A 49,099-nucleotide genomic window follows, 5' to 3' on the forward strand; every position below is an offset into this window, starting at 1 on the left:
TCGTAGCGCATAAGGTTGGCCGCCTCGACCTCGATGAAGCTCTCGGCGATCGGAAACTGCACGCCCTGGTTCTGCCCGATGGGCCGGCCGAACACCGTACGCTCCTTGGTGTAGGCGGTGACTTTATCGATGAACCAGTAGCCGTCGCCGATGCATTCGGCGGCGATGAGGACGCGCTCGGCGTTCAGGCCGGTGAGGATGTACTTGAACCCCTGGCCCTCCTCGCCGATCAGGTTCTCGGCTGGGATCTCAAGGTCGTCGAAGAACAGCTCGTTGGTCTCGTGGTTGACCATGTTGAGGATCGGCCGGACCGCCATGCCCTTCCTCTGCGCCTCGTGCAGGTCGACGATAAAGATCGACATGCCCTCGGACTTCTTCTTGACCTGATCGAGCGGCGTCGTGCGGGCGAGCAGGATCATCAGATCGGAATGTTGGATGCGCGAGATCCAGACCTTCTGGCCGTTGATGACGTAGCGGTCACCCTTGCGTACGGCGGTCGTCTTGATCCGCGTGGTGTCCGTGCCGGTAGTCGGCTCGGTCACGCCCATGGATTGCAGGCGCAACTCGCCGGCGGCGATCCGGGGCAGGTACTTGCGGCGCTGCTCCTCGGACCCGTGCCGGATAAGCGTGCCCATGTTGTACATCTGCCCGTGACAGGCGCCGGAATTGCCGCCTGAGCGGTTGACCTCCTCCATGATGACGGAGGCTTCTGTCAGGCCTAGGCCCGAGCCGCCGTATTCCTCTGGGATCAGGGCGGCCATCCAGCCCGCTTTCGTCAGGGCGTCGACGAAGGCCTCGGGATAGCCTCGGGCTTCATCGATCTTGCGATGATATTCCGCAGGGAACTCGGAGCAGAGCGCGCGGACCGCGTCGCGGATGTCAGGATAGCTGCCGTGGTCAATGGTCTGCATCGCGTTTCCTCACCCTGACGGGATTGTCGATGATCGACATCGTGCGCCCCGACGGGCGCCAGAGCACTACGAACGAGTTCGGCACGTCCTGCGCGAGGTTGATCCAGATACTCTTGGCCTGGTGGTACGCGTCGATTGCGGACTAGCCGTTCTCTCGGCCGATGCCGCTACGCTTGCACACGGCGTCGACCTCCGCCGCCGCGCAGATCTCCGACGTCCGCACGCGGCCGAGTACCGACCGTAGGCCTGATGTTTCCGCCCCGGAAGATCGGGCGATCCTCTACCTGGAATGCCGAATTGATATGGCTTGCCGACCGCTCCGGGACGGGCGCGCCAGCGGTCGCCAAATAACATTTTTCTGCAAGCACTTGCACCGGATATACGTGTGTCGACGCCTCGTTGAGGGATGAGGTCGAAGAGTAAGGTCAAGCGATCACATGGCGGCATCGTCTTGATCGAACCCAGGCCTGATCGGTATGCCGGAGGGATGTCATCGAGGCGGCGTTCATGGACATCACCCAGCTCAAGACGATGATTCACGTCGCCGAACTCGGGAGCGTCAGCAAAGCTTCGGAACGCCTGGGCATCGCACAACCCGCGCTCAGCCGGCAGATCCGTCTCCTCGAGCAGGAACTCGGCACCTACCTGTTCGAGCGCCATGGCCGCGGCATGGCGATCACCGAGATCGGCCACGAGGTCCTGGACCATGCCACGCGCGTCCTCGCCGAGATCGACGCCATCCGCAATCTCGCCTTGGATCGGCGCAGTTCGTACCGCGGCACCGTCTCGGTGGGGACAACGCCGACCGTGGCAGAGATCGTAACGGTGCCGCTGGTCCAGATGATCCGGGAGGCGCATCCGCATCTGAACGTACGGCTGTCGGCAGCCTTCAGCGGGCACATGCTGAACTTCCTCCAGCGGGGGGAGGTCGACATCGCAGTCATCTACAACCTGCCTGCGATCCGTTCGTTGAAGATCGATCCGGTACTCGTCGAAAACCTTCTCCTCGTCGGCTCGGCCAAGAGGGGCTTGCGCCTCGATCGAGCGATCCCGTTCTCCGAACTCGCCCAGGAACGACTCATCCTTCCGAGCGTCGGCCATCGGTTGCGGGACATCGTCGACGAGTGCGCACGCCAAGCCGGCCTCGACCTGTCCTCCGCTATTGAAACCGATTCGTTCCAATCGATGATCAAACTGGTCCGGGCCGGCCTCGGATCGACGATCCTGCCTCTTGCACCGCTCTATCCTCTAGTCGAGCGGGGCGAGCTCAGCGTCTCCCCGCTGGTCGATCCGATCCCGTCGCGGAAGCTGGTGATCGCTTACCCGGCCGACCGGCCTGTCGGCCTCGCGGCCCGTTTCGTCGGCGACACGATCCGGGACATCGCGGCGGACCTCGTCGCGCGTAACATCTGGGTCGGGCACATGATCGGCCACCCGAACTAACCGACCGACGGCGGGCGAGCTATATCGGGCAGGCCGTAATCCTCATATGTCCAAGACACGATGCATCACCCGTTGCAATTTCTTTGTCTAAGATGCCTGCGGCATTTCCCCAGGACAGCCCCAGGTTTGACATTTCTTGGTAAAATAGTCCTAGGCGCGACGCGGATCATCCTGTGGGGCGGCTCGTTCTCTTGCCCGAATTGGAGCAGAGGCGATGACACTCGGCGGTGGGTGCAGATGACTCCGATGCGCAAAAGCACCTACGGATGGGCCCGATGTTTGACGAATTGCATCACGCAGATTGGAGTACGGGAGCTTCGAAGCGATGGGTTGCGTCGGCGTGGCGTACTTCGGCGGGTTGGGTCGTGGTCGGACCGCGGCGGGTCGGACGATCAGATCTATTCGTCGACGCCCTCATCGATACTGGCAGATCACGCCGCGTCCTTGCCGGATTTGATTTTTCGATAGGGCTGCCGCTTGCCTACGGCTTGCTTACCGAGTTCTCAGGCTTTCGCGAGGCACTACCCGCGCTAGGTCATAAGCCCGGTTGGGAGGACTTTTTCAATGTCAGCGCGCAGTCGGACGACGTCACGTTCCGGCGCCCGTTCTATCCCCGCACCGCTACCAAGGGCGTTTCGCGGTCTACGCTGACAAGCGGCATCGGCGTCGCGAGCTTTTCCGATCTATTGCGCCAGTGTGAGCGCGGCGGCCCCGGTCGACGCGAGGCCTGTTCGGTGTTCTGGACGCTGGGCGGCAACCAAGTCGGCCGCGCCGCGACTTCGGGCTGGCAGGAGGTCGTCCGACCTGCCCTCGCGCAAGGGGCAACGCTATGGCCGTTCGACGGCGACCTGCGGGCACTCTCCGCCCGCAGTGGCCTTGTTCTGGCAGAGACCTACCCGGCGGACGCATACTTTATCCTCGGAGCGCCGTTTGGCCGACGCGAGAGCAAGACTTCGCAGGCTGATCGCCGCTCGAAGGCGGCCTCAATTATAGCGTGGTCATCGGCGGCCGGGGTGGATCTCGGCGAAGCGCGCGAGCCGCTCTTGGACGGCTTCGGCGCGAGCAGCTCGGGCGAGGACCCGTTCGATGCGCTTGCCGGCCTCCTCGCCATGATTGAGGTGGTTGAGAAGCGCGCGCCGGAGGCGGTGACGCAAGTCGGACTAGAGGTTGCAGCTTGGGAGGGCTGGATCGTCGGTCGCTAGCCGAACCCGGTGGCTGAGTGCGATCCGCGCAACCCGCGCGTGCATCTTTCGTCTGCGTCACTGTACCTACCCCTGCGATCACCACGACCGCAGGGGCGCGTCATAGGATCGAGTTTTAGGCCACGACGATGGCATCCTCGTCGACGCGGCGGCCGCGGCCAGCCGCCTCCAGGAAGGCGGCGAGGGCGTCCGCTTGATGAGCAGTAATTCTGTATACGCTTCATAATGATACCCTTATCGACGACTGACCTACCCACATATGAAACCACATTTCAGGCGCGAACCTACGTGGACGATGGCGAACAAATTTTCCGCTCGAACGTCAGCGCGACCTAAGTTCAGCTTAGGCGTTCGTGAGGCCCGGCCGGGCTCGACTGAAAGGGGGTGGCGTTTCACCACCCCTCGCCCGCGACTGGCCGGGCCAGGGTATTAGCGAAGGTGCGAGAACCTAGGGCCGAGGCCCGCGCGGGTCGCCAAGGCATCGGCAACGCGCACGCGCCCCCGAGACCGCAGCAACGCCGCGTCAGCCTCGTCGGCGAGCCTTTCGGATCGTGCGATGTCGGCACGAGCCCACCGGATGTTCGCGATGGCGAGGTAGGCGAGGATCATGCGCATTGCACGACCCTCTGCGCTGCGTGCCGAGCCTGTGCGATCAAGGCGCCAATCTCCACACTCGCGTGTCGAGCTAACGCCATCGTCACCACCGGATCGCCGCGCATCGCTTGGGCGACGAGCGTTCGCAACACCGTGTCGGCATACTCGGCTTGCCGCAGCAACATTTGCGCTTCGCCAAGAGCCATCGCAGTCGGAACAGGCTTCGGCGCCTGCCGCTTGGGGCGCTTAAACCGCTTTCCTGTGGACGGGACAACGGCAAGGTAGGACGGGATCGGCCTCATGGCTCGCCACCCGACTGCCGATAGGCTTCCATCCAGCGCGTCTCTAAACGCGCGCCCAATTCGCGAAGTGGAACGGCTAGGACATTCAGCGCGCCTGGATCAATCATGACCCCGGCGCTTCCGAGAGCGTCGACTAGGTGCGACCAGCGACGAACATCAAAGATGTCGTCTTCCATCTCCTGCAGAGAGGCCGAAACCTTGGATGGCGTGCTCATGCAGGCACTCCCCAAGCCGAAAACGTATGCTCTCCGACGCCAGCCCACTCGGGTGCGGTGTCGCGCTCGTCTACTTCGGCATCATGCGGCTCGTCCTGCACGTCGCCGCCGTGTTCGTTCTCCTCCTCCCGGTCGTCGTCGGCGCTGTCCTCACGGTCGTCGGTCGCGCCACTGCCCCACGCGAGCAGCGGTCCGTGATCGCGATAAGTGTGAGTGGCTGCCTCAGGGGCGCCTAGGGAAGGCTCAAGGTCCACGTCGCCCGCCAGCATGTCGAGCAAGGCAAGATCCGACTCGATGCGATCCGCGACGCTCCTGCGAAGCGTCTTGAGGCGCCGATAGTCAGCCTCGGAGAAGTGGCGATCCAGGCCTAGGCGTATCGCCTCGATAGCGTCGTGCGCGGCCTGATCCGGGTCGGCAGTTCGCATGGCGCGCAGGGCTAGGGTGACTGGGCCAGGCTGCCTGCCGGCCCCGCGGGGTAATAAGGCCGATTGAGCGCCAGCCTCGGGTAATAAGGGCGTGCGTGTGCTATGGGCGTGGCTAGCCATGCCGCTCTCCTCAACAGAGTGGTGGGGTTAGAGCCGTGGCAAGGGTTCCAGCCTTGTCCCGGCTCGTCATTCACGCTAGCGTCAAATCATGGGCTCGTCAATTAGCGCTAGCGCGAAAAAACGCGGACGTCCGGCCACGACAGGCACGGGCCACACGATTGGCGTTCGAATGCTCCCGGATCAGCTCCGCCCGCTCGACGCCTGGATTGCCGATCAGCCCGACCCTAAGCCAACACGAACAGCTGCCATTCGTAAAGCTGTCGACGACTGGCTCACCGGCCAGGGCTACGTCCGCCACCGCGAGGATCCTGAGGGCGCGAACTGACATCCTCGCCCCGGCGTTGCCACGTTGATGTCGCGCGGCGCGGCGTCCAATTTGGAAACTCGATGCCCTACACCCTTAAACGCCTCGCCCCTGGTAGCTTCGATCTCATCCTCGACGGCGCGGTGGTCGGCAGCTTGGTCCGTGATGTGTCGCGGGACGGGTACGAAGGCGATTGGACAGCCGAACCGCTCGCCGACAGCCCGCCCTTTCCAGCGCCTTTCACAAGTGAGGCGCACAAGTTCCCGAACTTGAAAGCAGCGGCGGACTGGCTCGACGCGGACGTGCCGGATCTTTGACATACCACCGCGCCCGGCCAGGGGTACGTGCGGCACCGTGAGGATCCGAGAGGGGCGAGCTGACGTTGAAGCTGTTCCCAACCCGAGGAACACATCCTGTCCGAAAATCAGAGCAAAGAGTGGAAGCAAGCCGAAGCGGCTTTCGCTAGGCGGCAGAGCCAACCCATCTCCATGCCTGCCGAGGAGCCGCCGGCGAATGTAGCTGAGACCAATCTGGCTCGGCAGAGGGCGGCGCGCTTAGTCAGGGATGCCGAGCAACTGAAGGCGAAGGGCAGCTCGAAATAAGCGGCACGAGCGTCGCCCTTCTCAAAAAATCTCTGCGCCGAGCGACTGGAACTTGGCTGGCATCTAGTGCGTCGACAACACAAGGATGCAACCTCTAACAAAAGGCTGAGCCATGAGAGTCAATATTTTCCATAGTATTGGGTTGATCCTATTCCTATCAACTCCTGCTTTATCTCAAGTCCAACAAAACGATCCAAACGCTGCCAACGCATCGTTTGCCTACCAAGGTGATATGCGCGCGCTTCATCAGAACAATGTTTCTAATTACAACACTCTCAACATGCAAATTCAGCGCGGCATTCAATCCAATAGAGCAAGTTATTACGGATATCTGAATTCTGGAATTGCCGGAAGGTCACTGTCGCGCGGCATAAGCAGGCGATCCCATATTCCTACCGGCCGCGGGTTTAATTCTAGCGTTTGCATTGGTTGTTAGGTCTATGACGGCGCTGCCGATATGCGCGTCATTCGGTCGATGCCGGCACATCCTCTTGAGGAGCAGACAATCGTCACGCAGCTGGTCGAGGCGATCCGCCCGCAGATCGGCAGCGGCTCCACGGGTGCAATCGTCGAGGGTGCCAACGCTGCCTTGTCGGCCTGGGAACAGCGCGATCCGGATGTCCGCGGTCCTCGCGTCGTAGCGGTCAATCAGACCGACGGCTCTGTGACCCTGGGGTAGCTACCCGACACGCCATCACGCACCCCGTTTCACGGCAGTGGAAGGGGTACCAGCAGAGGGCTCTCGCGTAACCCCAGACCTAAGAGTAGTGCGAAGCCACACCACTTGTCCACAACCTGGAGTCATGCGTTAAAGTACCACTTGACTGAGGAAGGGCGGTGGTTATTTTCAGCCTCAATAACACCCCCCACGCCTCTCGTAGAAGCGCCTCAGGGGGGTTTTTTGTTGTCTAAAGTAGATTTCGATAAGCCGCCAATAACTATCGGTGAACAGGTAGAGTTACTAAGAGTCAGGGGCTTGGAAGTTGCTGACCCTGCTGTAGCAGAAGCTTTCATTTCTAATGTTGGCTACTACAGGCTTTCCGGATTTTACAAATACTATCTAGACCCCAATGATCCGCAGCGCGAGAAAATGCGCGCGGGCGTGACATTTGACGACGTAGTGAAATTGTATGAGTTTGATCGAAGGCTGCGGGCCTTATTATCTCGTGCCTTGGAAAGAATAGAAATATCCATCAAATCTAAGCTTTCGCATGAAGCCGCTACTGCGCACGGCGCGTTTTGGCTTTGCGAGCCAGTAAACTTTGATCGCGGGCGTCATGCCCAGATAATAGAGATGATAGATAAATACATTGGAGACAAGACAGTAGACCATCAGCATGTTTTTATAAATCATTTCATGAATAAATATTCTAATCCGTATCCTCCTTGTTGGATGATGATGGAGCTATTTTCTTTTGGCGCTCTATCAAAGGTCTACAAGCTATCAAAGGGAACGATTAGAAAGTCGGTAGCTGACCAATTCGGCTTGCAACACGATATTTTAGAGAGCTGGCTGCACTCACTAAGTTTTGCTCGCAACGTCTGCGCTCATCATGGACGAGTTTGGAATAAAGGCTTCACCATTAAGCCTAAGATACCAAAAATGTACAATAAGGTCTGGCCCGATACCTCACAGGATAAGCTCTATTCGGTTTGCGCTGTTGTCTGGCACCTGCTATCTCGCATTGACCCTGCTTCACCTTGGCCGCAAAGGCTCGCTACCATCCTAGATGGTAAGCCGAACGTGACCCTTGCGGCGATGGGGTTCCCCGACGATTGGCAAGAACGCCGGCCATGGGCATCTGCGAAGCTTGCTCATATCGAAGCTGCGCCGATTGATGCAAGGGACGCGCCTTCAAAGCCCGCAACGCCTTCGACATCCGGCGGGTATGCTCCGTCATGAGCTGGTCGGCCTAGTCGCTCGAAACATCAGCCTTGGGCGCCTGGTGGCACCAGATTGCGAACTCGACGGTGCCGGCAAGCCAGCACGTGCAGAGCAGGATCGGAGCGCTGAAGGCGAAGTTCATCCCGAGATCTTTTCTGTCAAATGTTAAAAACACGGTGGCCACAAAATCCACAGGTTGCAACAAAAATCTGCAGTGCAACCGTGAAGCGATGATGCCGCAGGCGATGTACCGCTCGGAGCAGGCAGACCGCAGAGGTCCAGGCGGTGGGCACAATCACACCGGCTGCCTCGTGTGTGGTGAGGCACCAACACCGTCAGGGTAAGCGAAACTAAACCGATTGGTCCCAGTTCTCCCTCGCTGTCATCGAGCAGCGAGGAGCCCCAATGTTCGCAGCCCGTGCAATCGCTATAGGCCTGGTCGCTAGCATCCTGGCGACCGGAGCGATCTCAGCCGAAATCGATCAGACCGGCAGCATTCAGCGCTCATCCGTCCAGGAGATGCCGGGCGCTCAGGGCCGATCAGTGACCAGTAGGAGCATCGAGACGGTGGCTCTGCCAGAATTAAGCGTCACGACAGAAGCTCGGCGCCCTCGGGAAATTCATATCAAAGAATTCGGGTGGGACCCGCACGTCTGCATCGGCTGCTAATACGACTGACAAAGATGGACAGCGGGAGGGGGCATGCGCGCAATGCGCTTCCCTGCCGGGGAACTGGAAGCCTCGACAACCGCACCCCGGCGGCTATCCTGCCGGGATGCGCATTGCCCTCGCCGCCCTTGTCTTGACCGCTGCCGCAGGTTCGGCAGCACGGGCGGAAGTTAGCCCTGACGTTGCCGCCTGTCGCAATGTAGCAGACTCGCTGCTTCGCCTGCGGTGCTTTGACGACGCGGCGAAGGGCCCGCCAGCTAAGGTAGTTTCGAGCAATCCCTCGGTGCCCACAGCCCCGAATTTCGCTCAATACCCTGCTGCACCCTATCGAGGAACAGTCTCACCACCTGATTTCCGAGGTCGAGATCGACAATACGCAAGCTATCGAACGCGCATCATGGATGGGTTTAAGTCCGGTCCGAACTTCGCTGGCAAGCTATCAGTTGTCGAAATTGGTTGCGGCGCCGGATGCCGTTTCGTCTATGTCATCGATATCCAAAGTGGGCGAGTTATGAACTTTCCGCTGGGCGGTGAGGACAACCTGTATCTTAATATGACTTACAAGACCGACAGTCGCTTGCTTTCTGCTCAATGGGTTTCAGACGAACGCTGCAAATCCGAATTCTTAATCTGGACGGGGACTGAATTCCAGCGAGGGAAGGTGATTGATCTCGGTGATCGTGAGAAATGCGGCTAGCGGCTCCAATTTCAAGTTGCCGCCTCCGGCTGCGCAGCGCATTGCCGAGGTCGTAGAAGCCATCGTTCTTCGTCGCGTCGCCTTTGCGCTGCTCCCAGGCCAGCGTGTTGATTAGGTCGAGCGTCGTTGTCGTGCCGGCGTTCACATCCTGCGTGTAGGCGTAGCCGGCCACCTTCAGCGTCTCGGTCGCGCTCTCTGTAGGGAACAGCATGGGGGACTTCACCGTCACGCCGTCTGACGGGTCCCAGAGGCCGCCCACGCTGGGCTTCAGCCAGCCCGCGTAGGTGAGCTGCAACTGCAGGGCCATGCTCTGTAGGACGGCCGCTTCCCAATTCGTCCGCAGCTGCGTGCCTTTCTGGTCGAGCGGCATCTCGGCCAGCACCTTCCAGATCGCCCCGGGCGTACCGCCTTTCACCGTGGCCTTCGCCTGGATCTCGGAGGCTGACCTGCCGAACAGGCTGTCAGACCCGGGCTGCTGCGAGTTCGAGACCAGCGACTCCACCGCGAGGTGGCGCAACTGGCAGTTCGCCGAGAGGATGTTCTGGCCCTCGACGAAGGCGACCATGCTGCTGCCGGACTTCGGACCGGCCACGACGTTCCCCGCCGCATCAGCGTAGAAGAACAGGTTGCGCTGCCGGCACAGCCGCGAGATCAGGTCAAAGGGCGTCTCGCCGTAGCGGACCATCACGTTCGGGAAAGGCATGTCCCAGCCGTCCGATCCGTTCTGGACGCGGAAGGTGAGTCCGTAGGGCTTCAGGACGGAGTTCGCGATGGCATCGAGCTTGTAGCCCCGGAACTGCCCCGTGCCGCCGTTGATGCTGGCCTCCGTGATCAGTCCGGCTTTGCCGTAGCCGGTGACTTGGACGGCATGCCGGTTGGCATCGAACACGGCCTGCCGATCGCGGATATAGCCCTGCTGGATCACCACCTGTCCGGCCAGGGCGATGTCGACGCGGTCGCCGGGCTTCAGTCGCATATTCGTCCCGGCGCTGGGCTCGGCGCAGACGAGGCGGAATGACCGGATCCAGCCCTCGTTCATGAAGTTCTGCTCGACCTGGACCTGCATCCAGTCGCCGTAGGTGCCGCCCTCGGTGCGCACCTCGCAGATGAGATCGGGATCCGGCATCAGATCGCCTCCATCTGACTTTTCTTCGAGACGGTCGTCTCCCTGAACAGGTCGCCCATCGAGGTGCGGGCCCGGGTCCCGGGCGGGAAGCCGTTGAGGTCGATCGTCATCCGGTGGGTCTGCGGCGGCGGTGGCGTGGCCTCTCGTGCGAACATGCGGCCCATCATCTGATCGCCGAGGCGTTCGTTGGGAGCCGGAGAGGCTGCCTGCGAGGCAGAGAGCGCCCGGTCATCTGGGCCGGCTCTCAGAGCGGCACGCACGGCACCTGCGCGATAGTTGGCGACGCGCGGAGCTTCAAAGTTCCGCGTGATCGTGTGGGTGTCCTGATCGATGTCGCCGGTGCCCTGGCCCATCAGAATGCGCCGGGTCTGAGGATAGCCTCCGCCCATGGCCTCGTGGGTCATGTATCGCATCTGGCCCTCAGCCGAGTTGCGGGCGTAGCCGTTTGCCTCCAGCCAACGCACCATGGCGCTGCGCCGCGCGCCCCGGTAATTGCCCCAGCCCTTCGGATCACGTGCTCCATAGATGCCGTAGCCGGAGCCGCCGTCGTGGACCTTGTTCGGGTCGAGCCCGCTTTCCATCGTGGCCTGACCCACGAGATGAGCCGCGGACTGCCTCAGGTGAGCTTCCGGCACGCCTTCCCGGCGAAGCTGGTCCATCGCGTAGGCCATCATCTCGGACGTGCGTGCCGCGCGCGGGTTGCCCCGCCCGGTGCCTCGCGGCGTGAGGACACCTGCAGACTCCGGTGTCACACCGCCGCCCGTCAGAGGTGGACTACTCCGGCCGGCAGCGGCGCCGTGCCCTGCGCCTCCTGCGGGCTCAGGCATGCCGAGCGGAGGAATGGTGCCGACGCCGTAGAAGCCACCGCCAGAGCCTCCACCACCGCGCCCGAAGCTGGCACGCTGTATCAGCGGGTTGCCACCGCCAGTCACACCGGAGAAGCCAGAAGGCTGAGCCGTAGCGCCGCCAGAGGTCCGCAGCTTCTCAAGCTCGTCGCCGACGCGCCGAAGCTCCTCCGTCATCCGATCGCGCTTGCGGGCGTAGTCCGGCGCGTTCGGGTTGGCGTCCAGAAGCTTGCGCTGCTGCTCGATGGAGTCGCGCTTGCCCTCCAGTTCACCACGGGTCAGCGGCTTGCTGCCGCCGCCGCTTAAGAGCGGCTTGAACTCAACGTTCTTCGACGGATCGCCGAGGCCGATGAACTCCTTGAACTTCTCGTAGGTGCGAACGATCGCCTCAAACTCCTGCACCGTAGTGCGGGCGAACTTGCCGATCTCCTCAAGCTGCTTGGCGAAGGCCGCCATCGACTCGGCGGAGCCGAACTTCTCGACGAGGGCCGATAGCTGTTCGAGCAGCGGGGCCAGGGCCTCCGTGCGCAGGCCGTCCATGTTCTCGCGGACCCGGCTGAGAGCCGTCTCGAACCGCTGGGCCGCCTTGACCTGGGCGTCCGTGGTCTGGCCCTGCGCCTTCAGGATCTCGTCCATCACCTCCCGGTAGCGGCCGGTCAGCTGGCCAGCTACCGCGGCAATCTGGTCCGAGCCGAGCATCATCTCGACGACCTTCCGGCGCTTCACCGGGTCGCCGATCTGGGAGACCGAGTCCATGAAGGTGTCGAGCGCCGCCTTCATGTTCGGCGAGCTGACCATCTTCTCGACGAGCTCGCCAAGGTTCATCTGCTGCAGGTCGAAGTAGGTTTGGCCATAGCGCTTCCGCATCTGGCTCATCTCGTCGGCGAACTTGCGCACGCCACCCTGCATGGTCTCGGCAGACACGCCGAACCGTTCCCCCAGGGCGCTAAACGCCCGAAGCTGGTCGACGGCGAGGCCCGTCTCCTTTGACATGATGGCAAGCTGCTGCGTGCCTTTCGAGAAGCCGCTGAGTGCTGCCGTGACAGCCCCGAGCGACACACCGGCACTGAGCCCGACGAGGCCGAGCCCGGAGAGCACCGGCGTCATTCCCTGCAGTGCGGCAGTGGTCTTGCCGAGTGCGCCGTTGAAGCCTTCGAAGTCGCGCTTCAGGTCCTTGCCGGCTTGGGTGCCTGTCTTGGCCGCTCTGCCGAGCGCCGTCTCCAGCTTCGCCAGAGGGCCGGTGAAGCCATCCTGGACTTCTGCGACTAGGCGCAGGCGTTCATCGGCCATGGGAGGCATCCTTCAGGATAGTAGTTCGCTCACGCTCCCGGAGCCGTGCGGCTTGAACCTCCAGGACTTCGGGAGACGGCTTCAGCCAATCGATCCCAGCCACGAACTTCTCGCAGGCATCCTCATCGAACGTGCTGCCGGCTTCCAAAGCTGCAGACTGCCAGTCGGGCTCGTCTTCTCTCCGACAGAACATCTCGACGAGATCGACTTCTGCGACGCCTCGTGTAGCTAAATACGCCTCGGCTTCGTCCGCGAACCGGATGCAAAGCATTTGGTTCAGGGCGTAGGCGATCTCGATCGACCCGCCGGCCTTCACCGCCATGTCCGCCGCCCACGTTCCAATGTGTCTGGCGACATGGCCGAATGCCTTCACGACTTCGGCTCTCTCGGTCGTGCTGAAAGACTTCAACCCGGTTCGCGTGACGACTTGAGTGGGTCGAGCCCAAAACCGAGCTGCCCAGTCTTGGACCGCCGCTAAGTCGAATTCCCACTCGACGCCTTTACTTCCGCGGGTAACAAACGGGCAGCCCTTTCGCACCCACGCGTCCACGGTAGGAAGGCTTATGCCGTAATGACTTGCGACCTGTTTGCGGTTGACGGTCTCAATCAATTTTTGGCCTCGGGCATAAACATAAAAAAGGAATTTGAAAGTTTGTAGCTAGTGACAGACTGCAGTCGCGCTTACCCCCGACCCTCCGCCCCTCGACCAAGGACCCCGGAACTCGCATGGGGGGCCGGTCAGGCCCTCGCTCACCCTCGACCCCACATCCCGCCGCGAGCCTTCACATCCTCGGCGGTCTCGTGGAGCGTGCCGGGGACGATCGCGCGCTCGGTGCTGTTCCCCATGCCCCCAGCGTCACCGGGGTCGACGGGCGGGGTCCAGTTCACCGCAGTGGGTGCATCCGGGGCTGGCTCGGCGTCGACCGTCTTGGGCTGGTTGGATGGCATGATGCGTCTCCGCTTAGGGAAGGAGACCGCAGCGGGGTGACCCCTCCGCCGCGATCTCCGATGATCCCGCTGGCTTGGAGAGCGGGCGGTCTTGCCGGCCTTGGTATTCATCGCTCTCTTGATCGTAGATCAGGCAACGAACAGGCTGGCTTGTCGCTGTTGGGCTGACCGGATCGCCCTCAATGGCGCGGGGAGAAAGCCCCGTAGGGTTTGGACCCGCGCAATCTCGTGTCAGGCCACGCGCTTCCAGCGTGAGCCGTCGGCTGCATAGCGCTCACCGCCCACCACGAAGGCCGAGCCGGGCGTGTGAAGGTCGCGCCGGGTCTGCTCGACCGCAGGGCGGGTCTGAGTGTTCGCGGCCTCGGCCTCGCGGTTCCGCGCCGACCAAGCGGTGATGCGCTCGGCCTGGGAGGTCTCGCGCTCGGTCGTCGCCGCCTCTGGCTTCCGGAGGGCACGACGGGCCCAGGCAGCGCCGTCCGCAACGTCCTGTCGATTGATGCTCATGATGGTGTCCTCACCAGATGGGGGCAGCGTCGCGGCCGAGGCCCGGCAGCTTCACGCGGTTGGCGATCGTGCTGTGCGGCTGGTCAGGGTTGTCGTTCCAGCTGCAGCGAGGCTCACCGGGCGGGACCGGCTCAGCCCCGTCGGGTAGCGAAGCGTTGGCCGCTGCGATGATCGCCGACTGCTCTCGGATCTTCGACAGCACCGGCACTAGGCGCTGCGCTTCAGCGACATACTCGTCGGCCAGCTTCGCCACCTCGGCGCTGGCCTTCAGGCCGGCCTTACGCAGAGCCTTGCGTCGGGCCTGCTCGGCTTCGTGGTTGGTGCGGGCAGCGGCTTCGGCGATGATTGCCGCGGCGTGCTGAGCCTCTGCCTGATCGATACGGACCTTAGAGACGGCGATGCGGTGGTCGAGGCTGGCCACGTCGGCGGCGGTGCCGGTCAGCATCAGGTCGGATCGGCTTGCCTCCAGTGCGGTGCGCTCAGCCACCGCAGCGTCGCGATCAGCCGCGATCTCGCCCGACGTGCGAGGAGCAGGCCGAGTGGCGATGGGAGCGCGGCGCGGCAGCCCGAGGGTGACACGGGGCTGGATGGTGCGGGTCTCGCGCACGTTCACCCGTGGAAGGGTCATGCCGGCGCTCATCAGGCAGCCTGCCGCATCGCGGGGGCAGACGGAGCGGGACCGGGGCCGTCGTCGGTACTGGTCGGGCTGAGGCGCACACCGTGCGCGGTGAGCTGCGCCCGGACGGACTGGCGGACGAACTCCGACATGGTCTGACCGCGCTGGCGAGCAGCGGTATCGACGGCGTTGGCGAGTTCAGTCTCGACCTTGAGACGGAGCGTGCTGGGGCGGGGAATGGCGGTAGGCATCGGGGCACCACGGCATCGCGATTGCGTGGCCATGACAATGTTTGCTCAAATCCTACTAAGCAAGTCCAGTCGAATGCCTGATTTCTGCTGTCCATACCGATCAGTCGTTCGCGGTCATCCGCTGTTGTCTATTGTTGTGTGCAGCGGGTGAATTCCGCGGCAACTTGCCACACGAATGCGAATTCTAGTAGGCGGCTCTCTTTCAGTGCGTCCCGACGTACGGAACATACTGAACCCGCGCCCTCTTCCATCTACGCTCGGCACGTCATCCTGTTGTCGGCATTGGAAATCACCGCCATGCGCATCAGCCTGACAACCTTCGCCGCTTTCAGTGCGCTACTCATTGCCGGGCCAGCCTTCGCTCAGACCAAGCCGCTTCCCGCGAGTGACGTGGTGCCGCCCGTCGAACTGGCCATCTCGATGGAGAACGGGAAGCCAGTGTGCGCGCCGGCTGAGCTGCTGCTGCCGGCCGACACGAACGTCTCGATCAGCATCGTCAGCACGGCAGATACGCCGGTCACGATCACAGCCGCTGGCCAGTTCGAGAATGGCCATGTGCTGCATGCCGACGGCGATCTGACTCATGACGCCAGTGAGAAGGGCTACACGATCAAGCGGAACGGCAAAGGCGTCCTGAAGGTACGGACCATGAAGGCGGGCGAGTCAGCCTATGGCTGCACCAGCAATCGCAACGCGGACGCACCCTTCGTTGGCAAGCTGATCTTGTCCCCGCCGGCCGGCTGAAGGGACCGCGCCATTGATGCAGCGGCGCAATCCAGAAAATATCTTACCCCTTGTCCTGAATTTTCCGGATTATGGACCAACCGTCACTAAATCTCGTCCGACGCCCCCCCCCAGCCCTCCTTCACCACCGTGGTCAGCATGCTCAAGCACGCGGCGGGTCGGTGGTTTGTTCGTGCTAACGGCCAAGCTACGTGCTACCGCGATATGGCTCCTGACCTGGGGAGCGTCGAAACTATGCGAACCTCGGCGCGCCCTTACCCGGCGCGCCTTTTCTTTTGGGGGAACGGGCTGGAACTTACTCAAAGCAAAGATGTTTCGCTTCGTACCCAGATCGATCGGGACAGCGCGGTCGAGAGCAATGCTAGTTTAGCAGCGGGAACTTGGCACATGCCGAAGAGGGTATACAAGGACACCGCCGTTCAGTTGGCTCTTGAACGATCCTATGCCTGTATTGATCGCTCGCGAAGCTCGGCGGACGCTTTCTATAGCGTAATGTCTACGTCTAGACAGGCAATCAATTCCTCTCGGGCGATACTCGAAAACATAGCGGCACGTTCTGTAGACGATAGCGACCATACATCGGGAGCTGATTTTTTATCAGCTATGGAAGATGAAGCCATTAATACAATGGTCGATGATTTTATTACAGCATACTTAGAAGCTAGTGATACTGGAGACGAGGCCGGCGCTGAAGTTATACAAAAAGCTCTGATAGTTGTAGGGCGCTTCCTAGCCACTAAGCTCGGCCCTAAAGAGGCTGGGGTGCTGATGAACTGATCAGGCATAGGCGCGTTTGGGCTATATGGACGATATGACCAAACAGCCTCGCACTGCCAACGCCGCACGCGAGAGCTTGGAGCGTATCGCACGCGCGCTGGATCGACCCGTGTCAGCTTTGTTCGACGCTAACGACTCGCCAACGCGCGAGACTGAAACGCTCGCTCTCGTGAAGGCCTTCGAACGGATCGCTGACAGTCAGGCTCGCGCCCGGTGCATCGCCTTCGTGGCGGCGGAAGCGGATCGCGCCCGGGGCAATTAAACCGGCATCGGCTGGGTGAGCTTGGGACCTAATATCAAGAACAGTTTGATTGAGCCATGTTGCGGCACATCTGGCTAGATCTCCCACACAACCAAAGCAGCCCGCACGCTTCTACACGGGGTGCCCTTTCGCCTCAGCCCATTCGCGATCCTTCACGGCTTGGGTCTCTCGGATCGTAGCGTGATCTCGATCCTGTTCCGCATAGAGCTTGCGCATCCGCTTCTCCTCGCGCGCGGCCGCCTTCTTCTTCCACGCAAGGTCGGCTGCCTTCTGCGCCAGGATCTCCTCAATGGTGATCGGCTTCACTGGCTCTTTCTTGCGAGGCCAAATGAACGGCTGCCGAGGGTATGGTGACGAGCGAGGCGGTGGTGCTGAGCGAGGCCCGGCCGGTGCAACGCCCTCGATGAAGGCAGTAGCCTCGACCAGCGTCATGCCGGCAGAGGCAGCCACGCGGGTTGCTGCAGCAAGGCCAGCCGATCTCTCGCCTTCAGTTGCTCCCCGGCGGGAAAGAGCAAGGCACTTCTCGAACCGGTCGTGATCCAGCATCGGCAGCATCTTCCTGATCACGCAGCGATGTCGCAGGGAAACCACGTCATCTCGGCAGCCTCCAGCGCATCATGGATGATCTCCCCAAGCGATATCGCCCGCGCCCTCGCGCCGGCATCGCTGCGGTCAATCATCGCCACGTCAGACCAGCCGTCATCGGTGCCCATGATGGCTAGGGTGACGCTCTGCGGCCTCTCGGTCGCTTCGGTCACCACCACCTGAAGGCCGCGGACCTCGGGCCATTCGTAGACCAGCGCCAGGCGCTTAATTTCACTGTCCGCCACTGCTCGTTTCCCTTTCGTTCGCGCTCGCTTCAAAAATGCGGATTTCTAGGTACCCCGTGCGAAACTTGCGAAAGTTGCGAAGGTCGAGGCGCTCAAACCGCGAACTTTCGCAGCTTTCGCAACATTCGCAGGGGGCATTCCGATTTCTGGAAAGCCGGTCATGATCGGGTCGAAGCGCCGGCGACTCGGATCAAGCGGGGTCGCTCGCGCACTTCCTCCACGAGGTTGTGCTCCATCAGCGTGCGAACGGCGGCGTCGGCTTCCTTCTTGGTGCGGGTCGGCGCAGGGCCCAGCCGCAAGATGTCGCTGAACTTCACGTCCTGCTCGTCCCGCGCCCGCAACCAGTCCAGAAGGGCCTGAGCCCGAAGCAGCGCTGGATCAGTGCGACACGCCTGCTGCAGACGCGTCGCCTCGTCCGTGTACCAAGTGGCCAAGCGTGCCGCGGCGGTCATGATCTCAGCCGAGATCTCCAGCGCATGCTCGTCCGCCACGATGGCCAACACCCCGGCGATCCGGGCAGCGTGTTCTGCTGCCTTCGATGCGAAGTCGCGTACCAAACGAAGATCGCCCTGCGGACCGGACCGTTCCTCGATCCAGTTATAGAAATCGCGCCAACGCGCTTCGGCCGCCTCGCTCATCGGCAGCTCGCGTGGCTGAAGCCCTTGCGCATGGTCGATGACGGAGGGCCAGCCTTCCAGAAGGCTGAGCATCCGGGCATGGTATCGGCGGATCTGCTCAGCGTCCGCCGCCGTCGCCACTCGGAATAGGCGAGTGCCCGCAATGCTGTCGGGCGCCGCCACCAAGATACGGGACAACAGGCCCTGATCGCGCAGCACAGGATCGGACATGAACGCTGCGGCCGCTTCCGGTTGCACCATCAGGTGCATGGCGAGGCGTCGCCCCTTCAGGACCGACACGCCGTCGAGCGCTCGCACTCGGGTGACCGGCTTGCCGTCCCAAAGCACGGAGAAGCCAGCGGCTGTGCGGAGGCGGTTCTCCTGGGCCATGCCGTGCCCGCCAGTGAACTGCCCGCCCTCGGCGCTGAATACCCCCTGCGCCGCCGGCATGGATGGCCAGCTCTTGATCAGCCCTTCGAACGTCGGCTCTGCCGAGGTCAGCACCGGTCGGATTGGCGGTTGTGGCTCTGGGCCTAGTGTCGTGAGTGCAAAGCGGCGATCCTCGAACCCGAGCTTGCGGTCGCCCTCGATTTTCTTCTTCTCCGCCGACCATGCCGCGTAGGTGACAAGCCACTCTTGGTGATCACGACCGTACATCTCCTGAAGCGCATCTTCGCGCCGGGTGACCGGCCATAGCGCCTCGTTATCGGTCGTGCTCTTCCGGTCGCCGGACGATGCGCTGCTCACGAGGTAGAGGCTGAGCGGACGGCGCTGGCCGTAGGGCATACGCACATCGGCGTGGGCCTGTACGGCAAGCGAGGCGGCGGCCAGCACCGACTGTGCTGCTATGGCAGCCGGCGCTTGCACCTTGCGAGCGATCGCGCGGGCCGCCTCGCCGAGGATGGGTCCAAGAGCATCGAGCGGATAGGACTCGGCAGGCGGCAGTGGCGGGAAAAGCGGCAACCGGTCCGGCCTCGCCTCCCGCCGGCCATCGCCATCCTCGCGCCGGCGCTCATTCCGCTCATAATGGCGGTCAGTATCAGGACCGAGCCGATCCAGTTCGACTGCGAATTCTTGCGCTCTCATCGCCGCGCCTCCGTTCCTGAGTGAGGCTGCGCAGCAGCATCCGGCTGCTGCCGCTTGCGGGTGCGTTCGGTCTGCTCGGTCAGGTCGCCGAGCAAGCTGAGAGCGACGCGAAACTCGGCGGCTGCGCAGCGGAGCGTGTAGCGAAGGCCGGCATCGTCGCGCAGCGCGGCGTAGTCCGCCACGATGTTCGAGCGCATGCCGACGGCTGCCATCAGTGCCGCGATCTCGGCCCGGAGCTTGTCCGGATCGCCATAGGTGAAGTCGTCGGGATTGAGAGGGAAGGCGCTCATGCGCGCCTCCCATTGGTCTGCCCAAAGGCAAGGTCGGCCACAGCCGCCGCGAGTGCGGGGCTGAAGGCGAAGCGCGAGAGAATGCGCGAAGTCTGGATTTTGCGAGGATCGAGTGCTATCTGGAAGTCGTCAGCCGCCAAGCAGACATTTTCCAGAGCCCTCGCCGTGCCCGCGGCGGGGGTTCTGCTGTTATGAGCCATGCGCTATGCGGCCTCCTGCTCAAGAGAGGCAAGGTAGCCGCGCAGGCTGTCAGCCGGGATGAGGGTGCGAGAGCCCACCTTGATCGTGCGCAGCTTCCTCTCGGCGATCAGCCCGTAGATGGTCGTCCGGCCCAATCCGGTGACGTACAGCGCCTGGGGTACCGTGTAGGCAAGCTTCTCCGGCGACGCGCGCAGGTCTCCCTGCGGCGCCTGAACTGTGTGAAGGCTCATGACTGCTGTCCTTTCGAGTCCGCCGGAACGTCAGCGGATGATCAGAACCTGACGCGTCTGAAGCGCCCGAAAAAGGCCGCCCAATATTTTCATTTTGGGCGAGGTTCTGAGCGTTTCCTCTGCTCGGCACTCAGGACCAAACCCTTCAAGCGCGACCGGAAACTATTGATAATAGTTTTTGAAGTAGCAGACGGCCCTTTACCGCAATAAACATCGTTATACCATTTCTCCAGAACGTCCCCCCACTCTTTTAACGTTTTGTATCGCTCACCCCCTAACGCACGCCTCTCTATTTCCGCCCCAATAAAGTCCCGGCCGGATGGCCTGCCCACCAACCCCGTCCTATTGATTTCCATTTGTTCTGAGGTGAGCCGATCCGGAAGATCATGAAAGATCTGCTTGAGTGCATTACGAGAGAGGGTTATTTGAAAATACTCTGTTAGATAAAAGTTTATGACAGGTAATTCTGGCTTTGAACGGTAGAAGCCTCTCGGCGAGATACCTCTTGAATGGATCCAATCGTACGAGATAGGGTTTTCATCCAGCGGCCATTCTTTGCTTGTAACTACCGAGATTTCATTCTTAAGACTTCCATCCACGAAGGCCCTTTTACTTACGCAAGGCAGCGAGCCGTTCCATAGCAGTGGAACAAGCAGCCTTTGGACGAGCAATTCGTCTTTCTCTATGAACAGCAGAAGGCGGTAAGCTTCCGAAAGATCTATCCGGTCATCCGACACAATACACCGCCCATGTCCGCATAAGCTCGCGCCGCTTTTCGAATAGATCCCCCCGACGGTATGCCCGCTCGACCTTGGACTCGACGGTGTGAGCCAGCGCCATCTCGACCACCTCAGACGGGAAGTGCGTGGTCTCGGAAGCCCAATCGCGGAACGACGACCGGAAGCCGTGCGCGGTGATGTCCGCCCGACCCATGCGACGCAGCAGCATCAGCATGCCCATGCCACTCATCGGCTTGCCTCGTCGGGCACCGGGGAAAACGAAGCCGGCGTCGCCGATCGTCTGCATCTGCTTCAGAAGCACCACCGCTGGGTCAGAAAGCGGTACGCGGTGCTCACGGCCGCCCTTCATCCGATCAGCCGGCACGGTCCACGTCCGGGTATCCAAGTCGATCTCCGACCAGCGTGCGCCAATGACCTCGCCCGTTCGCGCAGCGGTCAAGATCGCGAACGCCAACGCGCGGGCGGCGACGGCGTCTCGACTGGCAAGGTCGGCCATAAAGGTTGGCACATCGACGAATGGCAGCGCGGCATGATGCTCGACACGCTGTACCTTCGATCGCTTCGGGAGAAGGTTCTGCAGGTGGCCCTTCCATCGAGCCGGGTTCTCGCCGCGCCGGTAGCCGCGCGTCGTCGCCCAATCCAGCACCGACTCGATCCGACCCCGCACCCGAGTGGCGGTCTCAGGCTTCGCTGACCAGATCGGTTCGAGGGCCTGCATCACCAGGCCGGTATCGACGGCTTGCACCGGCAGATCGCCGAAGGCTGGATAAGCATAAGCTTCGAGCGTCGCCGTCCACTGCGCGGCGTGCTTGATGTTGCGCCACCCGGCACGGTGCGCCTCGATGTAGCCGGCGGCGCACGTGCGGAAAGTGATGGCACGGGCTGCCTCGATTGCAGCCTCTTGTCGGCGTCCGGCCCGAGCTTCGATCGGGTCCAGACGCTCGGCCGTCAACTTCCGACACTCCCGCGCCCGGTCGCGAGCCTCGACCAGGGAAAAGGTGTTGGCCGACCCGAGGCCCATAGCCCGAGCCTTGCCGTCGAGGGTGAACCGGAAGATCCAGCTTTTGGCCCCCTTGCCGGAGACCTGAAGCCACAAGCCGCCGCCGTCCCCATACATGCCGGGGGTCTTCAGGCGAGCTACGCCAAGTGCTGTCAGCTTACCTTGCACGTCATAGCTACCCACACTTCTACTGACATCGTAAGCGTGAATTTGCGCAAACGCCAGCGACCCGCCGCGAACGGCAGGTTGCAGAACTTGTAGCGATCTGTGTGGCTTAGTGGATGACAGCGAATAGCTGCGAATGGGGCCGTGGCGGAGAGGGGGGGATTCGAACCCCCGATGGGCTTGCACCCATGCCGCATTTCGAGTGCGGTACAATCAACCGCTCTGCCACCTCTCCGCGAGGTGCCTCGTCGAGACCGGCGGTGCCTAGCATGAAGCATCGCCGGATCACAAGCCGGAATGCGATCTTTCGATCGTCGTCGCCGGCGAAGGTCGCCGTGCGCCTCAGGCTTTCGCGGCGAGCGCCGCCGCGACGACCTGGGCGAAGGCGACCGGGTCGCGCGGGGTGTCGCCGTCCTGGATGCGGGCGAGGTCGAGGAGGGTGCCGGCGGCCGGGGCGACGGCGTCCTCCGGGCCTTCGGCCAGCGCGCGGATCAGCGGGTGGCGCGGGTTGATCTCCAGGATCGGCTTGCCGCCGCCGGCGGCGCGGCCCGCCCGGCGCAGCAGGCGCTGCATCTGGAGGTCGGGGCCGCTGCCGCCGGCGGCCAGCACCACGGCGCTGTCGACGAGGCGGTCGGTGGCACGCACGTCCGAGACGTCCTCGGACAAGGCCGCCTTGATCTTCGCGACGAGGCCCTCGATCCCGGCCGGGGGCTCGGCAGCCTCGCCGTCGCCGGCGAATTTCGAGAGGTCGAGGGCGCCCTGCGTCACCGAGCGCAGCGGCTTCTCCTCGAAGCGCGCGAGCTGCTCGGGCCAGAACGCGTCGACGTGGTCGGAGAGCAGCAGCACCTCGAGCCCGCGGGCGCGGAAGCCTTCGAGCTGGGGCGAGCGCGCGAGCGCGTCGGCGTCGTCGGCGACGAGGTAGTAGATCGCCTCCTGGCCGTCCTTCATCCGGGCGACGTAGTCGGCGAGCCCGGTCCAGCCCTCGACCGCGGAGGACTTGAAGCGCAGCAGCGGCGCGATCTCGGCCCGGCGTTCGTGGTCCTCGTAGATGCCCTCCTTCACCACCGGCCCGAAATTCTTCCAGAAGGCCTGGTAGCCCTCGGCGTCCTTGGCCCGGCTCGTCAGCTCGGAGAGCACCCGGCCGGTGACGGCGCGGCGGATCTTGGCCAGCGCCGGCGTGGTCTGCAGCATCTCGCGCGAGACGTTGAGCGGCAGGTCCTCGGTGTCGACCACGCCCTGCACGAAGCGCAGCCAGGACGGCAGCAGCTTGGCGTCGTCGGTGATGAACATGCGCCGGACATGCAGGCGAACCTTGCTCTCGCGCTCGCCCTCGACCGCCTGGAACGGCTTCATCCCGGGCACGAACAGCAGCGCCGAGAACTCGAGCGCGCCCTCGGCGCGCCAGTGCAGCGTCGCCCACGGCTTGTCGAAGTTCATCCCGACCGAGCGGTAGAACTCCTCGTACTGCTCCGGCGTGATCTCGGATTTCGGCTTGCGCCAGAGCGCGGTGCCCTGGTTGGCCGATTCCTCCTTGCCGTCCTCGACGATGGCGATCGGCACGGTGATGAAGTCGGCCCATTTGCGCACGAGGTGGTCGAGCCGGTAGCTCTCCAGGTACTCGTCGGCGTCCTCCTTCAGGTGCATCACGATCGTGGTGCCGGGTTCCTCGCGGGTCGCCGGCTCGAGCGTGTAGCTGCCCTGGCCCTCCGAGGCCCAGGTCCAGGCCTCGTCGGTGCCCGCGCGGCGCGAGGTGACGGTGACCCGGTCGGCGACCATGAAGGCCGAGTAGAAGCCGACGCCGAACTGGCCGATCAGGCTCGGCTTCTCGTCGGGCTTGGCCTCCGCCAGCGTCTGCGAGAAGGCCCGCGTGCCCGAGCGCGCGATGGTGCCGAGGTTGGAGGCGAGGTCCTCCTTGCTCATGCCGATGCCGGCATCCGAGACCGTCAGCGTGCGCGCCGGCTTGTCGGGGGTGATCCGCACCTTCGCGTCGGCGGGCAGCGCGCTCGCCGCCGAGGTCAGCGCCTCGAACCGGCGGCGGTCCATCGCGTCGGCGGCGTTGGCCACCAGCTCCCGCAGGAAGATCTCGCGGTCGGAATAGAGGGCGTGGACCACGAGATCCAGCAGCCGCCCGACTTCGGCACCGAATTCGTGCCGCTCCACCGTCTCGCTCACGTTCGTCGCTCCACTTCACAAGGCGCCGCCGGACGAAGTGGACGTCGGTTCGTCGTCGGGCAGCGCATCAGGACAGGTCCGCGCGGCGCCCGATCCCGCAGGACCCGGGGCGCGGATGCGGTGGCGATATGCCGTCGCGGCCCCGCGAATTCAATGCTGTCGGCCCCCCGCGAACCGCGCGGGCGGCGCACGATTTTTGCGTATCCCGCGCCGATCCGGCCTATCGATGCCGCACGGTCCGCGGGCCACGCCGTCCGGGGACGATTCGGGACCGACCACCACGCCATGAGCGGGCGCCAGCACATCATCCCGATCCGCCGGGACTACAACCGCCTCGTCGCCGACGAGACGCTGGAGGATTACGCGCTGCGCTTCACCGCCAAGAAGGCGCGGCGCTGGTCCGCGTTCCAGGTGGCGCAGACGGCGCTCGGCTCGCTCTCGTTCCTGGCGCTGGAGGCTATCGGCGGCACGCTGGTCCTGGCCACCGGCTTCCCCAACACGCTGGCCGCCGTCCTCGTCGTCGGCGTGCTGATCTTCGCCACCGCCGCGCCGATCACGATCTACGCCGCCCGCTACGGCGTCGACATGGACCTGCTCACCCGCGGGGCCGGCTTCGGCTATCTCGGCTCGACCGTGACCTCGCTGATCTATGCGAGCTTCACGTTCCTGTTCTTCGCCATCGAAGCCGCGATCATGGCCTTGGCGCTGCAGCTCTGCTTCGGCCTGCCGCTGTGGATCGGCTATCTCGCCTGCGCCGCGATCGTGATCCCGCTCGTCGTCTACGGCATCCGCCTGATCAGCCGGTTCCAGATCGGGACCCAACCCTTGTGGATCGGCCTCAACCTGCTGCCGCTGGCCTGCATCGCCTGGAAGGGCGACGCGCCGCTCGCGGCGCTGCTCGCCTTCCCCGGCCTCGCCCCGGGCGCGGGCACCGGGCTCGACGCGGCCCGCTTCGGCCTCGCCGTCGGCGTGCTGCTGGCGCTGCTGGCGCAGGTCGGCGAGCAGGTCGACTTCCTGCGCTTCGTGCCGGAGGCGAAGGGGCGGCAGGCGGGGCGGATCGACCGGCGCTGGTGGGCGGCGGTGCTGGCGGCCGGCGCCGGCTGGATCGTGCCGGGGATGCTCAAGATCCTGCTCGGCGCCTTCCTCGCGGTGCTGGCGATGGCGCACGGCGTCGCGCCGGAGAACGCCGCCGACCCGACGCGGATGTACGCGGTCGCCTTCGGCTACGTCACGCCCTCGCGGGAGGCCGCGCTGCTCCTGATGACCGGCTTCGTCGTGGTCTCGCAGCTCAAGATCAACCTGACCAACGCCTATGCGGGCTCGATCGCGTGGTCGAACTTCTTCTCGCGGCTCACCCACAGCCATCCCGGCCGCGTCGTGTGGCTGGTGTTCAACGTCGCCATCGCGCTGCTCTTGATGGAGCTCGGCATCGACAAGACCATCGCCAGCACGCTGCCGCTCTACGCGGTCGTGGTCTCGGCCTGGGTCGGGGCGCTGGCGTCGGATCTCGCGGTCAACAAGCCGCTCGGCCTGTCGCCGCCCGGCATCGAGTTCAAGCGCGCGCACCTCTACGCCGTCAACCCGGTGGGCACCGGGGCGATGACGCTGGCGCTGCTCGCCGGCTACCTCGCCCATGCCGGCCTGCTCGGGCACGCCCTGCAACCGTTCGCGCCGCTGCTGGCGCTCGGCGTCGCGTTCGCGGCGGCGCCGCTGATCGCCTGGGGGACGGGCGGGCGCTACTACCTCGCCCGGACGCCGAAGGCCGACTGGGGGGACTGCGAGATCGCCTGCCGGGTCTGCGAGCTGCCGTTCGAGGGCGAGGACATGGCCCATTGCCCGGCCTATGACGGGCCGATCTGCTCGCTGTGCTGCTCGCTCGACGCCCGCTGCGGAGACCTGTGCAAGCCGCACGGCAAGCTGGAGGCGCAGGCGCAAGGCGCGCTCGGCCGGATCGTGCCGGCACGCACCGCGGCCTGGATCGGCGCGCCGCTCGGGCGCTACCTCGCCCTGATGCTGACGCTAATCGCCGTGGTCGGCCTGATCCTCGGCATCGTCCATGCCGGGGCGACGCTGGAGCATCCCGAGCACCGCGCGGCGTTGCGGGCGGCGCTGACCAGCGTGTTCTTCATCCTGATCGTCATCCTCGGCGTCGTCGCCTGGCTGTTCGTGCTGGCCCACGAGAGCCGCCGCGTCGCGCAGGCCGAGACCCGGCGCCAGACCGCGCTGCTCGAGGCCGAGATCGAGGCGCACAAGGTCACCGACGCCAAGCTCCAGGCGGCCAAGGAGACGGCGGAAGCCGCCAACCTCGCCAAGAGCCGCTACGTCGTCGGCATCAGCCACGAGCTGCGCACGCCGCTCAGCGCGGTGCTCGGCTACGCGCAGCTGCTCGAAGGCGACGTCGCGATCCCGCCCGCGCGCCAGAACGGCATCCGGGTGATCCGGCGCAGCGCGCAGCACTTGTCGGGCCTGATCGACGGCCTCCTCGACATCTCGCGGATGGAGGCGGGCCGCCTGCAGATCCACCGCGACGAGATCCGCATCGCCGACGTGCTCGACCAGATCGTCGACATGGTGCGGCTGCAGGCGCAGGCCGCGGGCCTCGACTTCCGCTTCACCCGGCCCGAGATCCTGCCCGCGGTGGTCGCCACCGACGAGAAGCGCCTGCGGCAGGTGCTGCTCAACCTGCTCTCGAACGCGATCAAGTTCACGCAGAGCGGCCACGTCGCGCTCGACCTCAGCTACCGCAGCCAGGTGGCGGTGTTCACGATCCGCGACACCGGGCCCGGCATCCCCGAGGCCGACCTCGAGCGGATCTTCGAGCCGTTCGAGCGCGGCGCGACGCCGGCCGCCGCCGGCACGCCGGGGACCGGGCTCGGGCTCACCATCGCCAACCTGCTGGCGCAGGTGATGGGCGGCGAGATCTCGGTGACGAGCGAGCTCGGCCGCGGCACCGCCTTCCGCTTCCGCCTGATGCTGGCCTCGGTCTCGCGCCCCGCGCCGACGCCGCTTCCGCTGGCCGTCCCGGCCCGGGCCTACGGCGGCGCCCGGCGGACGGTGTTGGTCGCCGACGACGATGCCGGCCACCGCGCGCTGATGCGCGAGATCCTCGAGCCGGAAGGCCTCGTCGTGATCGAGGCCGCCGACGGGGCGGCATGCCTCGCCGCGGCGCAGGCGGATCGGCCCGACCTGCTGCTCCTCGACATCGCGATGCCGGGGCTCTCGGGCTGGGCGGTCGCCAAGCGGCTGCGCGAGACCGGGTTTTCCGGGCGGATCGCGATGATGTCGGCCAACGTCCACGAGATCAGCCCGATCCGCGGCGACGACGCCCCGCACGACGCGATCATCGCGAAGCCCTTCGACCTGCGCGACTTCCTCGAGCGGATCACGCAGCTGCTCGGCCTGGAATGGATGGGCACGCAGGAACCCGAGCCCGAGCCGCCGCCGGCCCCGGGCACGCCGCCGCCGGAGGCGACCGCCGGGCCGTCGCCGGAGCAGGTCGGCGACCTGCTGCGCCTCGGCCGAATCGGTCACATCCGCGGCATCGAGGCCAAGCTCGCCGAGATGGCGCAGGATGCGCGCGTGCCGGGCGCCTTCGTGGCGGAGATGCGCGGCCTCGTGGCGGATTTCGACATGCGGCGCTACCTGCGCATCCTCCAGGAGATGTCCGAGCAGGCCGTGGAGCGGACGGTGGATCGGGAAGGCCTCGCCTCGGATGCCTGAGCCGCAGCGCGACATCGTCCTCGTCGTCGACGATTCCCCCGACACCCTGAGCTTCCTCACCGAGGCGATCGAGCGCTCCGGGGCCACCGTGCTCGTGGCGGTGGCGGGCGACCTCGCCCTGGCGCTGGTCGACGAGATCACCCCCGACGTGATCCTGCTCGACGCGATGATGCCGGGCATGGACGGGTTCGAGACCTGCCGCCGCCTCAAGGCGAAGCCGCAGGTCGCGCACGTGCCGGTGATCTTCATGACCGGGCTCACCGAGACCGAGCACATCGTGAAGGGGCTGGGCGCCGGCGGCGTCGACTACGTGACCAAGCCGATCGCGCCGGACGAGATCCTCGCCCGCATCCGCGTCCACCTGGCGAGCGCCCGCGCCGCCCAGAGCGCGCGTGCGGCCCTCGACACCGCGGGCCGCACGCTGTTCGCCGTGGACGCGGCCGGCGCGGTGGCCTGGTGCACGCCGCAGGCCGCGCGCCTGCTCGCCGACCTCGCGGCCGATCCCGGCGCGTCGCTCGCCCTGCCGGCGACGAGCCGCGCCTGGCTGCACGACGCCCTGGACGGCGGCGCGGCGGCGCCCTTGAGCCTGCGCGACCGCGAGAGCCGCGCCCACGTCCTCAGCTTCATCGGCCGGACCGGCGACGAGATCCTGCTGCGCCTCTCGCGCGACGACACCGCCGCGGGCCTGGACCGCCTGCGCGATCGGCTTCGCGTCACCGGCCGCGAGGCGGAGGTGCTGCTCTGGCTCTCGCGCGGCAAGTCGAGCCGCGACATCGGCGAGATCCTGGGGCTGAGCCCGCGCACGGTGACGAAGCACCTGGAGGGCATCTACGCCAAGCTCGGCGTCGAGAACCGCACCGCCGCCTCGGTGATCGCGGCGCGGCACCTGCAGGATCTGGGGTGAGCGACGCGGCGGCGACGTGAGACATTCGAGGCAGCATCACCGCTTCGACGCGGCCGCCCGTCCCCGAACGCAAAGGAACAAGGCCACCTCCGTGAGCGCCCGCGCCTGCGCCGCGGGATCGGGTCGACCGTGCCGCGGGCGCGCCGCGTCGCGGGGCCGCCTCACCGCTGCCGCCGGCGGGATGTGGACGAACAGCACCGGGCAGGGCTCGGCCAGGGCGCGGAAGTAGCTGGCGTTGCAGAGGTAGCGCCCGGCATCGCGCGAGCGCCCCGCCGCCAGCCCGTGCCGGCGCAGGATCGCCAGGGCCTGGGGCGCGACGAAGGCACGGCGGGCCGGCGGCCCGTCCGGATCGAGGGTGAGGTGGGCGGACGGGCGCCCCGACGCATCGGGGTAGAACCGGCTCGCCCGGTTGCAGGCCCGCGCCTCCACGCGGATGCGCTTGGCCCGGGAGGCGACGCCGAGCATCAGCACCGCCGCGGGCGCCTGCGCCAGCGTCGGCACGAGCTGCGTGCCGATCGCGTCGTAGGTGGTGTCCAGCACCCGCACCCGCAGGGCGCGACCGAAGGCCGACCTGAGGCGGCTCGACCTTTCGAGGCGGCGCGCCAGCGCCGCGCTCGGGTTGCGCGGCATGCCGGGAAACGGGCCGAACCCGGTGATCAGAAGAACCGGCGATCCGCTGGAAGCCGCCAGGCTCAAAGCCCGATCAGCTCGGCGATGGCGGCCGCGCCCGCGGCCGGCGAGGCTTCGCCCTGCGCGACGCGGCCTTCCGCCTCCGCCGTCTGCTTGCGCACCTCCGGCGTGCCGACGAGGCGCTGGTGCAGGCGCTCGTGGACGAGCGCCCACATCCACTTCACGTCCTGCTCGCGGCGCTTCCTCGCGATCTCGCCGGTGGCGGTAAGCTTCTGGCGGTGGTCGACGACGCGGTCCCACATCGCGTCGAGGCGCAGGTTGTGGAAGCCCGAGATGGTGACCACCGGCGGCGTCCAGGTGGCGGAGGCCGGCGTCAGGATGTGGAGCGCCGCGCGGTACTCGCCGGCCGCGGCGTTGGCGCGCCGCTCCGCCTCGCCGTCGTCGGCCTTGTTGACCGCGATCATGTCGGCGAGCTCGAGGATGCCCTTCTTGATGCCCTGCAGCTCGTCGCCGGCACCCGGCAGCATCAGCACCAGGAAGAAGTCAGTCAGGTCCGCCACCGCCGTCTCGGACTGGCCGACGCCCACCGTCTCGACCAGGATCACGTCGAACCCGGCCGCCTCGCACAGCAGCATGGTCTCGCGGGTCTTGGCCGCGACGCCGCCGAGCGTACCCGACGAGGGCGACGGACGGATGAAGGCGTTGGGATCGAGGGCGAGGCGGGCCATCCGGGTCTTGTCGCCGAGGATCGAGCCGCCGGTGCGCGTCGAGGACGGGTCGACCGCCAGCACCGCCACCTTGTGGCCGGCAGCCGTCAGGTTGGCGCCGAGCGCGTCGATCGTCGTCGACTTGCCGACCCCGGGCACCCCGGTGATGCCGACGCGGATCGCCTGCCCGGTCTGCGGCAGAACCGCGTCGATCAGGTCCCGCGCCAGCGCCCGGTGATCGGCCCGCTTCGACTCGGCGAGGGTGATGGCGCGGGCGAGCGCGGCCCGGTCGCCGGCGAGCAGCCGCGTGCGGAGCGCATCGATGTCGAGGGAAGGAGGCGTCATCCGCCCTTCATGCCGGGGCGGGCGGCGTTCGTCGAGGGGCACGGACCGGGTCGGCCCGCGCCGATCGCGATCCCGGCATCAGCGCCGCCGGTGCCGGACAGGACGGAGGCGGCGGTGGCCAGGCCGATCGCGCGACGCGCCGGTGACGACCTGGCGATCGAAAGGGTTTCGCGCTGTGAACACGGCGGGTCCTTTTCCGATCGTGAGGCATCCCCCTGCCCTAGACATCCCCCTGCCCTTCCGACCGCCGTACGCCGCCGCCGTTCAGGAGGAGGCTCCCGGCCGCCGCGCCGGATGCCCGCAATCCACCGGACGAACGGTCACGCTTACGCCCTGCCATGGTCATGATCCTGCGGCACAGGCTAGGTCTCGGAGCCGGACACATCGCCGTCTCCCCTCGTGCCGGACAGACCCGAGATCATGCTGCGCCAGCCTCCGACCCGCCGCGCCTTCGTCCGACTCGGTGCCCTCGGGGGGGCCGCCGTGCTGGCGCCGTCCCTCGGGGGCTGCGTCACGGACAGCCTCTCGACCGGGACGGTCGCGCTGCCCGAGAGGCAGTCGGCCCTCGACGTGATGCCGGTCCTGCTCGTCGCCACCACGCGCAAGCCCGTCGGCAGCCCGCCCAAGCCCCCCTACTTCAACGCCGAGCGCGGACGCGGCCTGAGCTTCGCCGAGGTGCGGCTGTCCCCGCCCGACCGGTCGCTACTCGGCAAGGTCTCGTCGGTGATCTCCGGTGACTGGACCATCGGCGCGGTGCCGAAGGTCGAGACCGGCCCCGGCGCGGCCAACGCCTTCGCGGAGGCCGCCCTCGGCCGCGACGTGCTGATCTACGTCCACGGCTACCGCGAATCGTTCGAGTCGGCCGCCGTCAGCGCGGCCCGACTCTCGGACGGCATCCGCTTCCGCGGCGTCTCCGGCCTGTTCACCTGGCCGTCGGCCGCCGCGACCTTCGATTACGGCTACGACCGGGAGAGCGCGCTGTGGTCGCGCGACGCGTTCGAGGACCTGCTGAAGGCCCTCGCGGCGACCCAGAGCGCGGGCAGGATCAACATCGTCGCCCACTCGATGGGGACGCTGCTGACGCTGGAGACCCTGCGGATGCTGCGCGCCGAGGCCGGCGACGCGGCGATGAATCGGATCGGTGCCGTGGTGCTCGCCGCCCCCGACATCGACATCGACCTGTTCACGGGCAGCGTCGCCAAGCTCGGCGCGGACGTGCACAAGATCACGGTGATCTCGTCGACCAACGACCGCGCGCTCGAGCTCTCCGGCGCCATCGCCGGCGGCGTCGTGCGCGCCGGCGCCGCCGACCGCGACCGCCTGGAGGCGCTGGGCGTGCGCGTCGCCGACGCCTCGGATTACGGCGGCGGCCTGATCAACCACGACCTGTTCCTCTCGAACCCCGAGGTGCAGGGCGTGGTCAAGCGCGCGATCTCGCGCGGCGGCAGCGGGGCCTGAGCCCGGATCGTGATCCGGCCCCCGCGACCGCAGGGCGGCGGGCGTCCGCCGGGCCTCATCGGTCCCGACCCATGAGACCAAGAATGAACGCTCCTCACCCCATCCGGGTCGTCATGGTCTGCGGCGGCAGCGGCTCCTCCGGCTCCTCGGCGGCCTCCGCGTCGAGGTGGTCGATCACCGCGACGGCGTCGGCCCAGACCCGGAAGCCGACCAGCGGGTTCGGGCCGAAGGTGTGGGTCAGCGGCACGTCGGCGGCGTCGCGCCCGTAGGCGACCATCACCCGGCCGATGCGCGGCGCGTTGTTGCGCGGGTCGAACACGTGCCAGCGCCCACCGAGATAGACCTCCATCCAGGCGCAGAAGTCGCCCGCCGGATGCGGCTCGGGCTCGCCGATGAAGCTGATGTAGCCGGTGCAGTACCGGGTCGGCAGGTTCAGCGCCCGGCAGAACGCCACCGCGAGATGGGTGAAGTCGCGGCAGACCCCGCGCCCGCCCTGGTAGGCGTCGAGCGCGGTGCGGTCGCGGTGGGCGAACTCGTAGCCGAAGGCGAGGTGGGCGTGGACGAAGTCGCACACCGCCTGCACCCTGGCCCAGCCGGGCGGCACGTCGCCGAACAGCCGCCAGGCCTCGTCGGCGAGCAGGTCGGATTCGCAGTAGCGGCTCGGCAGCAGGAAAAGCAGGGTCTCGGCCGGCAGGTCCTCGACGCGGTGCTGCTCGGCGTCCCGCTCGGCGGGATCGGGCAACCCGTCGTCGGCGACGACCCCGTCGGTGCCGATGGTGAACGCGCCGGCCGGCGCGATCAGGCGACCGCACAGGTTGCCGAAACTGTCCCGGTACGTCTCGACCGGCACCTCGGGATGGGTGACGATCGCATCGGGGGCCTCGAGGGCGTCGGCGCAGGAGGGATGCAGGTTGAGCATCACCACCATCGGCACGGGATAGGGGAAGGCGTAGCGCATCTCGCAGCCGAGCCTGATCCGCATCCGGGATGATCCTTCTTTCCTGGGCCGGCGCCGGCCACGCCATGCCGTCGCCGGGTCCAAGCAGGAGGCGGACCGCGGAGGGCTCGGACGGCGCGATAATTCGGGGTTGGCGGGTGTACCGTTCCCCCCTACAGCATCCCCGCGACCGGATTGAGAGCGGTGCGCGGAAGTTCCAGAGCTTTCTTGCGGCGCAGGCGCGAACGGCCCGGATGCGGGGCCTTCCGCAACCACGGTAACCAGAGGGAAGTCAGCGATGTTCACGCTCGAGATCGAGGGCAAAGCCGTGGCGGTCATCAACGGCGACGAGGAGACCGCGCGCGACCTCTTCACCTGCGACGGCTTCAAGGAAGACATCCAGAAGATGACGAGCGACGGCGCGCCGCTCTGGAACGGCACCTCGGAGCTCAAGATCCGCGCCGCCAGCGAGGACGAGATCGAGATCTTCGAGGACGCGCTGGCGGAGGACGACGGCGAGGGCGACTTCGAGGACGATCCGCGCCACGCCGCCGCCAACGACGCCACCACCGAAGAGGGCGAGGACGACGAGGACGAAGCCGACATCGTCTTCCTCCTCGACATCGACGAGGCCGACGCCCTCGATTCGTGACGGGTTCGGGCGCGCTGGCCCGCCGGGCACCGGGCTGCCGGGCCCACTGAACGCTCCGGCGCCCAGCTTCACGTTCCCCCTCCCCCCCCTCCGCGGGGGGAGGGAGAGCGCTTCGGGCGCAGCGTTCCCTAGGCCGAGAGCCACTCCGTCACGCCCGCCGCGGAACGGAAATCCTCCAGCGCCCGCACCCGCGCGTCGGGGAGCGCCGCGGCGGCCATCGTCGCGAGCGCGTGGCCGGGGCCGAGCTCGAGCACGGTGGTGGCGCCGTATTCCCGGCAGGCGTCGAGGCAGGCCGCCCAATCGATCGTGGTGGCGATCTGGCGCGCCAGCTTGTCGAGCCCGGCCGCGGCATCGAACACGGTGCTGCCGTCGAGCCCGCTGACCAGACGGGGCGCCGTGCGCGCCGGCTTGTCAGGAAGAGCCTCGCGCAGGGTTTTGCGGAAGCGGGCGGCGGCGTCCGCGAGGAGCGGGGTGTGCGACGGCGTCCGCACCGGAAGCAGCACCGCGCGCTGCGCGCCGGCCGCGAGGGCGTCGCGGCGGACGGCCCCCAATCCGCCGACCGCTCCGCCGATCACGACGCTGTCGGGCGCGTTCCGGATCGCGAGGTGGCAGCCCTGCGCGGTCGCCATCGCCGCGACCCGCGCCTGCGGCAGGCCGCGGATGCCGGCGAGGCCGTACCCCGAGCCGGAGGCCGCATCCATCGCCTCGGCTCGGGCCGCGGCGAGCGCCAGCACGGTCTCGGCCGAGAAGCGTCCGGCGCAGCCCCAGGCGGCCAAGTCGCCGATGCTGTAGCCGGCGACGATCCGGCGGCCGGGCGCCGCCTCCGAGACGAGGGTCCAGGCGGCGAGCGCCGCGACGCAGCACAGGATCTGCCCGGTGCGGTTCTCGTTCAGGGCCTCGCCGCCGGCGCGTGCGAGGTCGCGCGGGTCGGCCCCGAGCAGCGGCCGCGCCGCCGTGAACACAGCCTGCGCCGCCGGCAGGTCGGCGGTGAGATCGAACATTCCGGGATGCTGGGCGCCCTGCCCCGAGCAGAGGATCGCCAGCGTCATGGGCGCGGCGCCTCGATCGCGTCCACGAACAGCGTCATCGCCAGCAGGTCGGCCGCGCCGCCGGGGCTGAGGTTGCGCGCGACGAAGGCGCGGTGGAGGTCCTCCGCCGCGGCGCGCCAATCCGACCGGCCGACGCCGCCGGCCGTGATGAAGCCGGCGGCGGCGTCGCGGGCGAAGGCGTAGCCGGCCTCGCCGCCGCGATGCAGCAGGTTCGTGTCCTCCAAAGTGGCGATGAGCGCGAGGCAGGCCTCGGCACGCGCCGCCTCCGGATCGTCCGGCCGCAGGCGCCGGCCGCGGTCGAGGGCCGGTAGGCCGACCCCGTAGAGGTGGGGGAAGCCGGAGGCCGCCTCGTGCGGCGCGCCGCCGACCCCGTGGCGGCGCCGGGCCTCGGCTCCGGGGGCGCGCAGCAGGACCGGGCCGTCGAGGATGGCGTCGCCGTAGCGTTGGCGGATCCGGACGCCGAGCCCTCCGGCGGGGATCGTCTCGCCGGTGAACGACCCGGCGGCCGCGCAGAGCAGCCCGAGGCCGAAGATCGCGCCGCGATGGGTGTTCACGCCCCCGGTCGCCGCGCGCATCGCCGCCTCGGCCGCGATGCCGATGCGGCGCAGCGCCGGCATCGTCGCCTCCTGGGCGCCGGCGGCCGCGAGGTCGGCGAGGTAGGGCTCGATCGCCGCCGTGCTCGCCGCGAAGGTGGCGGCGTCCATGTCGGCATGGCTGCCGCTGTCGACGCGGCTGACGAGGCCGGGCTTGGGGTAGGTGTCGAGCTCGAGCCGCAACGCGGTTGCCGCCACGGCCGCGAGGCGCCTGGCGCGCTCGGCGTCCCGCAGAGGCAGGCTCGGTCTCTTGGATCGTGCGGCTGTCGTCATGGCCTCTCGGCTTAGGGGACGGGGAAGGAGCGCCATCGGCTGGTGCCGCCCTCTATCGCCGCCGCGCCCGAATCCGGCAACCGCCACCGGCGCGACGGAAGATGCCGATGAACCTTGGCCCCGTCCGGTCGTTGCCGGTCCGATCCCCGCCCGCGTTCGGAGTAGCCCGCGATGCCCGATCTGAACAAAACCGCCGACGCCAAATTGCCCGTCGATCCCAAGGAGTCCGTCGACGCGAAGTCGATCGTCGACGCCCTCGTCAAGGCGCGCGGCGGCGCCCTGGCCGGCGCGGCCCTGGGCGGCCTCGCGCTGATCGGCGGCCTCGCCTTCCGGGCGCTGCGCGGCGGCAAGCCGGACGTGGCCCAGACGGCGGCGTTCCAGGACGTGCCGGAGGACGAGGCGCGCCTGATGCTGCGCGCGATGGTGGCGGCGACCGTGGCCGACGGCCTGGTCGACGCGGCCGAGCGGCGCCGGCTCGACGAGGCCGTCGCGGCGGCCGGCATCGATCGCGACGGGCGCGCCTGGCTCGAGCGCGAGCTCGCCAACCCGGCCGAGATCGACGAGATCGCCGACGCGGTCGACGATTCCGACGCCGCCGCCCGGATCTACGCCGCCGCGGCCCTGGCGATCGACCTCGACACGATGCAGGAGCGCCAGTTCCTCAAGATGCTGGCCGAGGCGCTCGACGTGCCGGCCGAGGCCGCGGCCCGCGTCGAGCGTGAACTCTCGGCCTGATCGTCGCGCCGCCGCACCTTCCGGTTGATGCCGGCGGGCGCGGCGGTGCTAGGTTCCGGCTGCGGCGCCACGGGAGACGGCGCCGCGGGGAACCGGGAACCGCATGTCCGAGGACAACACGACGCCGCCGCGGCGGCGTCTCGCCGCCATCGCCCTGATCGGGAGCCTGCTCGCCCTGCCCGCCGCGGCGGCCGAGCCCGCAGGGCCGCTGACGATCGCCCGGCAGGGCAGCTTCTTCGTCGGCGGCCGCAGCGTCGCCTCCGACACCCTCTCGACGCTGCCGGCCTACGCGCCCTCGGGCACGATCAGCGTCGACCAGGTCTACGTGCGCTACCAGATCCCGGTGGAGGCCAAGCGCCCGGCGATCGTCTTGATCCACGGCTGCTGCCTCACGGGCAAGACCTGGGAGACGACGCCGGACGGGCGCATGGGCTGGGACGAGTTCTTCGTCCGCGCCGGGTTCCCGACCTACGTGATCGACCAGGCCGGTCGCGGCCGCTCGGCGGTGGACCCGTCCAGGATCAACGCGGTGAAGACCGGCCAGGCGGCGCCCGAGACGCTGCCGCCGGTGGTGTCGGCCGGCCAGGAGCCGGCCTGGGCGATCTTCCGCTTCGGCCCGAAATATCCGGAGGTGTTTCCCGGGATGCAGTTCCCGCTGGAGGCGCAGGCCGAGTTCTGGAAGCAGATGGTCGCCGACTGGGCCGCGACCCTGCCGACCCCGAACCCGACCGTGCCGGCCTTGTCCGAGCTGGCCAAGACGATCGAGAAAACCGGGCTCGACGGCGCGATCCTGATCAGCCACTCGCAATCGGGCATCTACCCGTTCCAGACCGCCGCGCTCGATCGCGCCGGCATCCGCGGCCTCGTGGCGATCGAGCCGGCCGCCTGCCCCGATCCCGCCAAGGACGACCTGGCACCCTACAGGGACCTGCCGATCCTCGTGCTGTGGGGCGACTACGTCGAGCGCGTGCCGCGCTGGGCCCCGCGGCTGAAGCTCTGCCGCGCCTTCGTCGAGGCCGCCAACAAGGCCGGCGGCATGGCGGAGCTGGTCCTGCTGCCCGACGTCGGCATGGCGTGCAACTCGCACATGCTGATGCAGGACAGGAACAGCCTCGACGTGGCCGCATGGCTGGCCGCCTGGCTCGACGCGCACGTGCCGCCGCGCCCGTGACGGTGGGCCAGCTCCGTCAGCCGGCCGCCTCGTCCTTCAAGGCCTGCAGCCCCTCGCGATAGGTCGGGAAGGCGAGGTCGACGCCGAGTTCCGCGCGGATCAGGCGGTTCCGCACGCGCTTGTTCTCGCCGTAGAAGCTGCGTGCCATCGGCGAGAGGTCGGCGGTCTCGAAGTCGACCTCCGGCGGGAGGGGCAGGCCGGTGAGCGCCGCGGCGTATTCCGTGACGGTCTGGGGTGGCGCCGGCTCGTCGTCGGTGACGTTGTAGACCGCGCCGTTGCGCGGCCGGTCGAGCGAGGCGAGCAGCGTCGTGGCGATGTCGTCGATGTGGATGCGGTTGAAGACCTGCCCCGCCTTGACGATGCGCTGGGATCGGCCGTCGCGCAGCTTCACGATCGGGTTGCGGCCCGGGCCGTAGATGCCCGACAGCCGGAACACCTGCACCGCCTTGCCGGTCTCGGCGCCGAGCGCCCGCCACGCGTTCTCGACGGCCAGCCGCCCTTGCGAGCGCGCGCTCTTCGGCGTCGCCGGCGCGGTCTCGTCGATCCAGGAGCCGCCCTGGTCGCCGTAGACGCCGATCGTCGAGAGGTAGCCGATCCAGCCGATCCGGCTCCGGGCGATGTCGTCGCGGAACCGCCGCAGCACCGGGTCGCCGTCGCGGTCGGGCGGGACCGAGACGAGCAGCGCGTTGGCCGCCGCGAGGTCGGCGGGGATGCGCGGGTCGTCGGCCTCGGGGCCGAAGGCCCTCATCGACAGTCCGGTCTCCGCTTCGATCGCGCGGGCCTTGTCCGGCTCGGTCACCGTCGCGACGATCTGGGGAAACCGGCCGCGCGCGCATTCCGAGAAACGCCGGGCCGAGAAGCCGAGGCCGAAGACGAACAGGGTCATGATGGCATCTCCGCGGGCGGGTCGAGCGCGGCACGCCACTCGGCCCGAACGTCCGGATCGGTCTCGCCGAGCCCGTGGCGTTCGTAAAGGGGACGGCAGGCCGCGGCGCCGAGAAGCCTGCCGCAGGCCCAGACCGCCATGCCCCGCACGATCGCGGCCGGGTCCGCGAGGTTCTGCACGGCGGAGGACGCCAGCGCCGGGTCTCCCGAGTTGCCGACGGCGATGAGGACGTTGCGCAGGAAGCGGTCGCGGCCGGTGCGCTTCACCGGCGTCCCGGCGAAGCGCCTGCGGAAGGCGGCGTCGTCGAGGGCGGCGAGCTCGGCCAGCGGCGGCGCGTCGAGGCCGGGATCGGCGGCCATGCGCGCGTCCTGCGCGACGCGGGCGAACTTGTTCCAGGGGCAAACGGCGAGGCAGTCGTCGCAGCCGAACACCCGGTTGCCGATGGCGGTGCGGAACTCCGCGGCGATCGGGCCGGCATGCTCGATCGTCAGGTAGGAGATGCAGCGGCGCGCATCGAGCCGGTAGGGGCCCGGGAAGGCGTTGGTCGGGCAGATGTCGAGGCAGGCGCGGCACGAGCCGCAATGGTCGGGCTCGGGCGCGTCCGGCTCCAAGTCGGCCGAGGTGTAGATCGCGCCGAGCAGCAGCCAGTTGCCGTGATCGCGCGACAGCAGCACCGTGTGCTTGCCCTGCCAGCCGAGGCCGGCCGCCGCGGCCAGGGGCTTCTCCATCACCGGGGCGGTGTCGCAGAACACCTTCACCCGCACGTCGCCCTTGGCCGAGAGGTAGCCGCCGAGCTCCTTCAGCCGGCCCTTCACCACCTCGTGATAGTCGCGGCGCTGGGCGTAGGCCGCGATCGCGCCGCGATCCTTCTTCGCGAGCAGATCGAGCGGGTCGGTCTCCGGTCCGTAGTTCGTGGCGAGCACGATGATGCTGCGCACCCCCGGCCACAGGGTTTTGGGCGATGCACGCTGGTCGGCGCGGTCTTCCATCCAGCCCATCGTGCCGTGGGCGCCCTCGCCCAGCCACGCGGCGAGGCGTCCGGGCAATTCCGGCACCGCCTCCGGGCGGGTGACCTGCAGGTCGCAGAAGCCCAGGTGGCGGGCGCGGGCCTCGACGAGGCGGCGCAGGTCCCGGCCTGCGAAGATGCGGCGGTCGGTCAGAAATCCAGGTCCGCGTAATGCCCGGCCGGCGGCATGCCCGCGACCCGGTCGGCGAGCAGCGCGCGGAAGGAGGGCCGCGATTTCACGCGGGCGTACCAGTCGCGCGCCGTCTCGTCCTCGTCCCACGGCACGTCGCCGAGGTAGTCGACGCAGCTCAGATGCGCCGCGGCGGCGAGGTCGGCATAGGTCAGGTGGTCGCCGGCGATCCAGCGGCGCCGCGCCATCAGGTAGCCGATGTACTTCAGGTGGTAGCGGACGTTGGTGCGGGCGGCGCGGATCGCGTTCATGTCCGGCGGGCCGCCGCCGGTGGCGCTGGTCATGAAGCGCTTGGCGATCTTCTCGGTCACGAGGTAGCCGGTCACCTCCGCCTCGAACTTGACCAGGAACCAGTCCATCAGCCGGCGCACCTCGACCCGCTCGGCCGGATGGTCCGGCATCAGCCGGCGCCCGGTGAGGCCGAGGCCGCGGGTCTCGTCGAGGTATTCCGCGATGATGCCGCCGCCGGGCACGACCAGGCCGCCCTGCTCCATCAGCACCGGCGTGGTGCCGGCCGGGTTGATCAGCAGGAACTCGTCGCGCCTGTCCCAGGGCCGCTCCTCGACGAGGCTCGGCTCCAGGCCCATCTCGGCCAGGACGAGGCGGATGAAGCGCGAGTTGGCGCAGAAGGGAAAGTGATAGAGCGTCGCCATCGAGGCCGTTGTCGGACTGAAAAGGGCCGGCGGGACGCGCCGCACGGGACACCCGCGGGACCGAGCGTGGGATGATCATGATTGCTCGATCGTTGCCGCCTCATTAACACGCCGCACGGAACGCGGTAACCGCTCGTTCACCATCGTCGGCGAAGCCTGTGGGCGTCCCGCCGCGGGCGGCGATTCCACTTCCTCAGGCCGGTCGCCGGCCGGCGCGGCGCGAACGGTCGAGACCAGCGATGATGCGAGATCTGCGATGATGGATGCGATGAGCATCGCGAAGGCGGTCGTGCTCGCGGTCGTAGAGGGCGCGACCGAGTTCATCCCGGTCTCCTCCACCGGGCACCAGCTCCTGGTCGGGCACTTCATCGGGTTCCACTCGCCCAACAACACCTTCGAGGTGCTGATCCAGCTCGGCGCGATCCTGGCGATCCTGGCGGTGTATTTCCGCCGGCTGCTCGGCATCGCGTTCGCCCTGCCGAACGACCCGCAGGCGCGCCGGTTCGTGCTCGGCATCCTCCTCGCCTTCCTGCCGGCGGCGATCATCGGCGGCCTGTTCTCGAAGGTGATCAAGGCCTACCTGTTCAACCCGTGGATCGTCTGCGCGACCCTGGTCGCGGGCGGGCTCGTGCTGCTCGTCCTGGACGACACCGATCTCGAGGTGAAGAAGACCGACGTCTACGACTTCACCCTGCCGATGGACCTGAAGATCGGCATCTTTCAGTGCCTGGCGATGATCCCGGGCGTGTCGCGCTCCGGCGCCACCATCGTCGGCGCGATGCTGATGGGCGCCGACAAGCGCTCCGCCACCGAGTTCTCGTTCTACCTCGCGATGCCGACCATGGCCGGCGCCTTCGCCAAGGACCTGCTCGACAACTACAAGAACCTCAACGGCGACGACGTCGGGCTGATCGTCATCGGCTTCGTGGTGGCCTTCGTCTCGGCCCTCGTCGTGGTGCGGACGGTGCTCGACTACGTCTCCCGCCACGGCTTCTGGCTGTTCGCGTGGTGGCGCATCATCGTCGGCTCGGCGGGCTTCGCCGGCCTGATCATCTTTGGATAAAAAATACGGTCGCCGCCGTCGATTGCCTCGCCAGCGGGGCCGTGCGAGGGCAGACGGATGGGGAGAGCGGGCGAAAGACCCGCATCCCGGCACCGTTTGAAGGCCCTCCGCGATGGAAGACAGACCGCTTGCCGACCTCTTCGAGCCCGCGACCCGCGCGCGCTGGCTCGGCCTCGTCGAGGGCGTTCTGAAGGGCGCCGACTACGAGAAGCGCCTCGTCTCCAAGACGGCGGACGGCCTGCGCATCGAGCCGCTCTACGAGGCGGCCGAGCCCGTGCCGCAGCCGGTCCGCGCGGCCGGCCCGTGGCGCATCGCCCAGCGGGTCGACCATCCCGAGATCGAGCAGGCGAACCGGCAGGCGCTGGCCGACCTCGAAGGCGGCGCCGATGCGCTGACCCTGGTGTTCTCCGGCGCGCTGGCGGCCCACGGCTACGGCCTGACCGCACGCACGGTCGAAGAGCTGGAAGCCGCGCTTGCCGGCGTGATGCTGCCGCTGATCGGGTTGCGCGTCGACGCCGGCCCGCTCGGGCTGGAGGCGGCCCGCCTCGTGGTCGAGCTGGCGAAGGCGCGCGGCGAGGACCTGTCGGCCTGCGACCTCGACCTCGGCATCGATCCGGTGGGCACGCTTGCCGCCTCGGGCAGCCTCGGGGCGGTGTGGTCCGAGATCGCGCCGAAGCTCGGGCAGGCGGTGAAGGACTTCGACGCCGCCGGCTTCACCGGGCGTGCGCTCCTGGCCGACGGGAGGCCCTATCACGAGGCCGGCGCCGGCGAGGCGGCCGAGCTGGGTGCGGTGCTCGCCACGGCCGTGACCTATCTCCGGGCGCTGGAGGCGGAAGGGGTGTCGCTGGAACGGGCCGGCGACGCGGTCGGGATCCTGCTCGTGACCGACGCGGACGAGTTCCTCACCATCGCGAAGTTTCGGGCGATGCGCCGGCTCTGGGCCCGCATCGAGCAGGCCTGCGGGCTCGCTCCGAAGCCGCTGCGGCTCCAGGCCGAGACCGCGTGGCGGATGATGACCCGGCGCGACCCCTTCGTGAACATCCTGCGGACCGCGATGGCGGCGACCGGGGCCGGGCTCGGCGGCGCAGACGCCGTCACCGCCCTGCCCTACACCCAGGCGCTGGGTCTCCCCGACGCCTTCGCCCGGCGGGTGGCGCGCAACAGCCAGATCGTGCTGATCGAGGAATCGAACCTCGCCCGCGTCGCCGATCCGGCCGCCGGCGCCGGCGGCTTCGAGAGCCTGACCGCGCAGCTGGCCGAGGCCGGCTGGGAGGCGTTCCAGGCGATCGAGCGCGAGGGCGGCATCGTCGCCTCGCTCAGCGTCGGCAAGCTCCAGCGCCGGATCGAGATCACCCGGGAGACGCGGGCGAAGAACGTCGCGACGCGGCGCGAGGCGCTGACCGGCGCCACCGAATTCCCCTACCTCGCCGAGAAGTCGGTCGCGGTGCTCGACGTGGCGCCCGTCGCCGCCCCCCCGGCGGCGAGCTTCGGCAGCGGAACGGCGGTCGCCTGCGACGCCCTGCCGTCGCAGCGGCTCGCCGAGCCCTACGAGGCCCTGCGCGACGCCTCCGACGGCTTCCTCGACAAGACCGGGAAGCGCCCGCAGGTGTTCTTGGCCAATCTCGGCCCGGTCGCGGTGTTCAACGCCCGCTCGACCTTCGCCGCCAACGCCTTCGCCGCCGGCGGCATCGAGGCGCTGAGCAACGACGGGTTCCCCGACGATGCGAGCCTCGCCGAGGCGTTCAAGGTCTCGGGTGCGGCGCTCGCCTGCCTGTGCTCCTCCGACGCCGTCTACGAAGCCCGCGCCGTCTCCGCGGCGAAGGCCCTGGCGGCGGCCGGCGCCGGGACGATCTACCTCGCGGGCAAGCCGGGGGCGGATCTCGCCGAACCGCTCGCGGCGGCGGGCGTCCACGGCTTCCTCCATGCCGGCGGCGACCTCCTGGCGCTGCTGAACGACGCCCTGAGGCGGGCCGCCCGCGCCTGAGCGGGGAAATCGGCAACCGATCCGGCCGTCGCGTGTTTCGAAGCGGACATGCCTGCACGCCCGCGCGGTGCGTGCCGGGCACTCGACACGCTCGCCCGATCGGGATCCGATGAAAGCACTGACGCTGGCCTCCGCCTTCCTCATCCTCGCAGCCGCCGGCCTCAGCCCCGCCGACGCGGCCCGGAAGAAGGTCCAGATCCCCGACCGCTACGACGGCAACTGGAGCATCGAGGTCATCACCGAATCCGGCATCTGCGACCGGGCCTATCGCTACGGCGTGCGGATCCAGCGCGGCGAGGCCAGCTATCCCGGCGGCGATTTCGCGATCAGCGGCCGGGTCGCGACCAACGGGTCGGTGCGCGCGACGATCTCGAACGGGGCGGCGACCGCCAACGTCGTCGGGCGCCTCGGCCGCCAGGGGACCGGCACCGGCACCTGGTCGACCCAGGGCGGCCCCGAATGCAGCGGTCGCTGGAACGCCGAGCGCCGCGGCTAGGACGCTCCCAGGCGAAACCGGCGGTCGAAGCGGCGGTGGCGGGGGCGCCGCTGTGACGCGGAAGCGACGATGGCGCAGGATTGCGCCCGGCGCGTGCGCTGCGGCGCGGACGGCCCTGTTCCCGACAAAATTCCTGGGGAATACTCGCCTCGATCGATCACTCGTTCGAGGCTTCCCGCGCCATGAAGACCCCGCTGCTCGGTGCGCTCGCATTCCTCCTCGCCCTCGCGCCGGCCACGGCGCGCGAGCGTTCGAAGCCCGAGGCGGACAAGGTGCTGGCGCCGCTGCAGCAGGCCGCGACCGATTGCTTCGCCGAGACGGTGATGGCCAACCCGGGCGCGATGAACCACGCCCGCGCCGGTCGCTGGTTCCAGGCCGCCAGCGTGATCGGCTTTCTCTGCCGTCCCGAGGTCGACGCGATGATCGCGGCGCATGATCGCCTCTACGGCGGCGGCACCGGCGCCAAGTTCTTCAAGGGCGCCTACGCCCGCCATCTCGACCAGCAGCTCGCGCTCCGCCTCCAGCCGATGCTGGAGCGCAAGACCGTCGCCAGCGCCGAGCCGCCGGCCGACAAGGCCGCCGCCGACGAGGCCCCGGGCGAGTGACGCCGCGCGCGTGACGGCGCGGCGATGCCCTACGAGCTCTATTACTGGCCGATGCTGCAGGGCCGCGGCGAGTTCGTGCGCCTCGCCCTGGAAGAGGCCGGCGCGGCCTACGTCGACGTCGCCCGCGAGGCGGAGACCGACGGTCTCGGCCTGCCGGCGCTGACGCGGATCCTGGAGGATCTCGACGAGCCGCGCCCGGCCTTCGCACCGCCCTTCCTGCGCGACGGCGACGTGGTCGTCGGGCAGACGGCGGCGATCCTGCTCTATCTCGGCCCGCGGCTCGGGTTGGTCGGAGCGGCCGAGGGCGAGCGGATCTGGACGCACCAGATCCAGCTCACCATCGCCGACATGGTGGCCGAGGCGCACGACACCCACCACCCGATCGCGGCCGGCCTCGCCTACGAGGACCAGACGACCGAAGCCGCGCGCCGCGCCGCGCATTTCCGCGCCGACCGCATCCCCGAGTTCTTGGCGTGGTTCGAGCACGTGCTCACCCGCAACGACGGCACCCACCTCGTCGGCGATCGCCTGAGCTACGCCGACCTGTCGCTGTTCCAGCTGATCGACGGGCTGCGCTACGCCTTCCCGAAAGCGATGGCGGCGCGGCTCCCCGACCATCCGCGCGTGGCCGCGCTGCACGCGACGGTCGCGGTGCGCCCGCGGATCGCGGCCTACCTCGCGAGCCCGCGCCGGATCCCGTTCAACGAGCAGGGCATCTTCCGCCGCTACGCCGCGCTCGACGGATGACGCCGGGGCGGCGGCCCTGAGCGATCTTGGGGCGCCGACGCGAGGACTGCGATCAGCTGGACGCGGTCGACCGCCCCGCCGTCACCGTGAGACGCAGGCCGGCTTCCTTCTGAACGGTGCCAAGGATCGAGAACAAGTTGCTGGCCGTCGGGTTTCCGGCGGCGCTGAGCATCCGCATCAAGCTCTTCGTCGAGGAGCCGGTTTCGGTGGCAAGGCGCTCGAACCCGATGGTCGCGTGGATGTAGTCGCGCAACACCGTCTTGCCGACGTCGATCTCGCCGGCAAGGAAGCTCTCGACCGCCTCCGTCAGCAGGGCCTCCCGAAAGGCCGGATCGCGCGCGGCACGCGCCTTCACGGTGTCCTTGAAACTGCGCGTAAGCGGCATCAGCGTCCTTGCTCCTTGCGTTGCTTGTAGGCGACCCAATTCTCGATCGCCCGATCGATGTCGGCTTGCTGACGGCGCTTCGTGCCGCCGCAGAGCAGAATGATCAATGTTTCGCCGTCTCTGCCGAAATACAATCGGTAGCCCGGACCGAAATCGAGCCGGTATTCCTGCACCCCCGAGCCGACGGATTTGACATGGGAGAGATTGCCCTTCTCGATCCGTGCCAGCGCGATCGTCACCTTGGCCGCAGCGAACGGATCGAGCCTGCCGAACCAGTCGGCGAACGGCGATCGATGGGAATCGTCGATGAATTCGAGGATCTTCACTCAGGATAGTACCATATAGGGCACCATACAAGGCGACATCGTTCCGCTCGTCAGCGTTGCCCGTCTCACGAGGCCGCCTTCTCCCCCCGCCCGCGATACGACAGCGCTTCGGCGAGGTGGAGGCGGCGAACCGTCGGCTCGCCGTCGAGGTCGGCGAGCGTGCGGGCGACGCGCAGCGTCCGGTGGAAGCCGCGGGCGGTCAGCCGCATGCTCTCGGCGGCGGTGCGGATCAGCGCGGCGCCGTCGGCATCCGGGGCGGCAACCCGCTCGATCAGGCTGGCCGGGCAGGTCGCATTGGTGGTGCCCGCGGCCAAGCCCGCGGCGTCGTAGCGCGCGGTCTGGCGGTCGCGCGCTGCCGCGACCCGCGAGGCGGCCTCGCGCGAGCCCTCGGCCGGCGGCGGCAGGATCAGGTCGGCGGCGGTCACCGCCGCGACCTCGATGCGCAGGTCGATCCGGTCGAGCAACGGCCCGGAGATGCGGGCGCCGTACTGCGCCATGCAACGTTCGTTCGGGCCACGTCGGCAGGCATAGCCCGGCTCCAGCGCCTGCCTGCACCGGCACGGGTTCATCGCGGCGACCAGCTGGAAGCGGGCCGGGTAGGTGATGCGGTGGTTGGCGCGCGCGATCATGATCTCGCCGGTCTCCATCGGCTGGCGCAGCGAATCGAGGACCTGCGGCGTGAACTCGGGAAGCTCGTCGAGGAACAGCACGCCGCCATGGGCCAGGGAGGCCTCGCCCGGCCGCGCGTTGATCCCGCCGCCGACGAGCGCCGCCATCGAGGCCGAATGGTGCGGCTGCCGGAACGGGCGCCGATCCGACAGCCGCCCCTCCTTCAGCTCCCCGGCCACCGACTGGATCATCGAGACCGCGAGCAGCTCGCGCGGCGTCAGCGGTGGCAGGATCGAGGGCAGGCGCGCGGCGAGCATCGACTTGCCCGCGCCGGGCGGCCCGTTGAACAAGAGGTTGTGGCCGCCGGCGGCCGCGATCTCCAGTGCGCGCTTGGCGCCCTCCTGGCCCTTGATGTCGCGGAGGTCCGGCAGGGGCGCCCCGGGGGCGGCGACCGCCGGTACCGGCCGGGCCATCACCTGCGTGCCCTTGAAGTGGTTGGCGAGCTGGATGAGCGAGCGCGGCGCCAGCACGTCGAGGTCGCCGCCGGCCCAGGCCGCCTCGGGCCCGGTTGCGGCCGGGCAGATCAGCCCGAGCCCGCGCGCGGCCGCCGCCATCGCCGCCGGCAGCACGCCGTTGACCGCGGTGATCGTGCCGTCGAGCGCCAGCTCGCCCAGCACGCAGTAGCCGGCGAGCGCGTCGGCCGGCAGCGCGCCGATCGCCACCATCACGCCCAGCGCGATCGGCAGGTCGTAGTGCGAGCCCTCCTTGGGCAGATCCGCGGGGGCGAGGTTCACGGTGATGCGCTTGGCCGGCATCGCCAGCCCCGAGGCGATCAGCGCGCCGCGCACGCGCTCGCGCGATTCGCCCACCGCCTTGTCGGCGAGGCCGACCACGGTGAAGTTTACCGCGCCGGGGATGATCTGCACCTGGACGTCGACGGCACGCGCCTCGATGCCCTCGAAGGCGACGGTGGCGACGCGGGTGACCATGACGTGAGGAGCCTTCGGCTTACGGGAAAGTAAGCCTAGGCTGCGCCTATGAGCCTGACAACCTCAGGAACCGGCTCCTCGCGCGGCTGTTCTCCGCCGGTCGACAACCACGAAGGGAAACCGCCATGCGCCCGACTTCCACCGTCCTCGCCCTCGTCCTCGCCGCCGGCCTGTCCGGTGCGGCGCGGGCCGACGAGAAGCTGCCGCCGGACCAGCAGGCCAAGGTCGAGGCGATGCTGAAGCAGGAAGGCTTCACCCAGTGGAAGGAGATCGAGCTGGACGACGGCATGATCGAGGTCGACGATGCCGTCGACGGCTCCGGCAAGCAGTTCGACCTGAAGCTCGATCCGAAGACCCTCGCCATCGTCAAGCGCAAGGCCGAGTAGCGCAGGGACGATGCGGGCGCCGTGCGGCTCTGCCGACCGGCGCCCACCCTGCCAGGGGTCGAAATCCGACGCTTGGTACCTGTAGCCAAACCTCCGAGAAGAGTGGCAACCGGACCCTGGCCGTTTGCCCCGAAGCGGACGTTTTGCCTTCAATCCAAGCCTGCCGTCGAGGTGTAGGCGAGGTTCGGGACTGGGCACGTCGCAGAGGCCGAGGCGCTGAAGACCAAGAGCCAATGCATCTTTAACGTGTGTGTGCTGCTGTGTGGGCGTTCGGGGGAACGCGCTCGCAAACGGTACCTGAATGGCTCGGCAAAGCCGCACCCACGCGTACCGTGTCCCCTACTGGCAGCGCGCGCTGCAGACCTGGCAACGCTTCCATGCGGATCGCCGCGGTGCAGTCGCTCTGATCTTCGCGTTGACCAGCGTGGTCCTCCTTGGCTTGGTTGGCGGCGGCATCGATTACAGCCGCATAGCCTATCGCCGTAGCCAATTGCAGAGCGCCGTCGACAATGCCACGCTCGCGGCAGGTAATGCCCTGAAGCTCGCGCCATCGAATTCGACTGCGGTGGCCAGCATCGTTCAGCGGATCATCATCGAAAATGCACCCTCCCCGCCTGATCGGCCCCTGACCGTGCAGGTTTCGGTCACCAGTGACAAGACCGGCGTCTCAGCCAGCGCGACCGACAATCTCAAGCTCACCTTCGGAGCCTTCGTCGGCGTGAAGGTGGTGCCGATCACAGCCCGCTCGACCGCGACGGTCATGGGCAAGATGCGCCTGTGCCTGCTCACCCTCGATCCCGCTGCTACGGGTAGCCTGCATCTGGAGAAGAACGCGAACCTGTCGGCGACGTCTTGCTCCCTTTATGCCAACTCCAAAGATGCCAAGGCCATTCAGGGTGACGACAACGCCATCGCCAAGGCTGACAGGATCTGCAGCGTCGGTGGATCGAGCACAGCCCGCGCCAACTTCGCGCCGCCTGTGACCACGGGTTGCCCTGCGATCAACGATCCTTTGGCCAGCATCGTGACCGCACCGCCCCCCGGGGGCTGCGTGACGGTGAGTTCGGCGGCCGGCCCTGGCCCAGGAAAGGGACCGGGAGGACCAGCAGCCGGCAACGTTGCGGTGACGGCCAGCACGACGCTTGATCCCGGCACGTATTGCGGCGGCCTGCACATCACCGGAACGGCCAAGGTCACACTCAACCCGGGCGTCTACATCATCAAGGACGGTCCGCTGATCGTGGATCAGCAAGCCAGCATGTCGGGTCAGAATGTCGGGTTCTATTTCATGGGCGACGCCGCTGGTCTGCGGTTCGATGCCAACACCACAATCAGCCTGTCGGCACCGGTGAGCGGCCCCCTGGCGGGCTTCCTGATGACAGAGCAGCCAAGCGTGTCCGCGCCGGTTCCACCACCACCGGGCCCGAAAGGCTCGGCCGCGGGGGGGGGGGGGGGGGGGGGGGGGGGGGGGGGGGGGGGGGGGGGGGGGGGGGGGGGGGGGGGGGGGGGGGGGGGGGGGGGGGGGGGGGGGGGGGGG

47 protein-coding genes and 1 tRNA gene (1 of these 48 cut by a window edge) are annotated in these 49,099 nt (G+C 67.6%); 20 read left to right on the plus strand and 28 right to left on the minus strand.

Annotated features, from left to right (window positions below):
• On the minus strand, positions 1-911 hold the 5' portion of the coding sequence (locus FV227_RS05925; RefSeq protein WP_147724740.1) for an acyl-CoA dehydrogenase family protein. The gene continues 253 nt to the left of window position 1, outside the view; 911 of the gene's 1,164 nt are visible here — the first part of the coding sequence; its start codon is at positions 909-911; its stop codon lies off the left edge, out of view.
• 507 nt (positions 912-1,418) lie between these two features.
• On the opposite strand from FV227_RS05925, the gene FV227_RS05930 reads away from it, so the two are divergent.
• Positions 1,419-2,354 carry a LysR substrate-binding domain-containing protein gene (locus FV227_RS05930; protein WP_147724738.1) on the plus strand — a complete coding sequence of 312 codons (936 nt, stop codon included), beginning with the start codon at positions 1,419-1,421 and terminating at the stop codon, positions 2,352-2,354.
• A gap of 275 nt (positions 2,355-2,629) precedes the next feature.
• Entirely contained in the window at positions 2,630-3,556 is a 927-nt protein-coding gene (locus tag FV227_RS05935) for a DUF429 domain-containing protein (protein ID WP_147858531.1), read from the plus strand.
• 892 nt (positions 3,557-4,448) lie between these two features.
• Here the strand turns inward: FV227_RS05935 and FV227_RS05945 are convergent.
• Positions 4,449-4,667 (minus strand): hypothetical protein, encoded by a 219-nt coding sequence (locus FV227_RS05945; RefSeq protein WP_147724733.1) that lies wholly within the window; start codon positions 4,665-4,667, stop codon positions 4,449-4,451.
• Positions 4,664-5,092, minus strand: a complete 429-nt coding sequence (locus FV227_RS05950) for a hypothetical protein (protein WP_147724731.1) — start codon at positions 5,090-5,092, stop codon at positions 4,664-4,666. Before FV227_RS05950 ends, FV227_RS05945 begins: the two co-directional genes overlap by 4 nt.
• Before the next feature lie 507 nt (positions 5,093-5,599).
• Between FV227_RS05950 and FV227_RS05960 the strand changes: the two genes are divergently transcribed.
• The 3 genes from FV227_RS05960 to FV227_RS05975 all read left to right on the plus strand — a co-directional run bounded on the left by FV227_RS05960 (position 5,600) and on the right by FV227_RS05975 (position 8,021).
• On the plus strand, positions 5,600-5,833 hold the full coding sequence (locus tag FV227_RS05960) for a hypothetical protein (RefSeq protein WP_147724727.1): 234 nt from the start codon (positions 5,600-5,602) through the stop codon (positions 5,831-5,833).
• A gap of 742 nt (positions 5,834-6,575) precedes the next feature.
• On the plus strand, positions 6,576-6,797 hold the full coding sequence (locus tag FV227_RS05970; protein WP_187274701.1) for a hypothetical protein: 222 nt from the start codon (positions 6,576-6,578) through the stop codon (positions 6,795-6,797).
• Positions 6,798-7,094: 297 nt separating this feature from the next.
• Positions 7,095-8,021, plus strand: coding sequence for an Abi family protein (locus tag FV227_RS05975; protein WP_187274702.1), 927 nt, complete (start codon positions 7,095-7,097; stop codon positions 8,019-8,021).
• A 1,199-nt stretch (positions 8,022-9,220) separates the two neighbouring features.
• On the opposite strand, the gene FV227_RS05980 is transcribed toward FV227_RS05975, so the two are convergent.
• The 5 genes from FV227_RS05980 to FV227_RS06000 all read right to left on the minus strand — a co-directional run bounded on the left by FV227_RS05980 (position 9,221) and on the right by FV227_RS06000 (position 14,722).
• Positions 9,221-10,495: a phage baseplate assembly protein gene (locus FV227_RS05980; RefSeq protein WP_147858534.1), complete on the minus strand. Its 1,275-nt coding sequence runs from the start codon at positions 10,493-10,495 to the stop codon at positions 9,221-9,223.
• Positions 10,495-12,630 (minus strand): phage tail tip lysozyme, encoded by a 2,136-nt coding sequence (locus FV227_RS05985; protein WP_147858535.1) that lies wholly within the window; start codon positions 12,628-12,630, stop codon positions 10,495-10,497. Before FV227_RS05985 ends, FV227_RS05980 begins: the two co-directional genes overlap by 1 nt.
• Positions 12,620-13,240: a terminase small subunit gene (locus FV227_RS05990; RefSeq protein WP_147858536.1), complete on the minus strand. Its 621-nt coding sequence runs from the start codon at positions 13,238-13,240 to the stop codon at positions 12,620-12,622. The genes FV227_RS05985 and FV227_RS05990 overlap by 11 nt, the downstream gene beginning before the upstream one ends.
• Positions 13,241-13,809: 569 nt before the next feature.
• Entirely contained in the window at positions 13,810-14,082 is a 273-nt protein-coding gene (locus tag FV227_RS05995) for a hypothetical protein (protein ID WP_147858537.1), read from the minus strand.
• A gap of 10 nt (positions 14,083-14,092) precedes the next feature.
• Positions 14,093-14,722 carry a hypothetical protein gene (locus FV227_RS06000; RefSeq protein WP_147858538.1) on the minus strand — a complete coding sequence of 210 codons (630 nt, stop codon included), beginning with the start codon at positions 14,720-14,722 and terminating at the stop codon, positions 14,093-14,095.
• Positions 14,723-15,246: 524 nt separating this feature from the next.
• Between FV227_RS06000 and FV227_RS06010 the strand changes: the two genes are divergently transcribed.
• Complete coding sequence (locus tag FV227_RS06010) at positions 15,247-15,693, plus strand: anaerobic typically selenocysteine-containing protein (protein WP_147858540.1); 447 nt, start codon at positions 15,247-15,249, stop codon at positions 15,691-15,693.
• A 234-nt stretch (positions 15,694-15,927) separates the two neighbouring features.
• Positions 15,928-16,470 (plus strand): hypothetical protein, encoded by a 543-nt coding sequence (locus FV227_RS06015; RefSeq protein WP_147858541.1) that lies wholly within the window; start codon positions 15,928-15,930, stop codon positions 16,468-16,470.
• 373 nt (positions 16,471-16,843) lie between these two features.
• Here FV227_RS06015 and FV227_RS06020 read toward each other — a convergent pair whose 3' ends face one another.
• The 8 genes from FV227_RS06020 to htpG form a co-directional block, all read right to left on the minus strand.
• Entirely contained in the window at positions 16,844-17,287 is a 444-nt protein-coding gene (locus FV227_RS06020; protein WP_147858542.1) for a hypothetical protein, read from the minus strand.
• A gap of 8 nt (positions 17,288-17,295) precedes the next feature.
• Positions 17,296-17,562 carry a hypothetical protein gene (locus FV227_RS06025; protein WP_147858543.1) on the minus strand — a complete coding sequence of 89 codons (267 nt, stop codon included), beginning with the start codon at positions 17,560-17,562 and terminating at the stop codon, positions 17,296-17,298.
• A 158-nt stretch (positions 17,563-17,720) separates the two neighbouring features.
• On the minus strand, positions 17,721-19,265 hold the full coding sequence (locus tag FV227_RS06030) for a YfjI family protein (protein ID WP_187274704.1): 1,545 nt from the start codon (positions 19,263-19,265) through the stop codon (positions 17,721-17,723).
• Positions 19,262-19,555: a hypothetical protein gene (locus FV227_RS28860; protein WP_187274705.1), complete on the minus strand. Its 294-nt coding sequence runs from the start codon at positions 19,553-19,555 to the stop codon at positions 19,262-19,264. The genes FV227_RS06030 and FV227_RS28860 overlap by 4 nt, the downstream gene beginning before the upstream one ends.
• 203 nt (positions 19,556-19,758) lie before the next feature.
• Positions 19,759-19,986 (minus strand): excisionase family DNA-binding protein, encoded by a 228-nt coding sequence (locus FV227_RS06035; RefSeq protein ID WP_147858545.1) that lies wholly within the window; start codon positions 19,984-19,986, stop codon positions 19,759-19,761.
• 726 nt (positions 19,987-20,712) lie between these two features.
• Complete coding sequence (locus tag FV227_RS06040; RefSeq protein WP_281406234.1) at positions 20,713-21,909, minus strand: site-specific integrase; 1,197 nt, start codon at positions 21,907-21,909, stop codon at positions 20,713-20,715.
• Between the two features lie 127 nt (positions 21,910-22,036).
• Positions 22,037-22,126, minus strand: a tRNA-Ser gene (locus FV227_RS06045).
• A 107-nt stretch (positions 22,127-22,233) separates the two neighbouring features.
• Positions 22,234-24,063, minus strand: a complete 1,830-nt coding sequence (gene htpG, locus FV227_RS06050; protein ID WP_147727727.1) for a molecular chaperone HtpG — start codon at positions 24,061-24,063, stop codon at positions 22,234-22,236.
• Between the two features lie 285 nt (positions 24,064-24,348).
• On the opposite strand from htpG, the gene FV227_RS06055 reads away from it, so the two are divergent.
• Positions 24,349-27,783 carry an ATP-binding protein gene (locus tag FV227_RS06055; RefSeq protein ID WP_147858546.1) on the plus strand — a complete coding sequence of 1,145 codons (3,435 nt, stop codon included), beginning with the start codon at positions 24,349-24,351 and terminating at the stop codon, positions 27,781-27,783.
• A complete protein-coding gene (locus FV227_RS06060; RefSeq protein WP_147858547.1) occupies positions 27,776-28,687 on the plus strand; it encodes a response regulator transcription factor in 912 nt (303 codons plus the stop codon). Before FV227_RS06055 ends, FV227_RS06060 begins: the two co-directional genes overlap by 8 nt.
• 36 nt (positions 28,688-28,723) lie before the next feature.
• Here the strand turns inward: FV227_RS06060 and FV227_RS06065 are convergent, their stop codons facing one another.
• Both FV227_RS06065 and meaB read right to left on the minus strand, forming a co-directional pair.
• Complete coding sequence (locus FV227_RS06065) at positions 28,724-29,383, minus strand: peptidase C15 (RefSeq protein ID WP_246686540.1); 660 nt, start codon at positions 29,381-29,383, stop codon at positions 28,724-28,726.
• The gene (meaB, locus tag FV227_RS06070; RefSeq protein WP_147843398.1) at positions 29,380-30,369 is read right to left on the minus strand and encodes a methylmalonyl Co-A mutase-associated GTPase MeaB; all 990 of its coding nucleotides are present in this window, start codon (positions 30,367-30,369) and stop codon (positions 29,380-29,382) included. Before meaB ends, FV227_RS06065 begins: the two co-directional genes overlap by 4 nt.
• A gap of 420 nt (positions 30,370-30,789) precedes the next feature.
• On the opposite strand from meaB, the gene FV227_RS06075 reads away from it, so the two are divergent.
• Positions 30,790-31,827: an alpha/beta hydrolase gene (locus FV227_RS06075; protein ID WP_147728879.1), complete on the plus strand. Its 1,038-nt coding sequence runs from the start codon at positions 30,790-30,792 to the stop codon at positions 31,825-31,827.
• A gap of 94 nt (positions 31,828-31,921) precedes the next feature.
• Here the strand turns inward: FV227_RS06075 and FV227_RS06080 are convergent, their stop codons facing one another.
• Positions 31,922-32,809 carry a transglutaminase family protein gene (locus tag FV227_RS06080; protein WP_147728880.1) on the minus strand — a complete coding sequence of 296 codons (888 nt, stop codon included), beginning with the start codon at positions 32,807-32,809 and terminating at the stop codon, positions 31,922-31,924.
• Positions 32,810-33,062: 253 nt separating this feature from the next.
• Between FV227_RS06080 and FV227_RS06085 the strand changes: the two genes are divergently transcribed.
• A complete protein-coding gene (locus FV227_RS06085; protein WP_147728881.1) occupies positions 33,063-33,416 on the plus strand; it encodes a hypothetical protein in 354 nt (117 codons plus the stop codon).
• Positions 33,417-33,544: 128 nt separating this feature from the next.
• Here the strand turns inward: FV227_RS06085 and FV227_RS06090 are convergent, their stop codons facing one another.
• Together FV227_RS06090 and mdcB are read right to left on the minus strand one after the other, a co-directional pair.
• Positions 33,545-34,465, minus strand: coding sequence for an acyltransferase domain-containing protein (locus tag FV227_RS06090; protein ID WP_147843401.1), 921 nt, complete (start codon positions 34,463-34,465; stop codon positions 33,545-33,547).
• Positions 34,462-35,331, minus strand: coding sequence for a triphosphoribosyl-dephospho-CoA synthase MdcB (gene mdcB / locus FV227_RS06095; protein ID WP_147858548.1), 870 nt, complete (start codon positions 35,329-35,331; stop codon positions 34,462-34,464). Before mdcB ends, FV227_RS06090 begins: the two co-directional genes overlap by 4 nt.
• 171 nt (positions 35,332-35,502) lie before the next feature.
• On the opposite strand from mdcB, the gene FV227_RS06100 reads away from it, so the two are divergent.
• Positions 35,503-36,066 (plus strand): DUF533 domain-containing protein, encoded by a 564-nt coding sequence (locus tag FV227_RS06100; protein WP_147858549.1) that lies wholly within the window; start codon positions 35,503-35,505, stop codon positions 36,064-36,066.
• Positions 36,067-36,169: 103 nt separating this feature from the next.
• The gene (locus FV227_RS06105; RefSeq protein ID WP_147727637.1) at positions 36,170-37,237 is read left to right on the plus strand and encodes an esterase; all 1,068 of its coding nucleotides are present in this window, start codon (positions 36,170-36,172) and stop codon (positions 37,235-37,237) included.
• Positions 37,238-37,253: 16 nt separating this feature from the next.
• Here FV227_RS06105 and FV227_RS06110 read toward each other — a convergent pair whose 3' ends face one another.
• From FV227_RS06110 to FV227_RS28865, 4 genes are all read right to left on the minus strand, one after another.
• A complete protein-coding gene (locus FV227_RS06110) occupies positions 37,254-38,123 on the minus strand; it encodes an SDR family oxidoreductase (protein ID WP_147727636.1) in 870 nt (289 codons plus the stop codon).
• Positions 38,120-39,250 (minus strand): tRNA epoxyqueuosine(34) reductase QueG, encoded by a 1,131-nt coding sequence (gene queG / locus FV227_RS06115; protein WP_147727640.1) that lies wholly within the window; start codon positions 39,248-39,250, stop codon positions 38,120-38,122. The genes FV227_RS06110 and queG overlap by 4 nt, the downstream gene beginning before the upstream one ends.
• A 29-nt stretch (positions 39,251-39,279) precedes the next feature.
• A complete protein-coding gene (locus FV227_RS06120; protein WP_147727635.1) occupies positions 39,280-39,972 on the minus strand; it encodes a glutathione S-transferase family protein in 693 nt (230 codons plus the stop codon).
• A gap of 75 nt (positions 39,973-40,047) precedes the next feature.
• Positions 40,048-40,248: a hypothetical protein gene (locus tag FV227_RS28865; RefSeq protein WP_147895768.1), complete on the minus strand. Its 201-nt coding sequence runs from the start codon at positions 40,246-40,248 to the stop codon at positions 40,048-40,050.
• On the opposite strand from FV227_RS28865, the gene FV227_RS06125 reads away from it, so the two are divergent.
• The 5 genes from FV227_RS06125 to FV227_RS06145 all read left to right on the plus strand — a co-directional run bounded on the left by FV227_RS06125 (position 40,232) and on the right by FV227_RS06145 (position 44,867).
• Positions 40,232-41,035 carry an undecaprenyl-diphosphate phosphatase gene (locus FV227_RS06125; RefSeq protein WP_147727639.1) on the plus strand — a complete coding sequence of 268 codons (804 nt, stop codon included), beginning with the start codon at positions 40,232-40,234 and terminating at the stop codon, positions 41,033-41,035. The genes FV227_RS28865 and FV227_RS06125 overlap by 17 nt on opposite strands.
• A gap of 112 nt (positions 41,036-41,147) precedes the next feature.
• Entirely contained in the window at positions 41,148-43,019 is a 1,872-nt protein-coding gene (locus tag FV227_RS06130) for a methylmalonyl-CoA mutase subunit beta (RefSeq protein ID WP_147858550.1), read from the plus strand.
• 109 nt (positions 43,020-43,128) lie between these two features.
• Positions 43,129-43,515 carry a hypothetical protein gene (locus tag FV227_RS06135; protein ID WP_147727633.1) on the plus strand — a complete coding sequence of 129 codons (387 nt, stop codon included), beginning with the start codon at positions 43,129-43,131 and terminating at the stop codon, positions 43,513-43,515.
• A 182-nt stretch (positions 43,516-43,697) separates the two neighbouring features.
• A complete protein-coding gene (locus FV227_RS06140) occupies positions 43,698-44,120 on the plus strand; it encodes a hypothetical protein (protein WP_147858551.1) in 423 nt (140 codons plus the stop codon).
• 24 nt (positions 44,121-44,144) lie between these two features.
• The gene (locus FV227_RS06145; RefSeq protein WP_147729594.1) at positions 44,145-44,867 is read left to right on the plus strand and encodes a glutathione S-transferase; all 723 of its coding nucleotides are present in this window, start codon (positions 44,145-44,147) and stop codon (positions 44,865-44,867) included.
• Between the two features lie 52 nt (positions 44,868-44,919).
• Here the strand turns inward: FV227_RS06145 and FV227_RS06150 are convergent, their stop codons facing one another.
• From FV227_RS06150 to FV227_RS06160, 3 genes are all read right to left on the minus strand, one after another.
• On the minus strand, positions 44,920-45,252 hold the full coding sequence (locus tag FV227_RS06150; RefSeq protein ID WP_147729593.1) for a transcriptional regulator: 333 nt from the start codon (positions 45,250-45,252) through the stop codon (positions 44,920-44,922).
• The gene (locus FV227_RS06155) at positions 45,252-45,578 is read right to left on the minus strand and encodes a type II toxin-antitoxin system RelE/ParE family toxin (RefSeq protein WP_147729592.1); all 327 of its coding nucleotides are present in this window, start codon (positions 45,576-45,578) and stop codon (positions 45,252-45,254) included. The genes FV227_RS06150 and FV227_RS06155 overlap by 1 nt, the downstream gene beginning before the upstream one ends.
• A gap of 65 nt (positions 45,579-45,643) precedes the next feature.
• Positions 45,644-47,176, minus strand: a complete 1,533-nt coding sequence (locus FV227_RS06160) for a YifB family Mg chelatase-like AAA ATPase (RefSeq protein WP_147858552.1) — start codon at positions 47,174-47,176, stop codon at positions 45,644-45,646.
• A gap of 125 nt (positions 47,177-47,301) precedes the next feature.
• Here FV227_RS06160 and FV227_RS06165 point away from each other — a divergent pair, with 125 nt between their 5' ends.
• On the plus strand, positions 47,302-47,562 hold the full coding sequence (locus FV227_RS06165; protein ID WP_147729719.1) for a PepSY domain-containing protein: 261 nt from the start codon (positions 47,302-47,304) through the stop codon (positions 47,560-47,562).
• A gap of 301 nt (positions 47,563-47,863) precedes the next feature.
• The coding region (locus FV227_RS06170; RefSeq protein WP_147858553.1) for a pilus assembly protein TadG-related protein at positions 47,864-49,099 on the plus strand (1,236 nt) is incomplete at its 3' end.

Source organism: Methylobacterium sp. WL119, assembly GCF_008039875.1.
In the GTDB taxonomy this organism is placed as follows: domain Bacteria; phylum Pseudomonadota; class Alphaproteobacteria; order Rhizobiales; family Beijerinckiaceae; genus Methylobacterium.

Bases quoted from the DNA above. Each gene is read 5' to 3' on its own strand.
- FV227_RS05930 (WP_147724738.1), top strand. From the start codon at position 1,419: ATGGACATCACCCAGCTCAAGACGATGATTCACGTCGCCGAACTCGGG.
- FV227_RS05935 (WP_147858531.1), top strand. From the start codon at position 2,630: ATGTTTGACGAATTGCATCACGCAGATTGGAGTACGGGAGCTTCGAAG.
- FV227_RS05945 (WP_147724733.1), bottom strand. From the start codon at position 4,667: ATGAGCACGCCATCCAAGGTTTCGGCCTCTCTGCAGGAGATGGAAGAC.
- FV227_RS05950 (WP_147724731.1), bottom strand. From the start codon at position 5,092: ATGCGAACTGCCGACCCGGATCAGGCCGCGCACGACGCTATCGAGGCG.
- FV227_RS05960 (WP_147724727.1), top strand. From the start codon at position 5,600: ATGCCCTACACCCTTAAACGCCTCGCCCCTGGTAGCTTCGATCTCATC.
- FV227_RS05970 (WP_187274701.1), top strand. From the start codon at position 6,576: ATGCGCGTCATTCGGTCGATGCCGGCACATCCTCTTGAGGAGCAGACA.
- FV227_RS05980 (WP_147858534.1), bottom strand. From the start codon at position 10,495: ATGCCGGATCCCGATCTCATCTGCGAGGTGCGCACCGAGGGCGGCACC.
- FV227_RS05985 (WP_147858535.1), bottom strand. From the start codon at position 12,630: ATGGCCGATGAACGCCTGCGCCTAGTCGCAGAAGTCCAGGATGGCTTC.
- FV227_RS05995 (WP_147858537.1), bottom strand. From the start codon at position 14,082: ATGAGCATCAATCGACAGGACGTTGCGGACGGCGCTGCCTGGGCCCGT.
- FV227_RS06000 (WP_147858538.1), bottom strand. From the start codon at position 14,722: ATGAGCGCCGGCATGACCCTTCCACGGGTGAACGTGCGCGAGACCCGC.
- FV227_RS06010 (WP_147858540.1), top strand. From the start codon at position 15,247: ATGCGCATCAGCCTGACAACCTTCGCCGCTTTCAGTGCGCTACTCATT.
- FV227_RS06015 (WP_147858541.1), top strand. From the start codon at position 15,928: ATGCGAACCTCGGCGCGCCCTTACCCGGCGCGCCTTTTCTTTTGGGGG.
- FV227_RS06020 (WP_147858542.1), bottom strand. From the start codon at position 17,287: ATGCTGCCGATGCTGGATCACGACCGGTTCGAGAAGTGCCTTGCTCTT.
- FV227_RS06030 (WP_187274704.1), bottom strand. From the start codon at position 19,265: ATGAGAGCGCAAGAATTCGCAGTCGAACTGGATCGGCTCGGTCCTGAT.
- FV227_RS28860 (WP_187274705.1), bottom strand. From the start codon at position 19,555: ATGAGCGCCTTCCCTCTCAATCCCGACGACTTCACCTATGGCGATCCG.
- FV227_RS06035 (WP_147858545.1), bottom strand. From the start codon at position 19,986: ATGAGCCTTCACACAGTTCAGGCGCCGCAGGGAGACCTGCGCGCGTCG.
- FV227_RS06055 (WP_147858546.1), top strand. From the start codon at position 24,349: ATGAGCGGGCGCCAGCACATCATCCCGATCCGCCGGGACTACAACCGC.
- FV227_RS06060 (WP_147858547.1), top strand. From the start codon at position 27,776: ATGCCTGAGCCGCAGCGCGACATCGTCCTCGTCGTCGACGATTCCCCC.
- meaB (WP_147843398.1), bottom strand. From the start codon at position 30,369: ATGACGCCTCCTTCCCTCGACATCGATGCGCTCCGCACGCGGCTGCTC.
- FV227_RS06075 (WP_147728879.1), top strand. From the start codon at position 30,790: ATGCTGCGCCAGCCTCCGACCCGCCGCGCCTTCGTCCGACTCGGTGCC.
- FV227_RS06080 (WP_147728880.1), bottom strand. From the start codon at position 32,809: ATGCGGATCAGGCTCGGCTGCGAGATGCGCTACGCCTTCCCCTATCCC.
- FV227_RS06085 (WP_147728881.1), top strand. From the start codon at position 33,063: ATGTTCACGCTCGAGATCGAGGGCAAAGCCGTGGCGGTCATCAACGGC.
- FV227_RS06090 (WP_147843401.1), bottom strand. From the start codon at position 34,465: ATGACGCTGGCGATCCTCTGCTCGGGGCAGGGCGCCCAGCATCCCGGA.
- mdcB (WP_147858548.1), bottom strand. From the start codon at position 35,331: ATGACGACAGCCGCACGATCCAAGAGACCGAGCCTGCCTCTGCGGGAC.
- FV227_RS06100 (WP_147858549.1), top strand. From the start codon at position 35,503: ATGCCCGATCTGAACAAAACCGCCGACGCCAAATTGCCCGTCGATCCC.
- FV227_RS06105 (WP_147727637.1), top strand. From the start codon at position 36,170: ATGTCCGAGGACAACACGACGCCGCCGCGGCGGCGTCTCGCCGCCATC.
- FV227_RS06110 (WP_147727636.1), bottom strand. From the start codon at position 38,123: ATGACCCTGTTCGTCTTCGGCCTCGGCTTCTCGGCCCGGCGTTTCTCG.
- FV227_RS06120 (WP_147727635.1), bottom strand. From the start codon at position 39,972: ATGGCGACGCTCTATCACTTTCCCTTCTGCGCCAACTCGCGCTTCATC.
- FV227_RS06125 (WP_147727639.1), top strand. From the start codon at position 40,232: ATGGATGCGATGAGCATCGCGAAGGCGGTCGTGCTCGCGGTCGTAGAG.
- FV227_RS28865 (WP_147895768.1), bottom strand. From the start codon at position 40,248: ATGCTCATCGCATCCATCATCGCAGATCTCGCATCATCGCTGGTCTCG.
- FV227_RS06130 (WP_147858550.1), top strand. From the start codon at position 41,148: ATGGAAGACAGACCGCTTGCCGACCTCTTCGAGCCCGCGACCCGCGCG.
- FV227_RS06135 (WP_147727633.1), top strand. From the start codon at position 43,129: ATGAAAGCACTGACGCTGGCCTCCGCCTTCCTCATCCTCGCAGCCGCC.
- FV227_RS06140 (WP_147858551.1), top strand. From the start codon at position 43,698: ATGAAGACCCCGCTGCTCGGTGCGCTCGCATTCCTCCTCGCCCTCGCG.
- FV227_RS06145 (WP_147729594.1), top strand. From the start codon at position 44,145: ATGCCCTACGAGCTCTATTACTGGCCGATGCTGCAGGGCCGCGGCGAG.
- FV227_RS06150 (WP_147729593.1), bottom strand. From the start codon at position 45,252: ATGCCGCTTACGCGCAGTTTCAAGGACACCGTGAAGGCGCGTGCCGCG.
- FV227_RS06160 (WP_147858552.1), bottom strand. From the start codon at position 47,176: ATGGTCACCCGCGTCGCCACCGTCGCCTTCGAGGGCATCGAGGCGCGT.
- FV227_RS06165 (WP_147729719.1), top strand. From the start codon at position 47,302: ATGCGCCCGACTTCCACCGTCCTCGCCCTCGTCCTCGCCGCCGGCCTG.